Source organism: Burkholderia puraquae, from assembly GCF_002099195.1.
Taxonomy (GTDB): domain Bacteria; phylum Pseudomonadota; class Gammaproteobacteria; order Burkholderiales; family Burkholderiaceae; genus Burkholderia; species Burkholderia puraquae.
The window spans coordinates 1-55874 of sequence record NZ_NBYX01000023.1; the positions used below are offsets into that span (position 1 = coordinate 1).

Genomic DNA, 55874 nt, shown 5'->3' on the forward strand with positions numbered 1-55874 from the left:
TGCTGGTTGATGGACATCGACCTGCCGTCGTTCTCGCGAACGATGTCGGCCTTGCCGGCGGTGATGTTCTCGCCGGTGGGCAGCGCGAAGGCGGGCAGCGAGGTGAAGCCGAGCAGCGAGAGGGCGGCGGCGGCGCGCTTGGCGCTGCCGGGCTTGGCACGGCGGCGCGCGGTTTCCCCGACGGCGCTCCAGCATCCCTGGGTCTGGTTCCAGACCAATGCATAGGTCTTGTTCATGAAGGTATGTTCCTCTGGAAAAATACAGGGTGGTCGATTCGTATTGATACGTATACCTAACAAATAGAAAAGATCGGCGAGACGCAACCGGTATGCATCCCGACGATGCGGGCGGCTACGTCGCCCGCGTTACTTGCGGTCCCACCCTGTATGGTGGGCCGCATGTCGAGCACCGCTCAGAAATACTGGGCGGCCTGAAACCAGACGCTCGGCGAGCGCGTGGCCGACGCGACCGGATCGGCGTAACCGACCGGCAGCGCGGCGGTGACGCTGACCTGATGACGCGTGCCGAACCAGCTCGCCCCGATGCCGAGCGACGACAATTGCACGGTGTTGCGCTCGCGCGACCATCGCTGCTTGCTGAGCTGAATGCGCCCCGTGTCGGCGAATGCGTTCAGTTGCCAGCCGGGCGCGACGAGATAGCGCAGTTCGGCCGTGGCCTGCCAGCCCTGATCGCCGCTGCCGGCGCCGAGTGCGAATGCACGCACGCCGTAGGGGCCGCCGAGGCTGAATTTCTCCGATGCATCGAGATTGCGCGACGACAGCTGCGCGCTGAATTGGGTATAGAGCTGGAATCGCGAGCCGAGCGCCTGCAGCCGCAGCGCACTGACATTCAGTTTCGCGAACTGGCCCTGGGTATGGACGTAGTAGTCCATGTCGAGCGGATCGTTGCCGCCCAGATGGCCGATGCCGAGCGTGGCGGAGAAGCCGCTCCGGCCGCCGCCGCCGAGCGCGTCCTGGTGGTTGCCGCTCACGCCGAACGACCACAGATCGACGGTCTTGTCGCTGACCACATCGAACGCGCCATACACGTCGCGCAGATGCTTGTTTTCGTAGACGATCTGCGCGTCGACGCTCGTGCGCCTGCTGCGCAGCAGCGGCTGCGTGACGAACGCGGAGCGAACGTCGGCGCCGCCGTGGTAGCGCAGATCCCTGAGGCTGCCGCCGATCCGGTAGTTCATGTCGGAATACGCGACGCCGACGCGGGTCGATGCGGGGCCGACAGGCAGTTGGTACGACGTGCGGTAATAGCGCTGATTCGTGTTGCTCGTCAGCCCGCGCAGCGAGAAGCGGTCGCCGACGCGCAGCGGCGCATTGACGTCGACGCTGCCGGTCGCGCGGTAGCGGCCCGTCAGCGGATCGCCGAAGTTGTCGAGTTCGATCGAGCCGGTGGCGAAGCGACTGCGTTCGGCATCGACCACGAGATCGGTCGTGCCGGGTTCGGCGCCGGGCCGCAGCGTGCCCTTCGCATCGACGCCGGGCATCTCGTTCAACAGCATGAGGCTGCGCTCGAGACGATTGCCGTGCGCGATCTCGCCGGGCTGCAGCGACGCAAGCGGCTGCCGCAGCGCGCGGTCCAGCACGCGCGTGCGGTTGTGCAATTCGATCTGTCCGTAGCGGCCTTCGACAACGGCGATGCGCACGATGCCGTGTTCGATGTCCTGGGGGGGAAGGTAGGCGCGGGCGAGGACGTAGCCGTGTTCGCGATAGTACGTCGTGATCCGGCTGGCGGCCTGTCGCAGATCGCCGAAGCTCAGCTCGCGGCCGACCAGATCGCCGAGCAGCGGGGCGAGCCGCGCGGCGGGAATCGCCGCATTGCCTTCGATGGCGAATGCGCTGACTGTGACGCGCGGGCCCGTTTCATCGTTCGCGGCAGGTTCGGGTTCGGTGGGCGCGAGATCGATCTCCGGGCCGGCGGCCGCAGGCAGCGACGGCCGCACGGCCTCGATGTCGCGCATCGATTGCCCGGCGCTGGGTATGGGCTGAGCATGGACGAGGCCGGGAAAGAGCAGCGCCGCGGCGAAGCGCCAGGGACGCCACGCGCGGGCGCCGGCGTGTAGGTCGCGACGCGTGTGCGACATGGCGGGGTTTGCCGGCAGAGGTGTGGCCGGCAAACCGGAGATGTCGGTTGACATGCCGACCACCGCCGGCGCCTGAGTGCGACGGTTGAATTGAATATCCCACCCCGGATCGGAAAATGTGGACCGATCTCAAGCATCTGTGCCGGTCCGTTGATATAGGTGGGGATATTACGAAACGGTTGCGGGTGTGGATATTGAACAAGTACGAGCGCGCCCCCAGGAAACCTCTGTCTTGCATGATTTTTGTCCCGATGTGCGTTCAGCGTTGCATCGGCGCATCGGACGGTGACGCGAAGGCAACGATTGTCGCCAGGATCTGAAATTCCGACCGGGACCGTGTCCGCATGCGGACACCGGCCGATGTGCGAAGCAGGGGCCGGCGTTATCTGCCCGGCGGGGCCGGCCGCACGGCGGCGTCGGAGCGTTCAGGTCGCCGTTCGCTCGCGCCGCGGCTGCTTGCGGCGCCCGTTCAACATCGCCAGTATCGGTTTTTCGATCATGACGTGGCATGCGTATCCCGCCCCGCATACGGCGGTCAGGATGGCGGTCGCCGCCACGATGCCGAGCGGCGTCCCGAGATCGGCGCGCACGCCTGCGATGCGCGTCGCGATGCCGATCACGTACGGATGCAGCAGATAGATCGAATAGCTGGCCGCACCGAGCGCCGCTGCGAGCGCATTCGTGACGGAGCGGCCGTTCAGGTCGAGCGCGACCAGCGCGACGATCAGCACGCACGCCGGTACGCCCCACCCCGCGACGCGGACGAAGCCGGCGGGCGTGCCGCCGAGGAACTGAAGCAGCGCGATCGCCGCCACGCTCGCGGCAACGAGCCCGATCCACATGCGCGACGCGACGCGGCCGGCGATGCCCGCCGCGAGCGCGCGATGAGCGAGCACGCCGAGACCGAATTCGAGCACGAACGGCTGCCCGAGATGATCGGCAACGGCACTGCGCGTACCGTAGGCAGCGACGTATATACAGAACAGTGCGAGCAGCAACGCCGTGAAGACAGCCGCGCGGCGGGCGCGCACCAGCAAGAGCGCAAGCGCAACGACGACGTAGAACAGCATTTCGTATTCGAGCGTCCAGCCGTTCAGGTTCAGCGGTCCCCAATGACCGTTCTCCTTCACATAGGGAACGAACAGCAGCGACTTGACGAGATAGTCGAAGCGTGCGGTCGTCGAATGGAGCCACTGCGGCCGCCATGTCGCGATCGCGTACACGCCGAGCGTCGTCAGCCAGTACAGCGGCACGATCCGGATCAGCCGCTTGCGGAGGAACGCGCGGCCTTCGCGTGGCGCGACCTCCGACATGATGAAGCCGCTGATCACGAAGAACACGTCGACGCCGGCCTGGCCGGACGGCAGCACGTTCATGTGATAGCCGACGACCGCGAGCGCCGCGCAGGCGCGTGCGCACTGGATATTCGGAAAGAAGGTGCCGGGTCGGCCGAGCATGGTCATGGGCGGTAACGGGACAGTGACGAGGGGCGGGGCATGCCGGCGACGGGAGCCGGCGCGCCGCGCGGGCGCAAACGGCGCGGCAGGCGCGCGTCGAACTGCATCGCACAGAACAGCGCGACGCTCGACAGGTGACGCGTATAGCTGCCGAGATCGGGCTCGAACAGCATCGATACGGCGACGTGGCCGATGACGAGGCTCGCGAGCAGATCGGCCGGGGCAAGTGCGCTGCCGCGACCGTGCCGCCATGCGGCGGCGAGCGCGATCCATACGAACGCCTGCATCGCGAACTCCTTCGGCCCGGGCATGAAGAGTACCGGCAGGTTCAGGCGCAGCACGCCGTACGCATAGTTCGCGCAGAACGCCAGGAACGAATCCGGCGGCAGGGGGTTGCGGAAACTCGTGCGCGCGCCGAACGGCGAGCCGTATGCGAGATAGTCGGCCGCCATGTCGCGCGGATGTTGCAGCAGGTAGTACGCATCGTTCGGCAGCAAGAACAGCGCGACCGGCACGGCCAGCGCCAGCGCCGTCCTGCCGCGCCACGATGCGCGCCGAAACAGCAGCACGGCGAGTGCGAGCGCGAGGACCAGTGCGAAATAGCCGCGCACGAGCAGCGCGTAGCCGCCGTACAGCGCGACGGCCGCGGCGAGCGTTGCAATCGTCGAGCGGCGTCGCGCGACGCCGCTCAGCACGATCGCCATCAGGACGACGATCGTGTCCTTGCTCGCGACGAACAGGTTGAAGAACACGCAGGGCGCGAGCACGACGATGCATGCCGCGAGCGAGCCTGCGCGCCTGCCGTGGCCGAGCATGCGCCAGATGCATAGCGCGCCGACGGCCGCCACGAACAGGTGCGTGCCCGTTGTGCCGAGCGCGGCGTAGAACTTGGCCACCGCGTCGAACGACGTGCCTTCGTAGGTGTTCGCGCCGCCGATCTGGCTCTGGATTTTCTCGGCGTCCCGGAATACGAATTCCGGCAGGAGCGCGCCGGCCTTGGCATAGATGATCCAGTACGCGAGCACGGCCAGCGCGGCGATCGCGCGGGTGATCCCGGTGCTGAGCCGCGGGCCGGCGCGCAGCAGCTTATCCAGCATGCGACCCCCCTTCCGTCGCCCGTTCGGCGCGTCGTGCGCCGGCGCGGCGCACGACGATCGGCGCGAGCGCGGCGGCGATGGCGATGCTTGCCACGAGGTGTGCGAGCGCCGCGCCTTCGGCGCCCGACACGTCGATCAGATATCGGGCGACCGGCACGTAAAGCAGCGCGAGCCCCGCCATCGCGGCGAGCACGATGCCGCCGGCACGCAGCGCGATCGCGGCACTCCACAGAACGTCCGTGGCCGCGCGCAACACGAACGAGACGAGCAGCACCGCGAGCAACGCGGCCTGGCCCGGCCCGCCCGGCTCGTGCGCGAGGGCGAACAGGTCGCGATGGACGGCGACGATGCCGGCCGACACGAGCAGCGTCACGGCGGCGCTGGCCGCTACCGCGTGCAGGGTGCGGCGCAGGAACGCATCGGGCGCGTCGGCGAGCGTGCGCACGAGGCGCGGGCCGGCCGTGACGGCTACCGTCGCGAACGCGATCGTCTGCACGGCATTCGCGATCGACCACGCGAATACGTACTGGCCGAGTGCGTCGGCGCCGATGCGGCTGCCGGCGATGAAGCGCTCCGCGTATTGAAGCGACGACAGGATCACGGCAGCCGCATGGAACGGCAGGCCGTGCCGCCAGATGCCCCACATGCGCCGCGGATGTTGCACGGTAGCCGGCAACCCGATGCCGCGCGTGCGTTGCGCGAGCGCACCGATCTGTCGCCACGCGAGCGCGACGACGATCGCGTTGGTCGCGATCCACAGCGCGAACACGGCCTCGATCGACTGCAGTGCGCCGGCGAGCAGGCCGGCGCATGCGAGGCCCGACCACGCGCCGGTGCGCACGAACAGCAGGACCGCGCCGATGCGCGGCCGGTGCAGCGAGAACAGCCAGCCGTTGACTTCGAAAGCGGCATGCTCGGACAGTACGACGAGGAGCACGCACCACGCGAGCGGCGCCGACAGCGCGAACCGGTCGAGCAGCGCGACGACCGCGGCGTTCGTGGTCGCGACGGCGAACGCCGCGGCGATCAGCAGGTACAGCGCGCCGTAGCCGATACCCAGTGTGCGTGCGTCGCCGATCGCGCCCAGCGGGTCGGCCTCGCTCAGCCTGCGATTGAGTTCCGGGCCGAAGCCGAGCCCGAGCACTTTCGACCCGATGACCGACGCGGCGACCGCGAGCCCGTAGGCCGCGACCGCGTCGAAGCCGACGGTGCGCGCGATGACGATCGTGAGCGCGAACTTCAGGCCGAGTGCCGAGAACCTGAGCACGAGGCGCGTCAGCATCGGGCAGCCCCGTCGGTGCGGAGGGCGACGCGCAGTGCGTCGATCACGCGGCTGCGCGCCGTGCGGATCGGTGCGAGGCCGGCGCTCGCGGCGGACCAGAATGCCGCCGTCGCACCGGGCGCGAACAGCGTCGCGGTCACGCGCGACGGATCGAAATCCGCTCCGTTGACGACCCAGTCGTCGAGCCGCAGGTCCGCATACGCGCCGAACCCCTTGCGTTCGTAGCTGACATGGAAGGCCGGCACGCCGTGCAGGATCGATTCGAGCGCGCCGTGCAGCCGGACCGAGACCGTTGCATCGGGCCGGTCGCGCTCGAGCAGTGTCTTGAACGGAACGAGGGCGTCCCGGATGCCGAGCCCTTGGTAGTAGGCGAGATCGTCGTTGCCGCGCCCGGTGCTCTGGACCGCGAAGCTGACCCGGCACGATCCGCGCACCTGCTCGACGAGCCGGGCGATCGCCGTGTCGTACCGGTGTCGCCGCGCCGCGCTCCACGCGGGCGCACGGCGCAACACGAACGCGACATGCTTTATCGGGCCGTCGGCGTGCGTGGCGCGCTGCACGATCGTGTCGTGGCGATGCGCGAAATCGAGCACCGCCAGGTCGGGCGCGCGCCGCACGTTCGGATGCGCGGCAAGGCACGCCGCGGAACGATCGTCGCGAACGAATACCGTGTCGAACGACGCGAGCAGCGCTTGCAGGTGCGCGTCGACAGGGCGTGCCGACATCACCGGGCCGATGCTCTGCGGCAGGTAGACGGCCGGCTTGCCGGACGCACGGGCGGCACGCATCTGCAGTAGATGGCCCGCTTCGAGCTTGATCGCTTCGAGGGTGTTGCGTGCACGCAGGTAGCCGCCGCCGACGCCGACGATCAGGTCGACCTCGTCGAGGAGTTGGCCCAGCGGGCGCAGCCGGCCGTTGGCGCGCACGTGCAGCACGGCGCCGGCCGCGGCAGTCAGCCGGCGCCAGCCGCGATCCGCGAGCACGGGCGCCGCGCGCACGTCGTCGTAGGCGCGGAACGATGCGGGGTCGGCTGCGACGATCGACACGCGAGCCGTGTCGCCGAAGGCCTCGCGCAGCAGTCCGACGGACAGGTCGACGAGCAGGCCGTCGCCCGAGTTGCGCGTGCTGTACGCATGCAGCAATGCGATATGAGGAGATGACGTCATGCGGTTTTTCCTTGTGCGACGAGTGCGCGATAGAGGTCGAGCGTGCGCCGGACCATCGTCGCGGCCGAGAACGGCGCGAGCGCCGCCGTGCAGTTGGCGCGCATGCGATCGCGTAGCGCCGCTTCGTCGGCGAGCGCCACGACGGTGCGCGCGAACGACGTCGTGTCGTCCTCGTTCGGCACGACGATGCCGATGCCGTACGCATCGATCAGCTCGGCCGCACCGGCAACGCGCGACGCGACGATCGGCACGCGCGCGGCCATCGCTTCGAGGCATACGTACGGAAAGCCTTCGTAGCGGCTCGGCAGCGCGAACAGGTTGAATGCGGAGAAGTAGCGGCTCGCGCGCTCGACGGCGCCCGCGACGTGAAGGTTCGGCGGCAGATACTCGGCCTCGGGGCCGGCCGCTGCATTGAAATCGCCGGGGCCGATCGCGACGAACTGCACGCTGCGCCCGCACCGGCGATAGACGCCGCGTGCGATCCGCACGAGCCGGTCGGCGCCCTTCTGGTGGTCGAAGCGACCGACGAAGCCGACGACGATCGCGTCGTCCGGCAGGCCGAGCGCCTGCCGCGCGTCGCGCCGCGGCATCGTGTCCGGCGGCTTGACGCCGTTGACGATCGTCGTCACGCGATGAGCGGGGATGCCGAGCGCGTCGTGAAGATGCCGTGCCTCGTCACGCGATACCGCGATGATCCGGTGCGTGCACAGCCGGCCGAGCAACCGCTCGATCGTGCCGTAAAAGCGGCGCTGCGTATCGGTCAGCGACGGATTGAGCGTGTAGACGGCATGCGGCGTATAGACCTGCCGCCATGGCCCGACGCACAGGCGCGCGATCGCACCGGCCTTCGAGCTGTGGCTGTGCACGATATCCGGCCGGATCTGCAGCAGGCAGCGATAGACGCGCGCGACGGCCAGCGCATCGCGCCAGCCCACGGCTCGCTGCATCGGGATGCGATGCACGCTCGCGCAACGGGACAGCACGCGTTCGTCGAGGATGCGCGCGTCGAAGCGCGCGCCGTTGGGCACGATCAGGTGCAATTCGACACCGTCGGTCGCGCCCAGCCCGTCGATCAGGTCGGCGAGATGGACGGCCACGCCGCCGCCGCCGGCTTCCACGACGAACGCGATGCGCAGTCGCGGCGTGCCTTGGGCGCGTGTGTCGGCGGTGTGCGGAACCGCTGCATGATGGGTTGCGCCGGCGGCGGCGCGTTCGAGGCGGCTGACTTCGCTCATCGCGTGCCTCCGCGATGGAAGCGGGAGAGGCAGGCCCGCAGCGCGCGCCGGACCGACGAGCCGGCGCGGTCGCCCGGCGGCCCGTAGCGGTACTGCGCATAGCGATACGCGCCGTAGCGCGAACCGTAGCGGCCCGTACGCGGGTCGACGCCGTTGAGCACCGCGCCGCTCGCCGCGACGCCGTTGTGCGCGAGGCGGCGGCCGGCTTCGCCGAGTTCGGCGATGCGCGTCGATGCGGCGCGCGCGACGAGCAGTATGGTGCCCGCATGCCGGCCGAGCGCGACTGCGTCGCTGACGGCGAGAATCGGCGCCGCATCGATCACGACACGGTCGTAACGCGACGACAGCGTAGCGAGCAGCGCCGCGATGCGATTGTCGGTGAGCCATTGCGCCGGATGCTCGGGAAGCGTGCCGGTCGCGATGAAATCGAGATTCGGGAGCACGTCGCGGTGGATCGTGTCCGCCGGGGTCATGGCCCCGGACAGCAGCTCGGCGAAACCCGATTCGCGCGGGATGCCCAGCGATTCGTGCAGATAGCCCTTGCGCAGATCGCCGTCGACGAGCAGCACGCGTTCGCCGCCGGCGGCCAGCAGTGCAGCGAAATTCGCCGCGACGAACGACTTGCCCGCGCCCGGCACGGGTCCCGTCAGCACCAGTACGTTGTTGCGCGCGCCCTGCATGGCGAAGCGCAGCGCAGTGTGCAGGCTGCGCAGGCTCTCGACCGCGGGGTCGTGCGGATCGAGCGCGCTCAGCAGGTGCGGCGCGGGCAGGCGCTGCGCGATGCGTCGTGCGATGCGCCGCTGGCCGGCCGAATCGGGGACGGTCGCGTAGACGTCGATACCGAGGTGCCGCTCGATCTCGTCGGCATCGCGTACCCCGCCGGACAGGTAGTCGCGAACGAACGCCAGCGCGACGCCGAGCACGAGGCCGACCAGCGCCGCCGCGGCGATCACGACGGGCCGGTTCGGACGGACGGCGTCCTCCGGCACGACCGGCATGTCGACGATCCGCACGCTGCCGGTCTTGCCGGCCCGGACCAGTTCGAGCTGCTGCGCGTTGGCGAGCAGTGCCGTATAGAGATCGGTATCGACCTTCACGTCGAGCATCAGTCGCACGGCGTCCTGCTGCAGGTCGGGCAGGCTGCGCACACGGTGTTCGAACGCCTGCCGTTCGCGCGCAAGCGTCGCGATCTGCGCATCGAGCGCGATCATGTCGGGATGGCCTGCCGCGAAGCGCGACGCCATCTCGTCGCGCTTTTGCTGCAATTCGAGCTGGCGTGTCGCCGTATCGGCCGATTGCTGCAGGAGCAGCCTGGCTTCCGCGTCGAGATCGATCGTGCCGTTCGCGTTGCGCAGGTTGGTATAGCGCTGCTCGGCCTCCTGAAGCTGCTTCTTGAGCACCGGCAACTGCGCATTGAGGAATGCGAGCGATTGCGCGGCATCGGCGGACTTGCGCTCGATATGCTGGCGGATGTAGTGGTTCGCGATAGCCTGAAGCTGTGCCTGCACGCGCTGCGGATCGGTGCCACGCAACGTCGCGACGATGACGCCCGACTGTTTGAGCTTCTCCTGAACATCGAGCCCGCGGCGCAGCATGTCGATCGTCTCGGCGCGCGATTCGCGCACCAGCGTGAAGCGAGTGCCCGGCAGCGCGTCGATGCGCGCGATGTCGATCGCGACCGGCCCGTCGGCGGTATCGAATGCCAGTGGGCGGCCGATCGTGCCGGTGACGGGCGCACGCAGCCCGGCACCGGCGAGCCGGTAGCGGCCGGCGTCGAGCATCGACAACTCGAAGCGCTCGCCTTCGAACGACTTCGGCACGTCGAAGCGCGTGAGCTCGGCCGACTCGTGACCCCACGCGTAGCCGCCCAGGCCGAACACGCCCGGGCGTGCAATGCCGGGATGGAAGCGCGATACGAATTCGCCGACGGCGGGGAAACGCTTCGGCTGCACGACGATGTAGCTACGCAATTCGTCGACCGCTCGCGTGACGACGAGCCGCGACGCGAGAATCTGCGCTTCCGCCGACGCGCTCGACTTGATGTCGAACAACGACGACACGTCGCCGAGCATGCTCCTGGCGGCGGATGTGTCGCCGCTGTCCTCGACCTGCACCATGATGTCGGCCTGGTATTGGCGATGCGCAAGGAAGGCGTACAGCGCACCGGCGCCGACGCACGCCGCGGTAACGGCGGCGATCAGCCAGCGCCGGGAAACGAGCACATCGATCGCGCCGGCAAGATCGAGTTCGGCGTCGCGATCGCGCCCGGAAGAGGGAGTGGAGGTCATCGGTTCGACTCGGAAAGCGAAGAATTGGGGGAAGGCAGCGGCGCGATGCGCGCGCACCATGCGTCGACGCCGCGCTCGATGAGCCGCAGGCTGTGCTCGAACGACGCGCGCGGGCCGAGATACGGATCCGGTACGTCGAAGCCGGACGGCAGACCAGCCGCTGGATCGGGCAGGCCGAGCCTGAACACGCGGCCGCGCAGCGCCGGTACGCACTGCTCGAGCCAGCGCTTCTGCGCGAGGTCCATCGTCAGGATCAGATCGGCGCGCGCGCCGAGCGCCGGCGGCAGGCGGCGTGTGCGATGCGCGGCAATGTCGAAGCCGCGCGCGCACATCAGGTGAACGGCATGCGGATCGGCCGGCTGGCCGTCGCGCGCGCCGATCCCGGCCGACTGCACGTCGATGCCGGGCAGGCGCGCCCGAAAGAGCGCCTCGGCCATCGGGCTGCGGCACAGGTTGCCGATGCACACGACGAGCAGGGTGGCGACGGGCATCATTTGACGGCGAGCGCGGCGGCCGCGCTGGTATTGACGCCCGGCAGCAGCAGGCTGAGCACGCGGCTGAAGCGCACGAGACCGTTGCCGTCGACGTAGACGATGTCCTTCGGCTGCAGCTCGAACTCGTTGGCGAGCACCATCGACACCGGCGAGCGCGCGTCGAGATGGAACACCTGCGGGCGGTCCGTGCCCGAGCCCCGGATCACGAACATCTGCGCGGCGTCGGCCGTACCGGCGTTCACGCTGCCGGCCTGCGACAGCGCATCGGACAGCGTGAGACGCCCGTCGCGCAGCGGCACCGCGCGCGCCGGCTTGTTGACTTCGCCCATCACATACACGCCGTAGTCGCTGCGGGCGGGTACGTGCAGGAGATCGCCGGGCGCGAGAACGACGTCGGCCGGGTTGGTGCCTTGCCGGAGCATCCGGCTCAGGTCGAGCGAATAGGTCTCGCCGTCGCGCACGAGCGTCATGCGGCTCTGGTCGGCGCTCTGGCTCAGGCCGCCTGCGCGGCCGAGCGCTTCGTAGAGCGTCATCGGCACGTCGTTGACGGGCTGCGCGCCCGGCGTGCGAACCTCGCCGTCGATATAGACCTGCTGCGAGCGAAACGATGCGACCCGCAGCGTCACCTGTGGATTGCGATAGACGCGTGCCAGCGCTGCGGCAACCCGGGCCTGGGCGGCGTCGGCGGTCAGGCCGGCCACCTGCACGTCGCCCGCGAACGGAAACGACAGGTTGCCGTGCGGATCGACGACGAAGCCGGCCACGGGGTCGGCCGCGCGTGGCGTTCCCTGCGGCGCGGCGCCCTGCGCGGCGGCCAGTTCGGGGTGGTCCCAGACGGTGACCTGCAGCACGTCGCCGGCACCGATGCGGTACGGGCCCGCCGGCGCGGCCAGCCGGTCGGACTGGATGTCCTGCCGGCGCGCAGCCCGGGCGTCGAGCTCGCGGATCAGGCCGGCGTCGATCCGCGTCATGCGGAACGGCGGTGCGCCGTCGGCGGCCGTGTCGCCGGCCGGGTCGGGCGCGGTGCTCATGCGCATGCCGGGCGCGAATGCGCAGGCCGACAGCGCGACGCATAGCGTCACGGCCAGCAGCCCGCGCGCGACGAACGGAGGTGCGGAGTCGCTCCGCGCGCTCAGTGCGATTTTCATGTGTAATCCTTATCGTTGATCGGCAGCCGTGCAGGCGGGCGCCGCGTGCGTGTCAGTACGCGTTGCTGTGGGTCCAGCCGTTCAGCGCGGTGGCCACGACGATGCGCATGTCGAATGCGAAGGACCAGTTGCGCAGGTAGTAGAGATCGGCTTCGACGCGACGCTGCATCTTCTCGACACGATCGGTTTCGCCGCGCAGGCCGTTGACCTGCGCCCAGCCCGTGATGCCCGGCTTCACGCGATAGCGATGGATGTAGCCGTCGACGATCTTCCGGTACAGGTCGTCGTGCTCGAGCGCATGCGGACGGGGCCCGACGACGGACATCTCGCCGCGCAGCACGTTGATGAACTGGGGGAGTTCGTCGAGGCTCGTGCGGCGCAGGAATGCACCGATTCGCGTGATGCGCGGATCGTCGCGCGTGGCCTGCCTGACCGGGCCGCCGCCGTCGTGAAGCCGCATCGTGCGGAACTTGAGGATCGTGAACGCCTTGCCGTTGGCGCCCTTGCGCTGCTGCCGGAACAGCACGGGCCCTTTCGACGACAGCCGGATCGCCAATGCGATCGCGAGCAGCAGCGGTGCGGCGCAGGTCAGGACGGCAGCCGCGAACAGCCGGTCGAAGACGGCCTTCTGCAACAGCGCGCGGGACGACAGCGGCGATGCGACGAGATTGATCGCAGGCGCGCCGACCAGATCGATCATTTCGCCGTCGAACATCGCGAGCTTGCTGACGTCCGGCGCGAGCCGGATGTTGACGAGATCGTCGCGGAACGCATCGAGCACGGCCATCACGGTGCATGCGTCGTCGATCGGCAATGCAAGCCAGATTTCCGGAATCGCGTGTTCGCGTACATGCTGCGCGAACGCGTCGAGCGAGCGAAAGGACGGCACGTCGACGCTGCTGCCGCACGTTGCGACACCGAAGTCGAGCGTCGCCACTGCACGAAAGCCGGACGCGGGCAACTGGCCGATGCGTGCGAGCAGCGTATCGCGATGCGTGCCTGCGCCGACGACGGCGACGGCGACAAGGCGATCGCCGTCACGGGTGCGTGCGATCCGGTCGAGCGTCGTACGGGCGACGAGCCGCGATCCGACCAGGGCAACGCCGCTCGTGACGGTCCACAGCAGGTGCCAGTATGGCGAAACGCTCAGCGTGGGAGGCAGGGCCCGTATCACGAGCGCGGCGCTTGCCTGCGCGAGCAGCCAAGCGAACGCAGTGACGGCCGCGGCGCGGTATTTCGACTGGTGCGGCTGCACGTGATAAAGGTGGAATGCCGGGAACAGCATCAGCGCGAACGCTGCCGCGCAGGCCACGTTCGCGAGTTCAGCCGCGCCGCCGCCTTCCGGCGCCGGCAGAACCCATGTTGCGACCAGCGCGCAGGCCGAAATCAGTACGACGTCGGATGCCCGTGCAATTGATCCCCCGGCGTTCAGCGGCGCGCGGGCGCGTCGTACTTCGAAAGACGTATCCATATACCCAGTTGTTACCTTCTGTTTGATCTCGCGTCGGTTGTCGCCCGGAATCGATGCGCAAGTTCGTGCAAACGGCGAATGCCGGATGCGGCGGCTTCATTGCGCGGAATGGACAATCGATGGACGGTGACGCTGCTTGACCTGCCGTCGGGCAGATGCGTTGCGCCGACGTTTTGGGATTCGCATTCGCATGGCGCGAATGTTTGCGAAACGTTGCGATCGAATTGACCGGGTCAATTTTCGGTAAGTGGGGTACCGATTTAAATAGAACATCTACTAAATAGGGTGTCAGGATGTTCGTACGCGTACGAATGATTTCGAATTGATCCGCATCGTTAAATCTTTTTAACGAGAAAGTTCGAAGCGCCGCGAGCAGGCGCCATGATCGGCGCGAGCGCTGGAACGTAGCCGGAAAGGGCTCAGGAAGGGGCTCGGAAAGGGGCTTGCGAAGGGACGGGAAGAACGCGCGCAGGAGGCGCCGAATCGCAAAATGAATGCGGCCCGATGCGGACAATCACCGCTCGGGCCGGTTTTATCTCATCGCGCGCACGAATGCGCACCGGGTCGACATCGAACGCGCATCAGCCGTTGCGGAAGATCTCCGCATACGCGCTCAACGCCGGTACGCCGCCGAGATGCGCATACAGCACCTTCGAGCCCGGCTCGAATTCGCCGCGCCGTACCTTGTCGATCATTCCGTGCATCGATTTCCCTTCATAGACGGGATCGGTCAGCATGCCTTCCAACCGTGCGCACAGACGAATCGCCTCCAGCGTGCCGTCGTTCGGCAGCCCGTATTCCGGCCCCGCATAGCGCGTGTCGAGCACCACATCCTTTTCGTCGATATCGCGACCGAGGCCGACCCGCTCCGCCGTATGCCGTGCGATACGCGTGATCTGTTCGTGCGTGCGCTCGGGTGTCGCCGATGCGTCGATGCCGATCACGCGATCCGCGCGCCCGTCGGCCGCGAAGCCGACGACCATCCCCGCCTGCGTGCTGCCCGTGACCGAGCAGACCACGATGTAATCGAACTTGAACCCGAGTTGCGCTTCCTGCTCGCGCACTTCTTCCGCGAAGCCGACGAACCCGAGGCCGCCGAGCGGATGTTCGGAGCACCCGGCCGGAATCGGATACGGCTTGCCGCCGGCCTGCCGCACGCTTTCCATCGCTTCCTCCCAACTGCGGCGAATGCCGATGTCGAAGCCGTCGGCAACGAGCCGCACGTCGGCGCCCATCATCCGCGACAGCTGGATATTGCCGACGCGGTCGTACACCGGATCCTCGTAGTTGACCCAGTGCTCCTGCACGAGCACGCACTTCATCCCGAGATGGGCGGCGACGGCCGCAACCTGGCGGGTCTGGTTCGACTGCACACCGCCGATCGACACGAGCGTGTCGGCGCCCTGTGCGAGCGCGTCGGGGACGAGGTATTCGAGCTTGCGCGTCTTGTTGCCGCCGAACGCGAGGCCGCTGTTGCAGTCCTCGCGCTTCGCATACAGCTCGACCTTGCCGCCGAGATGCGCGCTCAGGCGCTTGAGCGGCTGGATCGGCGTCGGGCCGAATGTCAGCGGATAACGGGGAAAGCGTTGCAGGTTCATCGACAAGCTCCGGATATCGGTGGGCGGAAGATCGGATCGGTTGGGCGCGGCCGGCGCGCCGTGTTCCGATGGAAAAATGATAGGCAGGATCGCGAGAAATGAGCTTGCGAAATAAATCGTGAAGACCTACGTTATCGATGAGATGGTGATAAATGGAATAATTTTGATGCGTGAAATAGACGGGAGACGCAATGAAATTAGATCGAGGTAATGCAGCGTCGGCCGACGCCGCGCCGGCGCTCGATCGCATCGACCGCGCGATCCTGCGGCAGTTGCAGCAGGATGCGTCGATCTCCAACGTGAGCCTCGCGGCAAAGGTGAAGCTGAGCGCGCCGGCGTGCCTGCGGCGCGTCGAGCGGCTGAAGGAGATGGGGCTGATCCGCGGCATCGTCGCGTTGCTCGACCCGAAGCCGCTCGGTGCGGGGATGCTGGTCGTGATCGGCTTCGTGCTGGATCGCTCGACGCCCGAAGCGTTCGCCGCGTTCGAGAAGGCCGCGCAGAAAGTGTCGGGATGCGTCGAGTGTCACGTCGTGACCGGTGAATTCGACTACTTCATGCTGGTGCGCACGCGCGACAACGACAGCTTCAACCGGCTGCATGCCGAGCAACTGCTGTACCTGCCGGGGGTGCGGCAGGTGCGCTCGTTCATGGTGCTCAAGGAGATTCTGTCGACGCATGCGCTGCCGTTGTAGCGCATGGTGATGGCGCGCAGTGTGTTCGCCGTGGCGGACGGCGCGACCCGGGATGACTCGTGTGGTTTTTATTTGTCACGTGCGACGGGGGTATCGCTTCAACCTTCTGCATGCGCCGCGCGGGCGGCGCCCGCACCACGTAGACCGCGCTGCCGCTGCCGGCGGCGGGGCTGAAGCGGGTCGATCCGGACGAGGCGGCGTCCGACTGGAGCTGAACGCGCGTTCGCGGGCGAAGCCGCGGGCTTGCCGACGAAACGGCGACAGTCGCCCAACATCGCCGAAAGGGATCGAACGAAACGTGCGCAAGTGCGTCGCACCTTCACGACGCCGCGCGAAACGATCGCGTATGCTCGTCCGTTCCGTGGCAAAGGCGGCCACTGGAGCCGGTTCATTCGTGTGACGACCCATCAACGAGCGAGGACAGCATGGCAAAACAGACGATGGCGGAATACCTGGCGAAGACGCTGGCGGCAGCGGGCGTCGAGCGCATCTGGGGCGTGACGGGCGACAGCCTGAACGGCCTGTCGTTCAGCCTGAGCCAGATCGGCTCGATTCGCTGGATGCATACGCGCCACGAGGAAAGCGCGGCGTTCGCGGCCGGCGCGGACGCCGCGTCGACCGGGCGGCTCGCGGTGTGCGCGGGCAGTTGCGGCCCCGGCAACCTGCACCTGATCAACGGACTGTACGACTGCCACCGCAATCACCAGCCGGTGCTCGCGATCGCTGCGCACATTCCGTCGACCGAGATCGGGCTCGGCTACTTCCAGGAAACCCATCCGCAGGAACTGTTCCGCGAATGCAGTCACTTTGCGGAGCTCGTGACGAACGCGTCGCAGTTCCCGCGTGTACTCGCGCGCGCGATGCGTACCGCGATCGACGAGCGCGGCGTCGCGGTGATCGTGCTGCCGGGCGACATCGCGCTCGGCGACGGCCCGGAAGAGCTGCCGGCGTGGAGCGAATCGGCGCCGCCGTCGATCCTGCCGGCCGATGCCGATCTCGACCGGCTCGCGGCGCTGCTCAACGCGTCCGATGCGGTCACGCTGCTGTGCGGCAGCGGCACGCAGGGCGCGCACGACGAGGTGGTCGCGCTGGCCGATACGCTCGGCGCGCCGGTCGTGCATGCGCTGCGCGGCAAGCAGTTCGTCGAATGGGACAACCCGTTCGACGTCGGGATGACGGGGCTGATCGGCTTCAGCTCGGGCTATCACGCGATGGAATCGTGCGACACGCTGCTGATGCTCGGCACGGATTTCCCGTACCGGCCGTTCTATCCGTCGAACGCGAAGGTCGCGCAGATCGACTGGAAGGGCTCGCAGCTCGGCCATCGCGCGCCGCTCGCGCTCGGCCTCGTCGGCACCGTGAAGGAAACGATCGCGGCGCTGCTGCCGCGCTTGACGCGCAAAACGCAGCGGCGCTTTCTCGAGAATGCGCTGAAGCACTATGCGGCCGCGCGCAAGGGGCTCGACGATCTCGCGGTGGCCGAGCCGCCGGGCCGCGCGATCCATCCGCAATACCTGACGAAGATCGTCGACGAAGTCGCGGCGGAAGACGCGATCTTCACCGCGGACGTCGGCACGCCGACGCTGTGGGCCGCGCGCTACCTGACCATGAACGGCAAGCGGCAACTACACGGCTCGTTCAATCATGGGTCGATGGCGAACGCGATGCCGCAGGCGCTCGGCGCACAGGGCGCGCACCCGGGGCGGCAGGTGGTGTCGCTGTCCGGCGACGGCGGGCTGTCGATGCTGCTCGGCGATCTGCTCACCGCACGCCAGCTCAAGCTGCCGATCAAGATCGTCGTGTACAACAACAGCCTGCTCGGCTTCGTGTCGATGGAGCTGAAGGCGGCCGGCTATCTCGACACGAATGTCGACCTGAGCCCGACCGATTTCGCGGCGATCGCGAAGGGCGCGGGCATCTTCAGCGTGCGCGTCGAGCATTCGGAGAACGTCGAGGAAGCGCTGCGCATGGCGTTCGCGCATGACGGGCCGGCGGTCGTCGACGTCGTCACGTCGAAGTATGAGCTTGCGATGCCGCCGAAGATCGAACTCGCGCATGCGAAGGGCTTCAGCCTGTTCATGCTGCGCGCGATCCTCAGCGGGCGCGGCGACGAGATCGTCGAGCTGGCGAGAACCAACCTGCGGTGAGGCGGCGCCGCGCGCGAGGCTTCGGGCAGCGCGCGGTGTCCCGCGTCGACGAACGCGTCGGGCCGCGTTCGTCGCCGCAGCACGAATTGAACAACACGAAAACATGGCAATCGAAATTCGCGCCTACGAGGCCTCCGACCTGCACACGCTGTCGGCCATCTGGTTCGACGCGTCGCTGCTCGCGCATCCGTTTCTCGGCGAGGCGCGGCTGCGCGAGCAGCGCACGTTGGTCGAAACGGTCTATCTGCGCGACGCGGAAACCTGGGTCGCATGCCGGGCAGGCGAGCCGGTCGGCTTCATCGGCCTGCTCGACGCGTCGATCGGCGGATTGTTCGTCGCGCCGGCGATGCACGGCCACGGGATCGGCTGCGCGCTGGTCGAGCATGCGCTCGCGCTCAAGGGCACGCTCGATCTCGAGGTGTACGCCGACAATCGCGATGCCCATGCGTTCTATGCGCGGCTCGGCTTCGCGGAAGTATCGCGGCGCGACGAGGACGATGAGGGCTTGCCGTTCGCGAACATCCTGATGCGCGCCACGCGCTGAGCGGGCGGGCTGGCAGGATCCGCGTGCCGCGCGGCGCGGCATCGGCCGCGATGATGTTGCGGAGCGCTTGTGCTGGCGCGTGCGCTCAGGCCGGCGCCGCTTCGCGCCCGGCCGCCACCCACTCGCGCACGGTCTCGACGAACTGCCGCAGCGCCGCCGGCGGATACCGGTTCGCCGGATTCGACAGCCGATCTGGCACGAATTGATCAGCGGAATCAGGGACAATCTTCACGTCGCCTTAAGTTTGCGTTTCCTAGAATCGATTTGAACGTCGCTCTTCCTGCGACGGACCGATTCGTCCAGGAGGATGCGCATGCCAAACCCCCGTGTCGCTGTAGCCCTGTTTCACGAACGCGTCGGCACGTCGCCGCTGACGGCGCAACTGCTCAAGGGCTGCCCATGATGTGGCCGAACGCGTGGCGTGTCTCGGCACTGTTCGTGCGCGAGTGGGTCGGCCGTCCGGCCGCGGTGGGTGCGTTGTGCCCGAGTTCGCGGCAGCTGGCGCGCGAGATGGCCGACGCGGTGCCGGACGGCGACGGCCTGGTCGTCGAGCTCGGCGGCGGCACCGGCGCGATTACCGCGGCGTTGCTCGAACGCGGCGTCGCGCCAAGGCGGCTCGTCGTGGTCGAGCGTTCGCCTGCGTTCGTGCAGCATCTGCGGCGACGCTTTCCGGGCATCTCGATCGTGTCGGGCGACGCGCGGCAACTCGAGCGGCTGCTGCCGCCCGAGGCGCGCGTCGACGCGATCGTGTCGTGCCTGCCGCTGCGCACGCTGCCGCGCCAGGACGTGACGGCCATCGTCGCCCAGTGCCATCGCGTGCTGTCGGCCGACGGCGTGATGATCCAGTTCACGTACGACCTGCGGCCGCCCGGCCGTCATCCGCTGGGCGATTCGGCATTTGTTGCCTGCGCCAGCCGGATCGTGTGGGCAAATATTCCGCCTGCGCGCATCGTGACCGTGCGCAGCAGCACTGCCGAACACGCGAAATGACACCGCTGCGTGCGAGGCGCCCGGCCATGGCGCCTCGCCATTTCCTTTCATAATTCCTTCCACGCCTTCCAATTACCATTCACATTGCCGTCACATCAGGTTCCTACCATCGCCTTTCATTTCGAAAGCATCAATGGCGGGGGGAACCGGCAACATGAATCGAATCAAACTGGCGGCGCTGCTGTGTGCCGGCGCCTTTGCACTGGCCGGATGCGGCAGCGACGACGGCCCGACCAGCACGGCGCCCGGCCCTGCGAAGCCGCTGGCTGCGCGCAACGTGATCTTTTTCCTCGGCGACGGCATGGGGATGACGACGCTGACGGCCGCGCGCATCTTTGCGGTCGGTGAAGACGGCGCGCTGACGATCGACACGCTGCCCGAATCCGCGTTCGTGAAGACCTATTCCAACGATGCGCAGGTGACGGACAGCGCGCCGTCGATGTCGGCGTACATGACCGGCGTCAAGACCAACAACGAAGTGATCTCGATGTCGCCCGACACGAAGGCGATCGAGCCGACCGCCGGCCTCACCGGCAACTGCGGCGCGAACAACGGCAAGTCGGCAACGACGCTGCTCGAGATCGCGAAGGCGCAGGGGCTGGCCACCGGTGTCGTGACGACCACGCGGGTCACGCACGCCACGCCCGCCGCGACCTATGCGCACGTGTGCCATCGCGACGCCGAGAACGACATCGCGGCGCAGCTCGTGCCGGGCGGCGCCGGCTACAACGGCGCGCTGGGCGACGGCGTCGACGTCGTGCTCGGCGGCGGCACGCAATTCTTCGTGCCGAAGGACGGCGGCGGCAAGCGCACCGACGGGCGCAACCTGGTCAACGAGCTGAAGGCGAAGGGCTATGCGTTCGCGCAGAACCGCGACGACCTGCTGGCCGCCGATGCGACGAAGGGCGGCAAGCTGGTCGGCCTGTTCTCGTCGAGCCACATGAGCTACGACCTCGATCGCGGCGCGACGAAGGAGCCGAGCCTCACCGACATGGCGACGCGCGCGCTCGACGTGCTGCAGAAGAACCCGAACGGCTATTTCCTGATGGTCGAAGGCGGCCGGATCGACCACGCGCTGCACGACACCAATGCGAAGCGTGCGCTGCAGGACACGGTCGCGTTCGACAACGCGATCAAGGCGACGATCGACAAGGTGCGCAAGACCGATCCCGACCTGAAGAACACGCTGATCGTCGTCACGGCCGATCACGATCACACGCTGGTGCTGAACGGCTATGCGGCGCGCACCGGCAAGACCGAGGCGGGCAAGCCCGGCGTGCTGGGTGTGCTGCGCAGCTACCAGACGGGCGCGATCGCGAAGGACGCGGACGGCGCGCCGTACACGATCATCGGCTTCGGCAACGGCGAGAACCGCGTGCAGGGCAGCCGCGCGGGCACGGCACTCACCGACGCGGTAACGGGCGCCGACGACTATCGCCAGGAGGCGGTCGTGCGCATGGACAAGGGCAGCGAGACGCACGGCGGCACCGATGTGTTCCTCGGTGCGATCGGCCGCGGCGCGGATGCGTTCCACGGCGTGATCGAGAACAGCAAGGTCTTCGAGCTGGTGCGCAACGCGGTGCAGCTGTGAGCGCCGACCATACGGGTACAGGGGAATACAGGATGTCGACCATCAAGTGCATCGCGGCGGCGCTGGCCGTCGCGGGTTTCGCATGCGGCGCGGCGCAGGCTGCCGGCCAGGCGAAGAACGTGATTTTCTTTCTCGGCGACGGCATGGGGCCGACGACCGTGACGGCGAGCCGGATCTACAAGGTCGGCGAGTCGGGACAACTGACGATGGAGAAGCTGGCCCGCACCGCGCGCGTCAAGACCTTCTCGAACGACGCGCAGACGACCGACAGCGCGCCGTCGATGGCCGCGTACATGACCGGCGTGAAGATGAACAACGAAGTGCTGTCGATGTCGTCCGACACGCGCGCGGTCGCGCCGGGCAACGATGCGAACGGCAACAAGACCGTCAACAACTGCGCGCCGGGCAACGGCCAGCCGGTCGCGACGCTGCTGGAGCTGGCGAAGGCGCGCGGCAAGGCGGTCGGCGCGATCACGACGACCGAGCTCACGCACGCGACGCCTGCCGCGACCTATTCGCACATCTGCCATCGCGACGCGCAGTACGACATCGCCGCGCAGGCCGCACCGGGCGGCGCAGGCTACAACGCGGCGCTCGGCGACGGCGTCGATGTGCTGATGGGCGGCGGCCGCAACCACTGGACGCCGTTCGATCCGGTGGCGAACAAGCGCGGGCGCGCGGACGGGCGCAACCTGCTCAACGAGATGAAGGCGAAGGGCTATACGGTCGTGGCGTCGAAGGATCAGCTCGCCCAGGCCGGCAACGGCAAGCTGATCGGCCTGTTCAGTTCGACGAGCCATCTCGAGTACGAGCTGGATCGCGTGGCGGGCAAGGGCGAAGGGCCGTCGCAGCCGAGCCTCGCCGAGATGACGTCGAAGGCGATCGACGTGCTGTCGAAGAATTCGAACGGCTATTTCCTGATGGTCGAGGGCGGCCGGATCGATCACGCGCTGCACGGTACCAACGCGAAGCGCGCGCTGGAGGACACGGCAGCGTTCGACGAAGCGATCCGCACCGCGCTGTCCAAGGTCGACCTGTCGAACACGCTGATCGTCGTGACGGCCGACCACGACCACACGATGACGATCAACGGCTATTCGAAGCGCGGCAACCCGATTCTCGACATCAGCCGCAACTACCGCGATGGCCAGCCGAGCAAGGACGCCGACGGCAATACCTACACCACGCTGGTATTCGGCAACGGCGCGAACCGGCCGAACGTGCGCGCGTCGGTCGATTCGGCCACGGCGACGAACGACGCGTATCTGCAGGAAGTCGGCGTACGGATGGGCAGCGCGGGCTCGGAGACGCACGGCGGCGGCGACGTGATGCTGTTCGCCGACGGCGCGGATGCGAAGGCGTTCAAGGGCACGATCGACAACACGAAAGTGTTCGGTCTCGTGCGCTCGGCGTTCGGTTTCTGAATCCGTTGATTTCATGACGAACGGGAACGCCCGATGAAACGCCAGCTTCTCTGTGCGCTCGCTTGCGGGTGGGTTGCGCTGCCGGCCCTTGCTGCGGCCGATCTCGACGCCGTGCTGCTGCACGAGAGCCGCACGGTGACGGCCGATGGCGTGACGCGCACGACGATGTATCGCGAACGGATGGTGCGGCGCGACGGGCACGTGTGGGTCGAACGCGTGCTGCCCGTCGCGGCGGCAGGCGGTCACGGCGACGATCACGACCATGACCACGACGCGGGCGGTGTGCGCGAGGCCTCGCCGCGCGCCGGCGTGCAGCCGGCCGCCGCGCACGCGGGCCACAAGCATTTCAATTTCCAGGCAGCCGCGCGGCACGTGACGTACGACGGCAAGACGGCGCGTATCGAGTACGTGGACGCGGCGAACCGGACGGTCGTCAGTGTGCCGCCGGCCGAATACGAAACCACGGGCTTCGACGGCTCGTGGGACAACGCGTACTACGTCACGCCGCCGTCGCAGTTGAAGCGGCTCGCGGTCGCGAAGCGCGGCGACGCGCCCGGCACCCGCCGGTACGAGCAGGCAGTCGACACGCCCGGCGCGCGCGGCGTGAACCGGATCCTGTGGAGCGAGAAGCTGCAGGCGCCGCTGTCGGTCGAATACCGGAGTGCCGACGGCCGCGTCGTGCGCAAGCTGACGCTGACACCGGCGCCGGCGCCGGCGCCGGCGCCGGCCGCGCGGCGCGAGACGTTGCCGTGGCAGACGCTCGCCAGCTATACGCGCAAGGAATACGCGGATTATCTCGACTGATCGGCGATTTCGACCGTTTGTACGCGGGGCTTGCGGTCAGGCTGGCCGGTATCGCTGTGCGATACGGCCGGGCCCTGGCCGGTTTTTTCGCGGCTCCCCTGCAGCGATTGCCGATGACGCGCTAGAAGCGCGCGCCGTCCGGCACGCGCGCTGAAGGCCGCGACGCGATCCGCTTGATGAAGCGGTCGAGCGGTGTTGCATAGCCGCGCGCGATCACCGCGCTCAGTGCTGCCGACAACGCCAGATACGCAATCAGCAACAGCAACTTCGTGTCGCCATGCGTGGCCGACGGTGGCCAGAACGTGCGCAGCCCGCCGAGCACGATCAGGTGGAACAGGTACAGCTCGTAGCTGAGCTTGCCGGCCCGGTGCAACGGCGCGAGCAGGTGGCCATGGGCGCGCACGCCATTGACGTGTGCGCCCATCAGCAGCACGGCGGTGCCGAGCGCCATCGCGGATACGCCGATCACATGGCTTTCCGCGATCGGCCAGGCCAGATAGAGCGCGGCCATCGCTGCCGCGACGGGCCACTGCACGAACGGTACGGCCAACCGCTGCCAGTTCATGCGTTCGGCCAGCAACGCGGTGCAGCAGCCGATCGCGATCCCGTCGAACGACGCGAAGTATGCATAGAGGAACCCGCCTTCGTCGCCGGCGTGCGTGAAGCGGTACACGGGCCCGATCGCGGCGATGACCACCCAGAACGCGACCAGCCGCGCATCGCGGCGCAGCGCGATGCACAGCAGCGGAAACGACAGGTAGAACACCTCTTCGACCGACAGCGACCACAGCACGCCGAGCGCGTAGTTGACCCACCCGCAGGCGCCGATCAGCACGTTCATCCAGAACGTCAGCGATGCGAGATTCACGAGCCAGAACGACACGGCGATGCCTTGCGGCGCATGGTTCTGGAAGATCGGCACGTCGGCCGCCGCGAGGCCGTTGACGAGCGCGAGCAGCAGGAGCAGGCACGGGACGATGCGCGCGACGCGCGACACGTAGAACGCGCGCACGTCGACCGCGCCGAGGCTGCCCCAGCGGCGCCGCGCATTCGACGTGATCAGGTAGCCGGAGATCACGAAGAACATCGTCACGCCGTAGTTGCCGTTGCGCGCCACTGCATGCACCGCGTCCCAGCCGAATACGTGCGCGAGCGACGTGTCGCGCAGCGAGTAGGGGATGTTGAAGTGATGCAGCAGGACGAGCACGATCGACACGCCGCGCAGCAGGTCGATCCGCGCGTTGCGCGGGCCGGTGCTCATTGCGGGCTGCCTGGTTCGGCGAGGGCGGGCAGCGTCGCCAGGAACGTATCGCGGGAGCGCATGCCTGCATTCGGCGCTTGCTGCTTGTCGTCCTGGATCAGGTTCGCGAACACGAGCGTGCGCGGCCCTTTCGTCGCCCAGCCGACGAACCACCCGTACGCATGCTCTCCGTCGTACTTGAGGCCCGGCGAGCCGGTGCCCGTCTTGCCGTGCACGATCCAGCCGCCCGGCCGTGCGTCGAGCAGCGTGATGCGTTCGGTCATGTCGTACGCGTGCGCGCTGACGGGCAGCGTCCGGTGCACGATCTTGCGCATGAACGAGACCTGCTCGAGCGGCGAGATCTGCAGCGACGAGTTGGCCCACGCACCCATCACGCCGCTCAGCTCGCCCTGCTTGCTGGTGACGTCGGCGTTGCCGTAGCCGAACGCACTCGTGTACTGCTGGAAGCGTGCCTGACCGAGCGCCTTCGCGACCTGCTCCGAATACCAGAAGATCGACAGCTTCATCCAGCGTGCCGGGTCGGTCGGCTCGTGCCACGGCGCGCCGCCCCAGTCGGGGTAGCCGGGGTGGAAGTCGAGCGTCGGCGTATGCTCGTCCTTCAGGACGCCGGCGTCGTAGCCCATCAGGCTGATCGCCACCTTGAACGTCGATGCCGACGTCACGCGCGTCGCGCAGTCGCCTTGCTGCACGAGCACCTGGCCGGTGGCGGCGTCGGCGACGACGGTGCAGACGGGATGGGCATGGGAAGACGCGGCGGCCAGGAGGCCGGCGGCGAAGGTGAACAGCGCGCGGCGCCAATGCTTCAAGTGACACTCCTTGTGGGTGCGCGGCCTGCGCGCAGTGTGGGCGGAAGGCAGCAGGCCGTGCGCAATGACGGCGACGCCCGGCATCGAGGATGGTGTGGATGGCGGCCGTCGCGGAGGCTCACAGTGTATCGACGGATCGTCGCGCGTTGACCTGTCACGGTTGACGGGCCATCGCACGATTGTTACCGGCTTCGGCGTTTTCGGCCGATCATGCGTTGCCGCATCCATGAAAAAACCCGCCGGCAGGCGCGAGCCTGCGGGCGGGCAAAGACACCTCGGGCCGACCGGCGCGGGTGTCGCGTGAAGAACGGGGAACCGGGTTGCGTCAGAACTTGTGGCGCAGCGCGACGCGCACGGCCACCGCGCGCGCATGCCGACCGCGCGGCCGGCCGATGCCCGACGCCGCGTTGTGTCCCCCATGCCGTTTTTTGCACGGCCGCCCCGTTTTTTTGCACGACGTTTATGCCGTCTCTTCTAAGCTGGGGATGTGTCGAACAGCCGAGACGGCTTCCGTCCGCTCCATGACCTTCATTCATCCTGTTCCCGCCTTCGACGTCGCCGGCCGCCAGTTGCGCGCGGGCGCACGCAACAACGTCATTCCATTTCCGCCGCCGCGCCCGCGCCTGCAGTTGCCTGTCACGCTGACGGCCGATTCCATCGAACTCGCGCACGCGCGGCTCGCGGCGCTGCTGCATTCCCCGCTCGGCGTGTACGTCGTCAGCGCGCGTGCCGTGCGCGACGTGGTTCACGTCCACTTCGATATCGCGCCGGACGACCTGGATTTCACGTTGCACATGCTGATCGCGCAGCAGGCCGATGCGGTGATCGGGCCCGTCGCGCGCCGCTTGCGCGTCGGGCCGAAGGCGCGGTGAAGCGGGAACGGCTATTGCTCGTTCCTTGAAGGCATGTCCGATCCGCCGCCCGATCGCCGGTCGCCGTGCTGTTCGCCCGCAGGCGGCGGACAGGCGAGCGACACGGCGTGCGCGGCGTCGATCCTGAACACGGAGGGGTCATGGACCTCATGGAAGCAGTGCCTGTCATGCGGCCGGAAAGCCGTCGCGTACGGACGGCGTCGCTGCCGTCGGGCCAGCAGCTCGCGCGTCAGCTCATGACGACGGTGCGCGTGGCCGAAGTGCTGCTGCATCAGGCGATCGTCGTGCCCGGCGGGCATCAGTGGTCGGTCGACACCGAACGGGTCGACGCGGCCGGCGGGCCGCTCGCGGCGTGGGAAACCTGCGTGACCTGGCGGATCGGCAAGGTGTTCGCGTCGACGGTGAGCCCTGCCGCGCGCGTCAACGATCGCGACCAGGTCGCGGTCGAGATCCGGCTCTGCCTGCCCGAACAGGACTATGTGGCCGAGCAGCGCGTGAGCACCTTCGGCCGCCGCCACGGCAACCGCTTCGGCGCGACGCTGTCGGTCGCGTCGGGCGCGCAGTGGGGCTGGCAACGGATCGAGCACGTCGCACCGGAACACGCGCAGGTGCGCGGCGATACGCTCGAAGCGCTCATCGATGTGGTGGCCGCGAACGTCAACGCGGCGCTGGGCGCGGCCGGGTTCGGCGCGACGCGCTGATCACGCGTCGCCGGTCTGCCCGGTCTGCCGCTGCAGGTCTTCCATCAGCTGTTCCGCGAGAAAGTCGCACGGCGGCCGCTTCGATTTCGTGCTGCGCGCGAGGATCAGTTCGAGCGGCGGCAGGTCGGGCAGCCCGTGCGAGCGGCCGAGCATCGACAGTTGCGCGGGAATCGCGCAGCGCGCGAGCGGCGCGACCGCGAGGCCGGCCTCGACCATGCTGAGCAGCCCCAGCAGGCTCGGGCTCTCATAGGAGGTGCGGTACGGCACCTTTGCGCGCTCGAGGCTGCGGATCGCGTTCTCGCGGGCGACGCTGCCCGGCATGAACACCGCGATCGGCAGCGGCCGCTCTTCCCACACGCGCGGCCCGTTCGTCATCGCGGCCCACGCCATCGGCTCGTGGCGGATGAAGTCGCCGGACAGCCCCTTGATGCGCGTACCGCAGACGAGATCGACGGTGCCGTCCTTGATCAGCGGCGCGAGCGCGCTGCTCGGCAGCCCCATCACCTGGATCTCGACCTTCGGGTAGGTCGCCGAGAATTTCTTCAGGACCGACGGCAGCAGCGACGACGCATAGTCGTCCGGCACGCCGATCACGACCTTGCCGGTCACTTCCGGCCGCACCACGGCCGCCCACGCCTCGTCGCGCAGCGCCAGCATTCGTCTGGCGAATCCCAGCAGCACCTCGCCCTCGCGTGTCAGCACGATGCTGCGCGGCTTGCGCACGAACAGCGGCCGCCCGATCGCGTCTTCCAGGCTCTTGATCTGCATGCTGACGGCCGACTGCGAGCGGTTCACGGCCTCGGCGGCGCGCGTCATGTTGCCGGTCTCCGCGACGGCGACGACGGTGGCCAGCACGTCGTGATCGAGCATCTTCATGGGTATCAGGAAAACTGAACGTAACGATCAGCATTATGCGTTTTTATTGTTGCTGTGTGTCTGCCATAGTGCGATCACGCTGACGTTTCGCCCCGAGGGCGGCGCGGCGCCCGGGCCGGTCGATCCGGCATGCAGCACTGAACAGGAAAGCGTGGTGTATCGATGATGGACCATCCGTTGCGCGCCGCACTGGCCGCGGAATTGCATGCCCGGCCGTTCCTGCGGCTCGCCGAAGCCGTGTCGCTCACGCATTACGCGATCTACGCGGACGGCCAGCCCGACATCCACGAAACGCTGCTGCACGCGCTGTGCCGCGACACCGGCATCGCCGCGCCGCACGAAGGCGCGACACACTACGCGGTGCAGTCGCCGAGCGGCTGGCACCTGAAGTGGGAGCGCCATACCGAATTCTCGACCTTCACGTTCGTCGCGCCGCGCCGCGACACCGGCTATTTCGACGATCTCGCGATCGAAGGCATTCCGGCCGCGTGGTTCGCGCGGCTCGCCGGCATCCGCTTCGTCGCGGTGCGCATGGAGCTGCTGACGGGCGCCGCCGCGCGGCTCGTGTGCGGCGACCTGCGCCGCTGGATCGACGGCCCCGCGCTCGTCGGCAGCAACGTGCTCGGCGGCGGCAAGGTGTTCTGCGACTGGCATGTGCGCGACGACGGCTTCATGCGCTTTCTCGTCGTCGACGAGGATTTCCGCGAGGAGCAGGGCGGCCGGCTGCTTCAGCGCCTGTATGAAATCGAAACGTACCGGATGATGGCGCTGCTGGCGTTGCCCGTCGCGCGCCGGATGAGCCGCGAGCTCGACGAGATCCACGCGGCGCTGCACGCACTGATGCAGCGGATGGATGCGAGCGGTACGGACGGCGACGACACGGCGCTGCTCGTCAAGCTCACGCATCTCGCGGTGCGGGTCGAATCGCTGTCGGGATCGGGCGCGCGCTTCAGCGCGTCGCGGGCGTACGAAAAGCTCGTGCTGGCGCGCATCCACGAGCTGCGCGAGGAGCGCATCGAAGGGATGCCGACGATCGCCGAATTCATGGAGCGCCGCTTCGCGCCGGCGATGGAAACCTGCCGCAGCGTATGGGCGCGCCACGAGCAGATCGCCGCGCGGATCGCGCGGGCGGTCGACCTGCTGCGTACGCGCGTGAACCTCGCGCAGGAAAAGGACGTGACGCGCCTGCTGGCGGGCATGGAGCGCACCGCACGCAATCAGCTTCACTTGCAGCACGCGGTCGAAGGGCTGTCGGTGGCGGCCATTTCGTACTACGTGCTGTCGCTCGCGACGGCGGCGTTCAAGGCGCTGCACGTGATGAACCTGCCGGTCGATCCCGAGCTGGCGGAAGGCCTGCTGATCGCGCCGGTCGTGTTCGCGGTGATTCACATCACGCGGCGCACGCGCGCGCAGCTCGCGCGATCGGAGGCCGCGCACGACGGTGTGGCCGTGCACGCGGCAGCGTTGAAGCAAGTCGGTTAGACCATCAAAAGCATAATCAAGGAAAGGAGTGGAGATGACTTTTTCGCAGAATCAAGCGGGGTTTTACAGCGGTTTCGATGCGGCGTTCGACGAGCCGGCATCGGACGATGCCGGTGTGCAGGAAGCGGCGCGCGTGACGTCGTATCAGGCCGTTCTGCAGGAACCGATGACGTCGCTCGTCGGGAATACGCTCGATCGGCCGGATGTCGCTGCAGTGGCGATTCTCGGGTACAACTGACGCGATTTCTTGCCCCGATCCCCGGGGCAATCCCGGCGTTCATCGCCCGGCCGTCCTGGGGCGTGCCGGGCGTGGTTCCCCTTCCTTTTTCCCTTTCCCCGCCTGCTGCGCCAACGCCAGCTCGACGAACGCACGCGCGGCCGCGCTCCGGTACGCGCCCTTGCGCTGCAGCAGCACGGCGGTGCGCCGCAGGCCGGCCTTGCGTTTACCGGCGAGCGCATGCCGGCGGTTCACGACGAGCGCGAGCGTTTCGACCAGCAGCGTTTGCGCTTCGATATCCGCCGTCTGCACTTCGTCGAACGCAATGCCGACATCGAGCTCGTCGTCGACGAGCAGCGCCTCGATGCGTTCCTGCGACATCTCGCGTACCGACAGCGACACGTCCGGACAACGCCCGTGAAACGCCTCGACGAGCGGCCCGACGAGATAGCTCGTGAAAGTCGGCGTGACCGCGATCCGCAGCGAGCCGCGGCTGAGGTCCTGCACGTCGTGAATCGCGCGCCGGCCTTCCGCGAGATCGTGCAGCGCCTGCCGCGCATAGCGGAAATACACGTCGCCGGCGTCGGTCAGCCGCGTCACGCGATCCCGAAGGCGGTTCGCGCGCGGTGATCACGCTCGACGGCAAGTATCTGCCGACCAAGCCGTTCTGATGCCGGTGCGGCGCCGCGGCAGCGGTGCCGCGCAGGTTCCCGCCCGACGTGCATCGGCCGCCGGCCGGTGCACGGTCCCGCGATTTCGCTTTCCGTTTCGGCGAGTCGAAGCGGATGACGGTGTGGCCGGGCTTCTCGCTGAAGCGGTACGCGGCGCCGCATCGCCGACATGAAGGCGGCGTTCGCGGTGGCGTGAAGGCAGGCATGGTCGCGAGCGACGTGCGGCCGGTCGATACGTGACAAAGGAAGTGGCGGGCGCGCCAATTCGCTATGCCGGGTGACGCGCTATAGTCGAACGATGCCCGCCCCGGGTGTTGCATGCCCGGTGGCATCTCTCTTCTCGATCGAATCCGCCTCATGACAACGCAACCCGACGTTTTGTTTCAGCTCACCGACACCGAGCAGCCGGCCGCACACGACTTCATCAGCCGCAAGCTCGGCGAATTCAATCATGCGATGACGGGGCGCGCCGACGCGGCGACGCTCGACGTGTACGTCACCGATCCCGCGACCGGCGAGATCGTGGGCGGCCTCACGGGGCGCACGTCGCTCGGCCTCTTCTTCATCGACCTGTTCTACCTGCCCGAATCGCTGCGCGGCGGCGGATTCGGCAGCCGGCTGCTGCACGAGGCCGAAGCCGAAGCGAAACGACGCGGATGCGCGCGTGCGGTGCTCTACACGATCTCGTTCCAGGCACCGGATTTCTACCGGAAGCAGGGTTACGAAGCGTTCGGCGAAGTGCCGTGCGAGCCGGCAGGCACGTCACGCGTGTTCATGGTCAAGGTGCTTTGAACCGGTTCAGCCGGCTCGCGTCGCGCGGCAAGCACGATGCCGCAGCGCGAACACCGGCATCCGGGCGCGGGCTGCGTCGCTGAATGCCCGCTCCGCGCCGGCGGGAACCGCCCCGTGCGAACCCGCACGGGGCGCATTCCATTCGCGTCAGCAATGCTCCAGCGCGTAGGACAGGTCGGCGATCAGGTCGTCCGGATGTTCGAGCCCGACCGACACGCGAATCAATCCTTCCGACACGCCCGCCGCTGCACGCGCATCGGCCGGCACGCCCGAGTGCGTCGTCGACGCCGGATGGCAGATCAGCGACTCCGTGCCGCCGAGACTGACCGCAGACTTGAAGAGCGTCAGGTGGTTGATGAATCTGAACGCCTGCTCGCGGCCGCCATCGAGGATGAACGCGAACGTCGAGCCGGGCCCGCTGCACTGGCGCTGGTAGACGGCCTGGTAGGCCGGATCGTCGATGAGCTCGGGGTGCAGCACGCGCACCGGCCGATGCGGATTGGCGGCGAGCCAGCGGGCGACGGCGCTGCCGCTGCGCGCGGCCTGCTGCATGCGCAGCACGAGCGTTTCCATCGAGCGCGTGATCATCCACGACGAATGCGGGTCGAGCTGCGAGCCGAGCGTGCTGCGGATCGAGCGGATCTTCGTGATCAGGTCGCGGCTGCCCGTGACGCCGCCGGCGACGAGGTCGCTATGGCCACCAATGTATTTCGTCAGCGAGTACACGCTCAGGTCGATGCCTTGCCGCGACGGCTTCTGGTACAGCGGCCCGAGCAGCGTGTTGTCGCAGACCGACAGCGGGCGATAGCCGTGGCGTGCCTCGAATGCATCGATCTCGCTGCGCAGCCCGTCGAGATCGAACAGCGCGTTGGTCGGGTTGGCGGGCGTCTCGATGTAGCACATCCGCACGTTGCCCTTTTGCGCGGCCGCGTCGAGCGCGGCACGGATCGCGCGGGTGGACAGCCCGTCGGCGATCACTTCGGAGCGGATGCCCCACTCGGGCAGGAACTTCGAGATCAGCGTTTCGGTGCCGCCATACAGCGGCACGGACTGGACGACGCAGTCGCCCGGCCGCAGGAACGTCAGCAGGATCGCCGCGATCGCGGACATGCCGCTCGACGTCACGACGGCGGCTTCTGAATCGTCGAGCAGCGCGAGTCGATCCTCGACGATCTCCAGGTTCGGGTGATTGAAGCGGCTGTAGACGAGGCCCGCACTTTCGCCTTCGGGCGAAGGCTTGCGCCCGGCCACGACGTCGAAGAATTCGGCGCCGTCTTCGGCCGTGCGGAACGCGAACGTCGACGTGAGGAACACGGGCGGCTTCACCGATCCTTCCGACAGGAACGGATCGTAACCGTACGACATCATCTGGGTTTCGGGATGGAGTTCCCGGTCTGCAATCTTGCGCTTGTGATAGTTGCGATAGGCCATGCAGTGCTCCGTGCGGGGGGGTGAGGAACGGCCGTTGCAGCGGCGGCATGACGCGCGCGGCGCCGGGTAGGCACCGGCCGTCGCGACCGCGTGTGGCGATACTACCCCGACGGCGCCGCTTCGTGACGCCCCCCTGGCACTATCGTCAGGGTGTTGCCTGTTCGACGATCATGTCGTACAGCGCACGGGCGGCCGGCGACAGTTGCGCGCTCTTGCGCGTGACGAGCACGAGCGTGCGCGACACGGCCGGCTCGACGAGCTCGATCGTGCGGATCATCGGATACGCGTTCTTCTGGAGGGCGAGCTTCGGTACCACGGCTGCACCGAGCCCTTCGGCGACGAGCCCGAGCGCCGTCGAGCTGCGCTGTACCTCGTAGAACGAATGCAGCGACACGCCGCTCGTCTTCAGCGCACCGTCGAGCAGCCCGCGATTGCCGCTCACTTCGCCGGCGAAGATCAGCGGATGCGGCTGCAGTGCCGCCCAGCGAATGCGCCGCCGCTTCGCGAGCGGATGATCGTCGCGGCACACCAGCACGTACGGATCGCTCGTCAGCGGCAGGTTGACCAGTTCGGGATGCTGGTCGCCGGCGATGCCGATGCCGAACTCGGCCTCGCGATGCAGCACGGCCTGCAGTACCGACGCCGAGGCGTGATCGAGGATCTTCACGCGATCGTGCGGCCGGTGCGCGGAGAACGCGCGCAGGATGCGGGGCAGGTATTGCACGCCGACCGTCGGCACGCACGCGATCGTGACGTCGCCGCGCTGGCTCAGGCCGGTTTCGCGAATTTCGGTGAGCGCGTCGGACAGCTCGTTCAGCAGCCGGCGCGCTTGCGGCAGGAAGCGCCGGCCGATTTCGGTGAGCGTGGTGCGGCGCGTGGTGCGCTCGACGAGCGCGACGCCGAGAAAGGTTTCGAGCTTGCGCAGCCGCTGCGTAATGGCCGTCTGCGTGACGTGCAGCGTTTCCGCCGCCTGCCGGAAGCTGCCGCCGTCGGCAATTGCGACGAAGGCCTGGACACCGAGCGTATCGATTTTCATCAGAGATTTGAATCAATCACGATATTAAATTCATTTTACTGAACTCCGTGACGATCGCAGAATGCGTTGCATCGACGGCCGGCGGCATCCCGCGCGCGCAGAGCGCGAGGCCGTCCACGCCGACCAGGAGAAACGACATGACGACCCCACTCGATCGATACGCCGCCCAGTACGTGCAATTCGAGGACGAGCGCACGCGGCCGATCCGCGATCTGCTGGCCGCCGTGCCGAACACACCGATCCATACCGCGATCGACATCGGCTGCGGGCCCGGCAATTCGACGGAGGCGCTGATCGCGCGTGCGCCGGATGCAACGGTCCACGGGATCGATGCGTCGGCGGACATGATCGACGCCGCGCGCAAGCGCCTGCCGGACCTGCGTTTCGATGTCGTGGATATTTCCGCATGGGACGATCCCGGCGGCTATGACCTGATTCTTGCGAACGCGGTGCTGCAATGGGTGCCCGCGCACGACACGCTGTTTCCGGCACTCGTCGGCCGGCTCGCGCCGGGCGGGCATCTTGCCGTGCAGATGCCCGACAACCTCGACGAGCCCGCGCACCGGCTGATGCGCGAGGTCGCGGCGGCCGGGCCGTGGGCGGGCAAGCTGAAGGGGGCGGCGCGCACCGAGCGGTTCGACGCGCGTGACTACCACGCGCTGCTGTCGCCGCTGTGCTCGCGCGTGGACGTATGGCGCACGACTTACTACCACCCGTTGCGCGGCGGTGCCGACGCAGTTGTGGAATGGTTCAAGGGCAGCGCGCTGCGGCCCTTCCTCGCGGCGCTCGACGACGGCGAGCGCGCGGCGTTTCTCGCGCGGTATCGCGATGCGCTCGCGGGCCCGGACGGCTATCCGGCGCTCGACGACGGCAGCGTGCTGCTGCCGTTTCCGCGCCTGTTCATCGTGGCGACGCGGAGGTGATGCCGCGATGACGTGATGACGCGGCAATGACGTGCGGGCGGTGCGTCAGCGCACCGGCTGCATCGATTCCGGGTCGACCGTGCGGATCCGTGCGGTCTGCCCGTCGCGCAGGTCCTTGTACCAGAACAGCGCCACCTCACCGTCGTTCTCGTCGTCCGCATACAGCAGGCGATCGTGTCCGCCCAGCACGAAACCCGAGCGGGCATACGTGCTGCACGCAGCGACATTGTTCGACTGCGTTTCCAGCCGCATGAAGCCGAACCCGTGGCTGCGCGCCCAGGATTCGGCGGCCGCCAGCAGCAACTGCCCGATGCCTTGCCGCCGGCAGTGGCGGTCGACGGCCAGCTCCGCGATCTCGGCCATCCCGTTCCAGCTCTGGCCGATTGCCGCGAACCCGGCGAGCCGGCCGCCGGCCGTCGCGCGAAAGAGCGCCGTCTTGCCGGTCGCTTCGTCCGCCCAGCCTGCCGGATCGAAGCCGTAGTGCTTGCGGCGCGCCGGCAGCGCGCGGAGATCGAGCAAGTCCTGATACGGCGCGTTCAATTCCCAGGCGATGTCGAACGAGAAGTCGCATCGGTCCAGTTCGTCGGCGGGCAGCCCGCTCGCCTGTTCGATGCTGATGTGCTCGGTTCGGTCCATGTGTCGGTGTCCTGTCTTCTGCGGGATGGCGTGGTGGTGTCCGTGATGCGATCGACGGCGTCGTGATGCGCGCCGCATCGCGCTTGTTCTTGCTTCGATTTTCTGCGCCCGCACAATTCGCCGCGCACGAGACCGGCACGGACTGGCGGCTTCCATGGCGGTGGAGCGCGGGCAAGCGATGAACCGGATGGCGACGCAAACGTGTGCGGGGTTCGCGCGCCGCCTGCGGTGCTCGTTCAATCGCCTGATTATGCTGGATTTCGGCGTTGGCCCGTGCCGGCTCGTTGCGATGCTGGCCGCCGTGCGTCGTGTATCCGATCCGGGAGACCGTCGGCCGCCTGTGGATGACAGACGACAGGAACCCGAATAATTGCTTACTGGTATGTGACCACTCGATATATTCAGGAAAACATATTGAGGGTCGTGGCATCGTCAGGTGCCACGTCGTTCATCTGCGCCTCGAAATCCAGATCGCGTACCCGACGCGGCCGTTCGGCGCGTTCTACGGGAAGCTGCCCGTACAGCGCGTGGCGCGCGGCTGGAAAAACGTTCGGGTGCAACGTGGCACGTCGCGCCCGAATGCGTGTCGGCCCCGTGCGGGCGGCCGACACGGTCCGGCCATGCCGTCAGAGGTTGATCGTGACGGGGCCCGCGAGCGGCGTATAGCCGTCGTCGAACAGATACCACGCGTCGTACTGCCCCGATGCCAGCGTGCTGCTGGCCGTGGACGAGAACAGCAGCGAGCCGGTGCTCTTCGGCAGGTACGCCCACGACTTGTAGCTGCCCTTGGTCGGCTGTGCGCCATGCGCAAAGATGCCTACCCAGTTCTTCGGGCTGTGGCTCCACGGCGGCGCGACGTAGTCGAACCGCAACGTGCCGAACGTCGAACCTTGCGACGCGAGCGACGCAACGAACTTCTTGCCGGTATTGCCGATCGCCGAATCCGTGAACAGCACGCCGGATTGCGCCTGCACGCAGCCGGCCACCCGGCGCAGGAAGTTCGGATCGTTCGCGTCGCGGATGCTTGCGTCGTACCAGCCGCCGTCGCCGTACCACGTGACGGCTTGCGTCGCGCCGGCCGCGACGGTGACCGACTGCCTCGTGTTCATCCCGTAGGCGTTGTCGGTGAGCTGGAACGTCGTCGCGCCGGCCCCTGCGGAGTTGTCGAGCGTGATCTGCACGTTGCCGTTCGCTACGTCGTAGCACAGGCTGATTTCGGCGGTCGAGCCCGTGTTGCCGGACGAGCCGATGCTGCCGCGGAACGTCTGCAGGAAGCCGTTCGGGCCGTAGACCGAATAGTCATAGCTGCCGCCGGCATTCAGCGCGAGCGAATCCGACAGGTTCGCGCACGGGCTCGCGCCGGCCGCGATCGTGTAATGCCGGGGGATCGTGCTCGTGCCGTCGACCCACGCCTGCAGGTGGACGCCCGCGGTACCGGTGTTGGTCATCGTCAGCGACAGTGCGCGGCCGGTGCGGTTGACCTTGCCCTGCACGAAGAACTCGTAGGGCAGTCGGCAGGCGATGCTGCGGCCGGCGGCCTGCGCCGGCACCGCGGTGGTGGTCGGGTAGGGGATCAGGACGGCCGGGCCGTTCGGGTTCATGTTGCTCGCCGGCGGCTGGATCGCGGGCACCGTCTGGTCGGCGTTCGAGAAATCGAAGGCCGACGTCAGGTCGCCGCACACCGTGCGTCGCCACGGCGTGATGTTGGTTTCCTGCAGCCCGAAGCGTGCTTCCAGGAAGCGGATCACCGATGTGTGATCGAAGACCTGCGAGTTGACCTTGCCGCCCTTCGACCACGGCGAGATCACGAACATCGGCACGCGCGGGCCGAGCCCGATCGGCACGTCGCCGCTAGCCGAGCCGTCCGATGCGGCGCCGCTGCCGGCGACGAATTCGGCGGCCGTCGAGACCGTCGACCGGCCGGTGCCGGCGGACGCGCTCGGCGGGACGGCCGGCGGCACGTGATCGAACAGGCCGTCGTTCTCGTCATACATGACGAGCAGCACCGTGCTGGCCCACACCGCGGGATTCGACGTCAGCGCATCGAGGACGTTGCTCACGTACCATTCGCCGCCGCTCGCGGCCCACGACGGATGTTCGCAGTAGGCGTAGGGGGCGGCGATCCACGACACCTGCGGCAGCGTGCCGTTCGCGACGTCGGCCCGCAGCTGGCTGAAGAGGTTCGTGTCGTATTCCTTGCCGCCGCCGGCCGGATCGATCTGCGTGCCGTTGAGCGCCGGCGCGAGCGGATCGCTTGCGCCGAGGTTCTGGTATTGCTTGAAGTTCAGGATGACGTTGTCGCCGTAATTGCCGTTCCACCAGAGATCGCTCTTGGAGCCGTTGTATTCGCCGTAGCCATGGCCGGCATCCAGGCCGTTGCCCTTGTCCTGATAGAACTTCCACGTGACGCCGGCCGTGTTCAGGCGCTCCGGCATCGTGGTCCAGCCGGTGCCCGTCATCGTGTTCGTCGTGTACGGCGAATAGCCGGTGACGTTGCCGCAGCACCCGGTCCACAGATACAAGCGGTTCGGGTCCGTCGGGCCGAGCATCGAGCAGTGGTACGCGTCGCACACCGTGAACGCACTCGCCAGTGCGTAGTAGAACGGAATGTCGTTCTGCGTGAAGTAGTACATCGTGCCGCTGGTCTTCGCACCGGCCCAGTTGTCGTAGCGGCCGCTGTTCCATGCACTGTGCGTGCCGCTCCAGCTGTGGTCGAGGTCGCCGTAGTAGGTGTCGCCGTTCGCCGTGCCGAAGGGCGGGGACGGGTTGAACGGGAACACGTAGGACGTCAGCCAGGGCTGGCGCCACACCGGATACCCGCTCGAAATCACGACCGGCCGCGGATCGCCGAAGCCGCGTGCGCCGCCCAATGTGCCGAGGTAGTGGTCGAACGAGCGGTTTTCCTGCATCAGGATGACGACGTGCTTCACGTCCTGGATCGTGCCGGTGACGGTGGCCGCCGGAATGGCCTGGGCGCGCGCGATGCTGTCGGGCAGCATGCCCGTGATCGCGGTGGCACCGGCGAGCTTCAGCGCGTCGGCGAGGAACTGGCGTCGTGTCGTGGGTTTGTTTTGCATGATCGCTCTCTGTCGTGGATGGCTGGCCTGGGGCCTGCGTCGGTCAGTGGCACGCGCTCGCGCAGTGCAGGACGGGCGTGGATGCCGAACCCGGTGCGGCCGCGCGTGCGGCCGCCACGTTGGCCGCGGTGCCCGAGTCGCCGTCGCCGCAAGCGGCCAGCGTGCACAGGAGTGCGATCATGAAAATGCCGCGCCAGTGCGGAAAGCGGCTTTCCGGCCGGCTCGGCATGTCGACATGCTTCCGATCCGATTCGAATCGGATTACTGAATGATCGAGACTGTTGCTGCATGCTCCGTATTTCATTTCCCCTCCAGACATGAAAATGGACAGCAGAGAATATCGCCCGAATCAGAACAACTTCATGACAGGCCAGCCACGCGTGCCTGCAAGGTGTGAAAGACGCGAATCGGGATTGGTTGCGACCGGATGCGTGACGTAGTCGAGCAGCGGCACGTCGTTGATCGAGTCGCTGTAGAAGTAGGTGCGCTCGAAATCCGACGGCGCATGGCCGAGCGACGCGAGCCACGCGGTCGTGCGCACGATCTTGCCTTCGCGGAAACTCGGCACGCCGATGCTGCGGCCGGTGAACTGCCCGGCCGGCGTGCCGTCGTCGGTATCGAGCTCGATGCCGAGCAGGTGCTCGATACCGAATTCGGCCGCGATCGGCCGTGTGACGAACACGTTGGTTGCGGTGACGATGCAGCAGAGATCGCCGTTCTCGCGATGCCGGTCGACCAGCTCGCGCGCCTGCGGCGTGATCGCCGGCCGGATCACCTCGTCCATGAACTGCGCATGCCAGCTTTCGAGCTGCGCCCGCGAGTAGCGGGTGAGCGGCGCGAGCGTCACGGCGAGATAGGCGTCCATGTCGAGCGTGCCCGCCGCATAGTGGCCGTAGTGCTCGTCGATCAGCGCCACATGCGCGTCGTCTTCCCGCCAGCCGACCCGCGTGATGAAGCGGCTCCAGGCCTGGTCGCTGTCGAGCGGCAGCAGCGTGTGGTCGAGGTCGAACAGCGCGAGATTCTTGTACATGGGTGGTTCCTTGTCCTGCATGTTTACGCGCCGATGAGCTTCTCGATCGCGTCCTTCGCGTTCTTGCCGTCGATGGTCGTGACGCCGTCGAGCCACTTCGACAGCACGCCGGGGTTTTTCTTCGCCCATTCCTTTGCCACCGTGACCGGATCGGCGTGATTCATGATCGGCACCATCAGCTGGTTCTCTTCGTCGGTCGTGAATTTCAGGTTGGTCAGCAGCCGGCCGACGTTCGGGCAGCGTTCGAGGTAGCCGGGCGTGACGAGCGTGTAGACCTTCGCCGAGCCGTAGTTCGGGCCGAACACGGTATCGCCGCCGTCGAGATAGGCGATCTTGTAGTTGATGTTCATCGGATGCGGCTCCCATGCGAGGAATACGATCATCCGGTGCTCCTGCACGGCACGCGTGACCTGGACGAGCATCCCGGCCTCGCTCGATTCGACCAGCTTGAAGCCGCCGAGCCCGAACTCGTTCCTGTCGATCATCCGCTGGATCAGTGCGTTGCCGTTGTTGCCGGCGCCGATCCCGTAGATCTTGCCGTCGAGCTGGTCGCGGAACTTCGCAATATCGGCAAAGTGCTTGAGCCCCTTGTCCGACGCGTATTGCGGCACGGCCAGCGTGTAGCGCGCGCCGACCAGGTTGGGCTGCGGCAGCTGGTGGACGGCGCCGGCGTCCACGAACGGCTTCACCGTCGGCGTCATGCTCGGATCCCAGTAGCCGAGGAACGCGTCGATCTGCGCCTTCTTCACGCCGGCCAGCACGATCGGCGGCGACGCGATCGTCTTGGTCGCCTCGTAACCGAGCCCGTCGAGCAGCATCATCGCAACGCCGGTGGTGGCCGCGATGTCGCTCCAGCCGACATCGCCGAGCGTCACCTTTTTACACACGTCGCCTTCCGACGCGTGAGCGGGCGCCGTTGCCAGCGCCGCCAGCAGTGTTGCGGCCAGCATCCATGCCTTCTTCATCATGTTGGTCTCCTAAGCAAGTGTTCCGGATCGTGCTGCCTGAATGGTATGACGATTGATCGTGCTGATCGGATGAAACAAACGAACTTTGGGTCTGGCGCTGCAGTTTTTCGTACCGTATATTAGAACGCACAAAATCGCAAGATCGCACAAAAATACAACCTGCCCGTTGCCGCGCACGGCGGCTGGCAGACGAAGGCAGGAAGCGTCGGGCGGCCCGCACGGGCCGCGCTTCATCAACCGGAAAGGCAAAGCAAGGAGGCGTCGCATGATCAGTCAACTGGAAATCGTTTCCCGCCTGTTGCTGGCGGCACTGCTCGGCAGCATCGTCGGCATCGAGCGCGAGCGCCTGTCCTGGGCGGCCGGGTTGCGTACCCACATGCTGGTGGCCGTGGGCGCCGCGCTCGTGATGGTCGTGTCGGCGTTCGGGTTCGCGGATATCCAGAACGCGAAGAACGTGTCGCTGGACCCGTCGCGCGTCGCCGCGCAGGTCGTGTCGGGCATCGGCTTCCTCGGCGCCGGCTCGATCATGCTGCGCGGCGAGATCATTCGCGGCCTGACGACCGCGGCGAGCCTGTGGGTGGTGGCGGCGGTCGGGTTGGCCGTGGGCGGCGGCATGTACGTGGCCGCGATCGCCGCGACGGCGATCGTGCTCGCGATCCTGGCCGGCCTGAAGCCGATCGAGAAGCGCTTCTTCACCGCGCGGCAGCGCTGGGGCGTGCGCATCCTCGCGAGCCGCGGCGCCGTGAAGCTGACGTCGCTGCAGGCGATGCCCGGCATCGACCAGGCGCGCATCGTCCAGTTCATCATCGAGCAGGACGATGCCGCGCCGGACGACGACCGCATCCACGTGGTGTTTTCGAAGATGACGAGCGGCGAGTTCCAGGCGGTCCGTCAATCCCTGCAGACCCTCGTCGGCATCAAAAAGATGGAGGAGAGCGCTGCGTAGTTCGCCGTTCGCATAACATTGACGTTCACTCCGAGGACATTCCATGTGGCAAGAAGAGCGATACCAGAGGATCCGGCTTCTGTTATCGAAGATGCAGCGCGTTTCCACCGACCGGATCATGGCCGACCTGAACGTGTCGCGGGAAACCGTGCGTCGCGATCTCGTCGACCTCGAAGCGCTCGGTGAACTGAAACGCGTACACGGCGGCGCGGTGCAGGTGGGCGACGAAGCGCCGATCGCCGAGCGCGCGCAGACGCACGTGAAGGCGAAGCTGGCGATCGCCCGCGCGGCGGCCAGGCTGGTCACGGGCTCGCAGACGCTGTTCATCGACGCGGGCACGACCACGACGCTGCTGGCCGAGGAGCTGGCGAAGCTGTCGGGCCTGACGATCGTCACGAACTCGATCGACGTCGCACTGAAGATGCGGTCGAGCGACCCGGGGCAGACGAAGAACGAGACGATCCTGCTCGGCGGGATGATCGGCAGCCGTGCGGCCGCGACCGTCGGCGACGGAACGGTCGCCGAGATCTTCCGCTATCGCGCCGATCTCGCGTTGCTGTCGCCGGTGGGCGTCGATGCCGTCCGTGGCGCGACCAACTACGACCGGATGGAAACCGAAGTGGCGCGCGCGATGGTGAGCAACGCGGCGGACGTCGCGATCCTGGCCGATTTCAGCAAGCTCGGCACGAACAGCCGGATCAGCTTCTGCGAGCCGGCGCGGATCGGCGCGCTGGTGACGGACTCGAAGGCGGAATCGGTCGACAGCTACAAGAGCCTCAAGAAAGTCATCAAGCACATCGTGCTGTCGTAGTGCCGGGCGGCGCGGGGCACGATCGGCGGCCGTTATGCCGCCCGCCGGCCGGGCTTTTCCCGGCGTAATATATCCGCTGATACAACGCAGGCACGCCTGGCGGCGGGCCGTCATGGAGGCGGGTGATGGAGATGGCAGGGGCGGCGGCGCTTTCGGCGCATCAGGCGGCGGCGGGCTCGATCGCGCTGACGGGTGCATTCGTGCGGCCGATGACGGTCACGCTCGACGACCTGCGCCGGCACGCGAGCGCGACGGCCGAGCCGTTCGACCTGCGGTGCTTCACGACGAATCGTTTCATCCGCTCGGTCGCGCCGTATCGCGGCGCACGGCTGACGGATCTGCTCGACGCGGCCGGGCTGCGCAACGACGCGCCGGGCGACTTCAAGCGCATGGTGTTCATCGCGCACGCGCATGACGGCTATGCGGTCACGTTTTCCTGGCACGAGCTGTTCAACACGCCTGTCGGCGAACACGCGATCCTCGCGTTCGAATGCGGCGACGTGCCGCTGTCGATCGACGACGGCGCGCCGCTGCTGTTCTCGGGCGCTGACCACCTGCCCGCGCCGCGCCATGTGAAGCGGCTGGCCGGCATCGTCGCGCGCGTGCTCGAGGTCTGAGCCGGCCCGCGGGCGGCCGGCGGGCGTCGCACCGGCCATCGTGTATGCTTGCCCGCATCGTTCAAAGGGCAGGTCAACATGAAGACACCGGCACACCCCAAGCCTGAGGTGCGGTTCAGGATGCGGATCCAGCAGGCCGACACGATCGCGCTCGGCCCGGGCAAGGTCGCGCTGCTCGAAGCCGTGCGCGAGCACGGTTCGATTTCGGCGGCGGCGCGCAGCCTGAAGATGTCGTACCGGCGTGCGTGGTTGCTGATGGACGAGCTGAACCGCTCGCTGAAATCGCCGGCGACGGTGTCCGAGCATGGCGGGCAGAGCGGCGGCGGCAGCGTGCTCACGCCGGTCGGCGAGGAGATCATCCGCCTCTATCGCGGGATCGAGGCGCGTGCTTATGCGGCTTGCGCGGACGAAATCGCCGCGCTCACGAAAATGGTGCGGCGCTGAAGAGTGAGTTTGCCTCGGGCCCGTTCACGCTAACGACGGGCTTTCACTGGCCCTCGGAGGGGCCGCGCGCAACGCGTGCGGCGAAGCGAATCAGGCCCTAGCCGTGCCGCAGGCAGACGCGCGGCGTGTCGCCCGTCGCGTTATCCGGCGCCGTGACGTCGAGCGCTTGCGCGCCGAGCCGCCCGATCAGTTCGACGAAGCTGGCGACGCTCGCCGTCCGCAACGGGTAGTACGCGATGCGGTGGCGTTCGCAGATGCGCTTGAGCAGGTTCATCGAATCGTGGTCGATACAGTCGACCGGGAACACGACCATGTGCGCGCCGGGTAGCGCCGCCGCCAGCAGGCCCTTGCGATCCTCGATGCCGCCGTCGTGCAGCGTCACCTCGCCGCCTGCCGTTTCGACGATCCGCTTGATTGCACGGTTCGAGCCGGGGCGCCCGCCGACGTACACCAGACGCGTGCCCTGAAGGATCGACAGCGGATCGGCCGCGCGATCGGCTGGATCGTCCGCCGACGCCTGCACCGCCTGTTCGATCGCGCTCGCTTCGGCGCGCAGCGTCTTCACCATCGCCATCAGGTCGTCGAGCCGCGCGCGCATCGCGCGGGCGCTCGCCTGTTCCGCGGCGATCCGCTGCTCGGCTGCCTCGCGGCGGCTCGTGTGCAGCGCGAGCCGTTCGTCGCGCGCGGCCAGGGCTTCGCGCAGCTCGTGCACTTCATCGCGCAAGACGCTTTCCGCCGCCGGCGGCTGCGCGTTCTGGCGCGCGGCGAGGGCATCCCGCTCCTGCCGCGCCGCGTCGCGCTGCGTGCTCGTTTCTTGCAGGCGAGCCTGCTGCCGGTCGAGCTTCGCGTGCAGCGCCGCATTGTCTTCTTCCAGCGCAACGAGCCGCCGGATATCGGCGCGATTGGCCGCGCCGACCAGGTGCGACAGCATGTGCAGTTCGCCGAACGCGGCCTGGCGCACGCGCATCGTCGTGCGCGGATGCGTCATCAGCGCCCAGTACGCGGGCGGAATGTCGCCGCTTTTCAGTGCCTCCTTCCACCGTGCGAGGAGTTCGTCCGCATCCTTCGCGCCGTCGAACGCGCGGATCGCGCCGGCGTAGCGCTCGTCAAGCGCCTTGTGCAAGGCCTTGGCGCCGGCCGTGCCGTCGATCGCAAGCGCGACGGCCGCGTGATGGATCTCGAGGTCGGTCGCGTGCTGGCGGTCGAGGTCGGTGAACTTCGGCACCAGCCTGCGCAGTTCGTGCGTGGTCAGGCAGGTGCCGATGATCGAGCAGTGCAGGTTCGCATCGAGCTCGGACAGGTGCGTGCGGCGTTTCAGCTCGGTCAGTTGCGCGCGCGACGGCGCGCAGCATGCATCGACCCGCGTGCCGGCTGCCGCGGGCAGGTTGCCGCCGGGCGGCGAGAGATCCGCCGTGCGGGAAAGGCGAAAGGGCGGAACGTGCATGTTGACCTCTGTCCGGCGCGGTCGGCCGGAGACGGATGCGCGAAAGATTTGCGAAATATACCACGGAATATAACGCGCGAAATTCCCGGGGGAATCGCGGGGTAACGCGGCGTGGCGCGGTCAGCTGCGCACGGTTGAATGGTCGGTGAGCGGCCGACCGGTCAGTCGATGTCGCGCGCGGCCGTCCCGAACGCGACCCTGACGCCAAGGCTCACGCTGTCGGGCACGCGGACGCGTGTGGTGGCTGCGCACATCCGGCCAACGTGCGTGAACGAGCCTAATGCTGCCGCGTGACTGCCGCCGGCAGTGCGGCGGCCCGGGCGCCGGCCGTCTCGTTCACGGTCGTCCGGCCACCGTCCCGAAAGAACGCCTGCTCGGCGGCATTGTTCATCACCAGGATGCTGATGCGGCGGTTGGTCGGCTCGTCCGCCACGTTCTTGTCGAGCGGCAGGACATCCGCGAGCCCGCGCACCTGGAGCAGCTTCTCTTCCCGCAACCCGCCCGCGACCAGCGCACGCCGCGCGGCGTTCGCGCGATCGCTGGAGAGCTCCCAGTTCGAATAGCCCGTGGAGCCGTCGGGATACGGCGTCGAATCGGTATGCCCCGCGATCGACACACGGTTTTCGACATCGTCGAGTGCGGTGCCGATCTGGGTGAGGATCGCGGTGGCATAGCCTTCGGGTTGCGAACTGCCCGACGCGAACATCGGGCGCTTGAGCGAATCGACGATCTCGATGCGCAAGCCCTCGTGGGTGATCGCGATCCGGATCTGGTCCTGGTACGCGCGCAACGACGGGCTTTGTGCAATCACCGCGGTCAGCTTCGCTTTCAGGCGTTCGAGCTTTTGCGTATCGACGGCGCTGGCGAGTGCCGCGGGCGAACTGGCCGGCGCCGGTTGCGCTTTCGTGTCGATCGCCGGCGCCGGATCCGTCATGTCGCGGCCGCCCCCCTCCACGACGCTCGGACGCGGCGCCTGCCCGTCCTTCCCGCCTGAGAGGAGCGTCGACAGCGGCGTGTTGAAGTAGTCCTCGATCCCCTGCTTGTCGTACTTGGAAACCGAGCCGAGCAGCCACATCAGCAGGAAGAACGCCATCATCGCCGTGACGAAATCCGCGTAGGCGATTTTCCAGGCGCCGCCGTGGTGGGCGTCGTGATCCTCGCCTTTCCTGCGGCGCACGACGACGATCGCGGCCTGTTTCGACGAGTTGGAGCGACTGTCGGCCATGGCGCCTCCGTTACGCGGCCTTGGGCGACTTCGTCGCGCGCACGGCCTCGTCGAGTTCCTTGAAGCTCGGGCGATCGGCCGTGAACAGCACCTTGCGGCCGAATTCCACCGCCACCGCCGGCGCATAGCCGCTCATCGACGCGAGCAGCACGGCCTTCACGCACTGGAACGGCTTGGCCGCCGCGCGGCCCTTTGCATTGAGCAGATCCGCGAGCGGGCCGACGAAGCCATACGCGAGCAGGATGCCGAGGAAGGTGCCGACGAGCGCGCCGGCGATCATCTTGCCGAGCACGGCGGGCGGTGCGCCGACCGAGCCCATCGTATGCACGACACCCATCACCGCGGCGACGATGCCGAACGCGGGCAGGCCGTCGGCCATCTTCTGGATCGCATTGGCCGCGACCGACGCCTCCGCATGGTGCGTATGCAGTTCCTCATCCATCAGGTCCTGCATCTCCAGCACGTTCACGTTCCCGCTCGACATCATCCGCAAATAGTCGACGATGAAATCGAGCAGGTGATGGTCTTCGAGCACATGCGAATACTTCTGGAACAGCGGACTTTGCTCGGGCGCATCGACGTCGGCCTCGAGTGCCATCATGCCGTCCCTGCGCGCCTTCTGCAGCAGCTCGTAAAGCAGCGCGATCAGCTCGACGTATTGCTGCTTCGTATAGCCGCCGCCCTTGAAACAGGTCGGCAGGCTCTTGAGCGTTTTCTTCAGCGTCGTGACCGGATTGCTGACGACGAACGCACCCAGCGCGGCGCCGAAAATGCACAGCAGCTCGAACGGTTGCAGCAAGGCCGGCACATGGCCGCCCACGCCGATAAAACTGCCGATCACCGACCCGATCACGACGATCCACCCGATGGCTACAAACATGATTCCCTCGTCCGCGATTTGCGCTGCTGCATCCGTTGTCGAAAAGCGAGCGGGACGCATGGCGATCCCGCTCCGTGCCCGCGACGGCGCCGGGTCGCTGCGTGTCGGATGCGAACCGGGCGGTCGTCCCGATTCGCTGCAAAGCGGCGCCAATCGGCGGGTGTTGATGCAATAACGGCGATTGTCCGGACGACTGAACCCGTGATTCCACGGATCACGCGTGATTCGCGCGTGGCACACGTTTGCGAACGCCGATATGCGCGATTTTGTTGATCGAGGTCAAAAAGTGCGCGGCCATCGCGAGCCTGCCGGTATGGATGCGAGCCGGAAACAGCGTGGGGCGTGACGCAACCCTCCCCCCAAATAGCGGTTCACCGCGGGATTCCGGGGGAACGCAGTGCAACGTGCATCGTCGGCCGACAGGGTTTTCATCAGGACATCCGGCGCGTCGCACGATCCATCATGACGAAACCACTGTCGCAGCCAACCGCAGGAGGGCGCACCGTGACGTCCGATCCCACTCCCTCGACCGCCTTCGTGTTCGCCGGCGGCGGCAGTCTTGGCGCGATCGAGGTCGGCATGCTCCGCGAGCTGGTCGCGAGCGGCGAACGGCCCGATTGCGTCATCGGCGCGTCGGCGGGCGCGATCAATGCCGCCTATTTTGCCGGCCGGCCGGACGCGGACGGCATCGCGATGCTCGCCGCGCTGTGGTGCAGAATCCGCCGCCAGGACGTCATGCCGTTCTCGATGCGCAGCGTCATCGCGATGGTGCTGCGCAACCGGCCGCATCTGGTCGAGGCCGATGCGCTGCGCCTGCTGCTGGAACAGAACCTGCCGTACCGGCGGATCGAGCAGGCCGCGTTGCCGCTCCACATCGTTGCGACCGACGTGCTGAACGGTCAGGAAGTCGTGCTGTCCGCCGGATCGGTCGTGGATGCGGTGCAGGCCAGCGCGGCGATTCCGGGCGTGTTTCCGTCGGTCAGCATCGGCGGCGTGGAACTCGTCGACGGCGGCGTCGCGAACAATACGCCGATCTCTGTTGCGATCGCGCTCGGCGTCAAGCGGATCGTCGTGCTGCCGGCCGGGTTCGCCTGTGCGTTGCGCGTACCGCCGCGCAGCGCGATCGCGCATGCGACGCACGCACTGACGCTCGTGATCGCGCGGCAACTGGTGCGCGATCTGGAGCTGTACGCGGCACGCGCGCAAATCCATGTCGTGCCGCCGCTTTGTCCGCTCGAAGTCTCGTCATACGATTACTCGCAGTGCGCGCAACTGATCGACAAGGCCGCGGCACGCACGCGCGCGTGGATCGCTGCGGGCGGGCTCGCGGAGTGCGCGATTCCTGGCCAGCTGCGCGAGCACGATCACGCGGCGGCGCTGTCGCATTGAGGGTTGCTCACGCGCCGTGCCAACGCATGACCGCCAAACGCCATCGGCGGGCTGCCGGGGAAATCGGCGAAGCATCAGAAAAAATGCGGCACCGCGCCACGAGGCACGGTGTCGCGAACGGCCCGAACGGCCGCCCTGGTCAATCGATCGCGCGCATCGCGTGACGCAGTTCCTGATAGCTGCGCAGCCCGGCGACGCCGAGTTCGCGGCCGATCCCGCTGAGCCCGAAGCCGCCCCAGCACACGTGCGGGTAGATGAGCTGCGGCGCATTGATCCACACGAGCCCCGCGCGCACGCGCTGCTGGAACTGCTTCGCGATATCCGCATCGCGCGTCACGACGGTCGCGACGAGCCCGTAGCGCGTGTCGTTCGCGAGCGCGATCGCTTCGTCGTCGGTGCGGAACGATTTCACGCACGCGACGGGGCCGAACACTTCGTCGGTCCACAGCGGGTTGTCGGCCGCCGGCTCGGCGATCACGACGGGCGCCATGAAGAAGCCGTCGCCGCCGGCATCCGTCACCCGGCCGCTGAATGCGACGCGTGCGCCCGCATCGATGCCGTGCTGGAGCATCGCCTCGACGCGCGTACGCTGCGCGGCCGAGATCAGCGGCCCCATCGCGACCTGCTCCGCAGCGGGCGGTGCGACGACGAGCGCGCGCACGGCCGTCTCGAACGCGGCCATGAAGCTGCGGTACACGCTGTCGTGCACGAGGATGCGCGCGGTGGCCGAGCACATCTGGCCCGCGTTCGTGAACGCGCCCGCGACCGCGAGCGACACCGCGACGTCGAGATCGGCGTCGTCGCGCACGATCAGCGACGACTTGCCGCCGAGTTCGAGCGTCACGCGCTTCATGTCGACGGCGGCGGCCTGCATGACCTTGCGGCCGGCCGCCGTGCTGCCGGTAAACGAGATCTTGTCGATCAGCGGATGCGCGGTCAGCGCCGCGCCGACCTCGGCGCCGCCGTTCACGACGTTGACGACACCGGCCGGCACACCGGCTTCGGCGACGATGTCGAGCAGCGCATGCTCGGCCGGCGACGTGAGTTCGGACGGCTTCAGCACGACCGCGCAGCCGGCCGCGAGCGCGGGCGCGAGCTTCCACGCGGTCGTGACCATCGGGAAGTTCCACGGCATGACCAGCGCCGCGACGCCGACGGCGTCGTAAAAGCGCTCGGCGGTGACGGCATCGCTCGGCAGCGCGACCGGCTCGGCCGCGAACAGCGCCGGGTCTTCGCACAGCGTTGCGTAGTACGCGAACGTCGCGGCGACGTCGCCGACATCGGCCTCGGCCTCGAACGGCGGCTTGCCGCTCACCTGCATCTGCAGCGCCGCAAGGCGATCGTGCGACGCCTCGACGCGCGCGGCGATCGTGGCGAGAATCCGGCCGCGTTCGGCGGGCGGCGTGTCGCGCCAGCCGGCGAACGCATCGCGCGCGGCGCGCACCGCGGCGTCGACGTGCGCGGGCGTCGCGAATTCCTGCCAGCCGATCGCCGCGCCGGTCGATGCGTCGAAGATCGGCGCACCGGGCGCGTCGGCATGCGTGCGCACGGGCTGGCCGGCGATGTGCGCCGCGGGCAGCACGAACGTGGCGGTGGAACGGGAAAGCGCGTTGGTGGACATGGGGGGCATCCTGTCGGTCGGGTTAGCGGTAGGCGACGCCCGGCATCACGCAGAGCATCTCGAACGCGAGGTTCGCGCCGGTGAGCGCGGTGGTGCCGGTCGGATCGTACGGCGGCGCGACTTCGACGAGGTCCGCGCCGACGATATTCAGGCCCTTCATCCCGCGCACGATCTCGAGGCCCTGCTGCACGGTGAGGCCGCCGATCTCCGGCGTGCCGGTGCCGGGCGCGAACGACGGATCGAGGCCGTCGATGTCGAAGCTCAGATAGACCGGCGTGCCGCCGACGCGTTCGCGCACCTGCGCCATCAGCGGCGCGAGCGACTTGTTCCAGCAGGCTTCCGCCTGCACCACGGTGAAGCCCTGCTGGCGGCACCAGTCGAAATCGTCCGCGTGGTAGCCGGTGCCGCGCAGGCCGATCTGCGTGACCTTGTCGCATTGCAGCAGGCCGTCTTCCACCGCGCGGCGGAACGGCGTGCCGTGCGCGATCTTCTCGCCGAACATCGTGTCGTTCACGTCCGCGTGCGCATCGACGTGCACGACCGCGACCTTGCCGTACTTTTTATGCAGCGCGCGCAGGATCGGCCACGCGATCGTGTGGTCGCCGCCGAGCGTGATCGGCCGGCAGCCGTTCGCGACGATCTCGTCGTACGCCTCCTCGATGCGGCGCACCGAGTCTTTCAGGTCGTACGGGTTGGTCGCGACGTCGCCGATGTCGGCCACCTGCAGCGAATCGAACGGCGCCGCGCGCGTGGCCATGTTGTACGGGCGCAGCAGCACGGATTCGGTACGGATCTGGCGCGGGCCGAAGCGCGAGCCCGAGCGGTTCGACGTGCCGAGGTCGAGCGGCACGCCGACGAAGCACACGTCGAGGCCGTCGGTCGTCTCGGCTTGCGGCAGCCGCATCATCGTGGCGATGCCGCCAAAGCGCGGCATCTCGTTGCCGCCCATCGGTTGATTCAGTTCGCGGGGCATGGGCCGTCTCCTTTTTCTCAGGTAAAGCGATCGGCCGATGGTAGAGGAGAACACTCGCGCGAAGATTTTGAAGTCGCAACGTTTACATCGACGGGCGTCGATGCGAGTGGCGCCGCCGCATCGACGCGGCGCAACCGAACGCGGCCGCGCGGCGAGGCCGGGCCGCGTCAGCGCGGGATGGCCGGCGGCGCGGCGCCGTCGTGAGATCCGGCGGAAGGAAACGCGGCCGTTGCCGAACCCCACGCGGCGAGTTCGCGCTTCGTGCGCACGCCGAGCTTCGCGAACGCGCGCTTCACGTACGACTCGGCCGACGCGACGCGCACGCCGAGGATCCCGGCCGTCTCGGGCACGGTCTTGCCGGAGAGCAGGTGCTTGCAGGTTTCGTATTCGCGCTTCGACAGCTTCACGCCGTCGGCCGCGATCCGCGCATCGAACTGCGCGAGCGGATGGACTTCGGGCGTCGGGTGCGCGACGCGCCGCACCGCCGTGGTCGACGCATGCAGTTCGAGCAGCGGGAACAGCACGTCGCTGATGCTGCGAAAGCGGTTCATCTCGGCGAGCGTGAACGGCGGCCGGTCGCGGCCGCGCTCCAGCGCGATCGAATGCTGCGAATAGCGCGTGCCGCGTGCGAGCACGCATTCGTGCCCGATACGCACGTCGTCGAACAGCCGCTGGCGGAATTCGCCGGGCGGGATCGCCGCGATGTCGCGCACGACGAGCATCGTGCCCGTCTTGCCGCGCAGCCCCGCGAACAGCGGGTCGCTGTCGAGAAAGCGCTCGTAGTAGAGCGTCATCACGTCGGAGATTTCGGTGGATTCGGTATCGATGCCGCTGCTGCCGATCCATTCGCATCGGTAGCCGGTGGGCATCGAGCCGTCGACGCGCGAGCGTTCGACGTGCGCGACGTCGAGCGGCACCACTTCGTTGAGCAGTTGCGTGAGGCGCGGCACGAAGTGCGGCGTGCCGACCGTCTCGATCAGCTCGCCCAGCGCCTTGAACGACACGTTGAAGCGGTCGTTGTCGCGGTGGAAGGGGTTCACGTTGAGCAGCATGCGGTTCCCCGGGTGAAAGGCGGCGCGATTGTAGCGTCGGCAACGAAAAACGTCATTAGGGGGAAACACCGTCGGTTGTCCTGCCGACCCGTTCGCCCCCGGAAAACACCGCTTGTCCCCCCCGGAGGGGGGCATACCGGGGCAGTGTAAATGAGTAACTTTGCCTCTGCTTTTTTCAATCAAGAGACGAAAAGTTCAGATGACCAAACTGATCAAGGACATCCTGCCGCTCGGCGCAGGCATTGGCGAATTCACGAAGCTCGACTTCGGGATGGACGAAAGCGACTGGCGCGCGGCGGAAGGCAAGAGCGGCAACTACATCGTCGGCTGGTGGGAAGGCAAGGCCGGCTCGGTGGAGTTTCCGGACACCGCGGCCGACGAAGCCGTGTGGCTCGTCGAGGGCCGGATCGCGCTGACCGACGTCGAAGGCAACCGCAAGGAATTCGCGCCAGGCCAGGGCTACCTGCTGCCGGCCGGCTTCGCGGGCCGCTGGGAGACGATCGAGGACGCGAAGAAGTTCTACGTGCTGCTCGAGAAGTCGTGATGTCGGAAGCCGCCGTCGTGGTGTCGTCGTCCGTGTGACGCGCGCCCGGCGGCGGCTTCGTTTTTCGCGTGTGATGGCTGGGATCATGGAAATGGAAGTCAAGGCAAGAGAGACTGCACCGGTGCAGGCGCACGCAATGCGTGACGCGCCGGTCGCACTGGGCGTCGAGGCGGCGCTCGCGAATACGAAGCTGTTCCCGTACTGGCTCGACAATCCGGCCGCGCCGGCCGTCGAGCCGGAACTCGTCGGCGACGTGACGGCCGACCTGCTGATCGTCGGCGGCGGCTTCACGGGGCTGTGGTCGGCGGTGCAGGCGAAGGAGCAGATGCCGCACCTGAACGTGGTGCTGATCGAGGCCGGCAAGGTGGCGCACGGCGCATCGGGCCGCGCGGGCGGGATCATCTCGACGTCGGTGATGCACGGGCTGCCGAACGCGGTGCGCGTGTTCCCGAACGACATCGCGCAGCTCGAGGCATTCGGCCATCGCAACCTCGACGGCTTCGAGGACACGCTGAAGCGCTACGACATCGACGCCGATATCGAGTGGAACGGCGAGATGACGGTCGCGGTCGATCCCGAGCATATCGCGCACCTGAAGGGCGACCATGACCTGCATCGCGAGTACGGCCACGACGTCGTGCTGCTGAACCGCGAAGAAACGCTCGACCAACTGAATTCGCCGCTGTTCGCGGGCGCGCTGTGGTCGCGCAACCGCAGCGGGATCGTGCACCCGGCGAAGCTCGCGTGGGGGCTGAAGCGCGCGGCGCTGTCGCTCGGCGTGAAGCTTCATGAACACACGCCGCTCGTGACCGTGACCGACGAAGGCAGCACGGTGTATGTGAAGACGCCGAAGGGCAGCGTGCGCGCGCCGCGTGTCGTGTTCGGCAGCGGCACCGCGAAGGTCGGGATTCCCGACATCAACCGCCGCGTGATGCAGGTGCGCGACCACGTGCTCGCAACCGAGCCGCTCACCGACGAGCAGCTCGCGCGGATCGGCTGGAAGAACCGCCAGGGCGTGTACGACACGCGCACGCAGCTCAACTATTTCCGGCTGACGAAGAGCAACAACATCATCTTCGGCGGCCTCGTCAGCTATCACTTCGACGGCGATCCGGAGCCGCACCAGGACGGCCAGCGCGAAACGTACTACCGGCTCGCGGAAGCGTTCTACCGCACGTTCCCGCAACTGAGCGACGTGCGCTTCTCGCACGCGTGGGGCGGCCCGATCGACTACTGCTCGCGCGGCTCGGTGTTCGCGAAGCGCTATCTCGGCGACAAGGCCGTGTTCGTCGCCGGCTATACGGGCTTCGGCGTCGCGGCGAGCCGGTTCGGCGCGTTCATGGGGCTGAACATCCTGTTCGATCGCGACAGCCCCGAGCGCAAGCTCGACATCGCGAACCAGAGCCCGAGCTACATCCCGCCCGAGCCGATGCGCTGGGTCGCCGCGAAGATCACGTTCCATGCGTTCGACGGCGCGGATGCGGAAGGCGGCTGGAAGCGCGCGTGGATCAGCGGCCTCAAGGCGATGGGTTTCCCGATGTAAACGACGGCGCGGCGGCCACGCACCAGGCCGCCGCCATGGCGACACCAGGAACGATCCCCAGAGGAGACGGTCCGCGCCGCGGACACGGAGAGAGACACCAGATGAATGTAGTCAACCTGCAGGATGAGGCGCGACAGGAAAGCGCGCTGTTCGTCGTCGTGATGCTGCTGCTCGGCGTGCTTGGGCCGACGGTCTTCCTCGGCCTGCCCGCGATCGTCGGGCAGGTCGAGCGTCATTGGGGCTTCGGCGAAGCGGCGCTCGGGCTGTCGAGCTTCATCGAGGTGCTCGGTGAATCGACGGGCACGCTGCTCGTCGCGTTCGTGCTCGGGCGCCAGCCGGTCCGGTGGGTGCTCGCAGGCGCGGTGGCGCTCGCGGCCGGCGCGAACCTCGGCACGCTCGCGACGCACGGGCTCGTCGCGTATTCGGCATTGCAGTTCATCGCGGGCGTCGGCTCGGGCGGGTTGAACGGCATCGCGCTGCGCTACCTATCGTATTCGCGCGCGCCGGAACGCAATCTCGGGATCATGCTGATGGGGCAGGTGACGTGGAGCATGGTGCTGCTGGCCTACATCTTCCCGATGCTGAGCGATGCATGGGGCGCGCACGGCGTGTTCGGGTTCGTCGCGTGCGTGCTCGGCATGTTCGTGCTCGCGACGCCGCTGTTTCGCCGCGGCGAGACGATGGCCGCACCGGCGCCGGCCGGCGTGGCCGGCCGCATCGACCGCAAGGGCGCGATGCTCGTGCTGTGTGCGCAGCTCGCGTTGTACGGCGGCGTCGGCGTCGTGTGGACCTTCCTCGAGAAGATCGGCACCGATGCTGGCCTGAGCGGCAAGTCGGTCTCGCTCGTGCTCGGTATCGCGAACATCGCGAGCCTCGTGATCTGCGCGGCGATGCCGACACTCGGCGCGGGAGCGGGCCTGCGCCGCTGGGCGCTCGTGAACCTCGGCGGCTGCGCGGTCGCGGCCGTGCTGCTCGCGATGCCGGCATCGGCCGCGACGTTCACGCTCGGCGCGATCGTGTTCATCGGCTGCTGGACCGGCGGCGCGTTGCTGATCTACGCGACGATTCCGCAGTACGACCTGGTCGGCAAATCGGCCGCGCTGTCGCCGGGCTGCGTCGCGCTCGGCTATGGCGTCGGCTCGGTCGCGGGCGGCTCGCTGATCGAGAGCGCGGGCACGCAGCCGGCGCTGATCGCGGCGATCGTGCTGTGCGCGGTGGCGTTCCTCTGCTACCGGCGGCTGCGGCCAGCCGTGTTCGGCATGGAACGCGCGCTTGCAGCGGCACCTGAATGACGGTTGCGATGCGCGCCGCTGCCGATGGCGGCGCGCGTCCGGTTCGGTTCATCGGCGAAGGCGGCCGGCGTGGCGTGCGATGCGCGTCGTGCGGGCCGGGCAACGCGCACAGGCGCAGCGGCTGGAAGCATGTTCTCGAATACCTCCGATCTCGATCTCCGGCTCATCCGGGTTTTTCTGGCCGTCGTCGACGCACGCGGCATCACGGCTGCCGAGGCGTCGCTCGGCGTGCGGCAGTCGACGATCAGCACGCAGCTGTCGGCGCTCGAGGCGCGCGTCGGCTTCAAGCTGTGCGATCGCGGGCGCGGCGGCTTTCGCCTGACGTCGAAGGGCGAACGCTTCGCGGCCACCGCGCGCACGCTCGTCGCGGCGACTTCCGAATTCGTCGCGCGCGTGCGCGACATCGACCGCAAGCTGGTCGGCACGCTGTCGATCGGCCTGATCGGCCAGGCGCCGCTCGTCGAGAACGCGCGCGTGGCCGATGCGATCGGTGCATTCCGCAAGCGCGACCAGGCCGTCACGTTCGCGATGAAGGTGGCGTCGCCGCAGGAGCTGGAGGAAAGCCTCGTCAACAACCAGCTCGATCTCGCGATCGGCTATTTCTGGCATCGCGTGCCGGGGCTGCTCTACACGCCGCTCTTCACCGAGCAGCAGGCGATCTACTGCGGGCGCGGGCACCCGCTGTTCCATGCGTCGCGGCCCGTGACGGCGGACGACCTGCAGCTTCACGACTGGGTCTGGCGCACCTATCCGGTGCCGGAGGAGCAATATCCGCTGCCCGAGCGGCG

Annotated in this window: 53 protein-coding genes and 2 pseudogenes (1 of these 55 running past the window's edge); 25 read left to right on the forward strand and 30 right to left on the reverse strand. The window is 67.8% G+C overall.

What is annotated here, in order from left to right:
- The 12 genes from B7G54_RS31010 to B7G54_RS31070 form a co-directional block, all read right to left on the reverse strand.
- A partial coding sequence (locus B7G54_RS31010; protein ID WP_133059235.1) for an ESPR domain-containing protein occupies positions 1 to 236 on the reverse strand: 236 nt, incomplete at its 3' end.
- 176 nt (positions 237 to 412) lie between these two features.
- A complete protein-coding gene (locus B7G54_RS31015; RefSeq protein ID WP_085042687.1) occupies positions 413 to 1975 on the reverse strand; it encodes a ShlB/FhaC/HecB family hemolysin secretion/activation protein in 1563 nt (520 codons plus the stop codon).
- A gap of 548 nt (positions 1976 to 2523) precedes the next feature.
- On the reverse strand, positions 2524 to 3561 hold the full coding sequence (locus B7G54_RS31025) for an acyltransferase family protein (RefSeq protein ID WP_085042552.1): 1038 nt from the start codon (positions 3559 to 3561) through the stop codon (positions 2524 to 2526).
- Positions 3558 to 4652, reverse strand: coding sequence for a hypothetical protein (locus tag B7G54_RS31030; RefSeq protein WP_085042553.1), 1095 nt, complete (start codon positions 4650 to 4652; stop codon positions 3558 to 3560). The genes B7G54_RS31025 and B7G54_RS31030 overlap by 4 nt, the downstream gene beginning before the upstream one ends.
- A complete protein-coding gene (locus tag B7G54_RS31035) occupies positions 4642 to 5934 on the reverse strand; it encodes a lipopolysaccharide biosynthesis protein (RefSeq protein ID WP_085042555.1) in 1293 nt (430 codons plus the stop codon). The genes B7G54_RS31030 and B7G54_RS31035 overlap by 11 nt, the downstream gene beginning before the upstream one ends.
- Positions 5928 to 7100, reverse strand: a complete 1173-nt coding sequence (locus B7G54_RS31040) for a polysaccharide pyruvyl transferase family protein (RefSeq protein WP_085042557.1) — start codon at positions 7098 to 7100, stop codon at positions 5928 to 5930. The genes B7G54_RS31035 and B7G54_RS31040 overlap by 7 nt, the downstream gene beginning before the upstream one ends.
- Positions 7097 to 8335: a glycosyltransferase family 4 protein gene (locus tag B7G54_RS31045; protein WP_085042559.1), complete on the reverse strand. Its 1239-nt coding sequence runs from the start codon at positions 8333 to 8335 to the stop codon at positions 7097 to 7099. Before B7G54_RS31045 ends, B7G54_RS31040 begins: the two co-directional genes overlap by 4 nt.
- The gene (locus B7G54_RS31050; protein ID WP_085042560.1) at positions 8332 to 10623 is read right to left on the reverse strand and encodes a polysaccharide biosynthesis tyrosine autokinase; all 2292 of its coding nucleotides are present in this window, start codon (positions 10621 to 10623) and stop codon (positions 8332 to 8334) included. Before B7G54_RS31050 ends, B7G54_RS31045 begins: the two co-directional genes overlap by 4 nt.
- Positions 10620 to 11117 (reverse strand): low molecular weight protein-tyrosine-phosphatase, encoded by a 498-nt coding sequence (locus B7G54_RS31055; RefSeq protein WP_085042562.1) that lies wholly within the window; start codon positions 11115 to 11117, stop codon positions 10620 to 10622. Before B7G54_RS31055 ends, B7G54_RS31050 begins: the two co-directional genes overlap by 4 nt.
- A complete protein-coding gene (locus B7G54_RS31060) occupies positions 11114 to 12265 on the reverse strand; it encodes a polysaccharide biosynthesis/export family protein (RefSeq protein ID WP_085042563.1) in 1152 nt (383 codons plus the stop codon). The genes B7G54_RS31055 and B7G54_RS31060 overlap by 4 nt, the downstream gene beginning before the upstream one ends.
- A gap of 52 nt (positions 12266 to 12317) precedes the next feature.
- Positions 12318 to 13736: an undecaprenyl-phosphate glucose phosphotransferase gene (locus tag B7G54_RS31065; RefSeq protein ID WP_085042565.1), complete on the reverse strand. Its 1419-nt coding sequence runs from the start codon at positions 13734 to 13736 to the stop codon at positions 12318 to 12320.
- A gap of 581 nt (positions 13737 to 14317) precedes the next feature.
- Positions 14318 to 15334, reverse strand: coding sequence for a 1-aminocyclopropane-1-carboxylate deaminase (locus B7G54_RS31070; protein ID WP_085042567.1), 1017 nt, complete (start codon positions 15332 to 15334; stop codon positions 14318 to 14320).
- A gap of 191 nt (positions 15335 to 15525) precedes the next feature.
- On the opposite strand from B7G54_RS31070, the gene B7G54_RS31075 reads away from it, so the two are divergent.
- From B7G54_RS31075 to B7G54_RS31105, 7 genes are all read left to right on the forward strand, one after another.
- Positions 15526 to 16026: an Lrp/AsnC family transcriptional regulator gene (locus B7G54_RS31075; RefSeq protein ID WP_085042569.1), complete on the forward strand. Its 501-nt coding sequence runs from the start codon at positions 15526 to 15528 to the stop codon at positions 16024 to 16026.
- Between the two features lie 425 nt (positions 16027 to 16451).
- Positions 16452 to 18173, forward strand: coding sequence for a ubiquinone-dependent pyruvate dehydrogenase (poxB, locus tag B7G54_RS31080; protein WP_085042570.1), 1722 nt, complete (start codon positions 16452 to 16454; stop codon positions 18171 to 18173).
- 103 nt (positions 18174 to 18276) lie between these two features.
- Positions 18277 to 18717 (forward strand): GNAT family N-acetyltransferase, encoded by a 441-nt coding sequence (locus B7G54_RS31085; protein WP_085042572.1) that lies wholly within the window; start codon positions 18277 to 18279, stop codon positions 18715 to 18717.
- 399 nt (positions 18718 to 19116) lie between these two features.
- The gene (locus B7G54_RS31090) at positions 19117 to 19707 is read left to right on the forward strand and encodes a class I SAM-dependent methyltransferase (RefSeq protein WP_085042574.1); all 591 of its coding nucleotides are present in this window, start codon (positions 19117 to 19119) and stop codon (positions 19705 to 19707) included.
- Positions 19708 to 19861: 154 nt separating this feature from the next.
- Positions 19862 to 21298 carry an alkaline phosphatase gene (locus B7G54_RS31095; RefSeq protein WP_085042576.1) on the forward strand — a complete coding sequence of 479 codons (1437 nt, stop codon included), beginning with the start codon at positions 19862 to 19864 and terminating at the stop codon, positions 21296 to 21298.
- Positions 21299 to 21330: 32 nt separating this feature from the next.
- Complete coding sequence (locus B7G54_RS31100) at positions 21331 to 22722, forward strand: alkaline phosphatase (RefSeq protein ID WP_085042578.1); 1392 nt, start codon at positions 21331 to 21333, stop codon at positions 22720 to 22722.
- 33 nt (positions 22723 to 22755) lie between these two features.
- Positions 22756 to 23526 carry a hypothetical protein gene (locus B7G54_RS31105; protein ID WP_085042579.1) on the forward strand — a complete coding sequence of 257 codons (771 nt, stop codon included), beginning with the start codon at positions 22756 to 22758 and terminating at the stop codon, positions 23524 to 23526.
- Positions 23527 to 23647: 121 nt separating this feature from the next.
- On the opposite strand, the gene B7G54_RS31110 is transcribed toward B7G54_RS31105, so the two are convergent.
- On the reverse strand, positions 23648 to 24787 hold the full coding sequence (locus tag B7G54_RS31110; RefSeq protein ID WP_085042580.1) for an acyltransferase family protein: 1140 nt from the start codon (positions 24785 to 24787) through the stop codon (positions 23648 to 23650).
- Positions 24784 to 25593 carry an OXA-1043 family class D beta-lactamase gene (gene blaOXA / locus B7G54_RS31115; RefSeq protein WP_175130436.1) on the reverse strand — a complete coding sequence of 270 codons (810 nt, stop codon included), beginning with the start codon at positions 25591 to 25593 and terminating at the stop codon, positions 24784 to 24786. The genes B7G54_RS31110 and blaOXA overlap by 4 nt, the downstream gene beginning before the upstream one ends.
- A 521-nt stretch (positions 25594 to 26114) precedes the next feature.
- Here blaOXA and B7G54_RS31120 point away from each other — a divergent pair.
- Positions 26115 to 26465 (forward strand): hypothetical protein, encoded by a 351-nt coding sequence (locus B7G54_RS31120; protein WP_085042584.1) that lies wholly within the window; start codon positions 26115 to 26117, stop codon positions 26463 to 26465.
- 140 nt (positions 26466 to 26605) lie between these two features.
- Positions 26606 to 27166, forward strand: coding sequence for a hypothetical protein (locus tag B7G54_RS31125; protein ID WP_085042585.1), 561 nt, complete (start codon positions 26606 to 26608; stop codon positions 27164 to 27166).
- On the opposite strand, the gene B7G54_RS31130 is transcribed toward B7G54_RS31125, so the two are convergent.
- On the reverse strand, positions 27167 to 28042 hold the full coding sequence (locus tag B7G54_RS31130) for a LysR family transcriptional regulator (RefSeq protein ID WP_011356411.1): 876 nt from the start codon (positions 28040 to 28042) through the stop codon (positions 27167 to 27169).
- Here B7G54_RS31130 and B7G54_RS39220 point away from each other — a divergent pair.
- The 3 genes from B7G54_RS39220 to B7G54_RS31140 are packed head-to-tail and all read left to right on the forward strand — an operon-like array spanning position 28041 to position 29762.
- A complete protein-coding gene (locus B7G54_RS39220; RefSeq protein ID WP_165765640.1) occupies positions 28041 to 28208 on the forward strand; it encodes a hypothetical protein in 168 nt (55 codons plus the stop codon). The genes B7G54_RS31130 and B7G54_RS39220 overlap by 2 nt on opposite strands.
- A complete protein-coding gene (locus tag B7G54_RS31135) occupies positions 28205 to 29524 on the forward strand; it encodes a DUF3422 family protein (RefSeq protein WP_085042587.1) in 1320 nt (439 codons plus the stop codon). The genes B7G54_RS39220 and B7G54_RS31135 overlap by 4 nt, the downstream gene beginning before the upstream one ends.
- 34 nt (positions 29525 to 29558) lie before the next feature.
- A complete protein-coding gene (locus tag B7G54_RS31140) occupies positions 29559 to 29762 on the forward strand; it encodes a hypothetical protein (RefSeq protein WP_085042589.1) in 204 nt (67 codons plus the stop codon).
- Positions 29763 to 29801: 39 nt separating this feature from the next.
- On the opposite strand, the pseudogene B7G54_RS31145 reads toward B7G54_RS31140, so the two are convergent.
- A pseudogene (locus B7G54_RS31145) lies at positions 29802 to 30344 on the reverse strand (LysR substrate-binding domain-containing protein); the annotation flags it as partial.
- Here B7G54_RS31145 and B7G54_RS38335 point away from each other — a divergent pair.
- The 3 genes and pseudogenes from B7G54_RS38335 to B7G54_RS31155 all read left to right on the forward strand — a co-directional run.
- Positions 30344 to 30412 (forward strand): annotated as a pseudogene (locus B7G54_RS38335) (cyanase); the annotation flags it as partial. The pseudogenes B7G54_RS31145 and B7G54_RS38335 sit on opposite strands and share 1 nt — an antisense overlap.
- Positions 30413 to 30526: 114 nt before the next feature.
- Positions 30527 to 30652 (forward strand): hypothetical protein, encoded by a 126-nt coding sequence (locus B7G54_RS40035; RefSeq protein WP_279628096.1) that lies wholly within the window; start codon positions 30527 to 30529, stop codon positions 30650 to 30652.
- Positions 30653 to 30769: 117 nt separating this feature from the next.
- Positions 30770 to 31204, forward strand: a complete 435-nt coding sequence (locus tag B7G54_RS31155) for a GNAT family N-acetyltransferase (protein WP_085042593.1) — start codon at positions 30770 to 30772, stop codon at positions 31202 to 31204.
- 147 nt (positions 31205 to 31351) lie between these two features.
- Here B7G54_RS31155 and B7G54_RS31160 read toward each other — a convergent pair whose 3' ends face one another.
- From B7G54_RS31160 to B7G54_RS40040, 3 genes are all read right to left on the reverse strand, one after another.
- Positions 31352 to 32635 carry a cystathionine gamma-synthase family protein gene (locus B7G54_RS31160; protein WP_085042594.1) on the reverse strand — a complete coding sequence of 428 codons (1284 nt, stop codon included), beginning with the start codon at positions 32633 to 32635 and terminating at the stop codon, positions 31352 to 31354.
- 145 nt (positions 32636 to 32780) lie between these two features.
- Positions 32781 to 33671, reverse strand: coding sequence for a LysR family transcriptional regulator (locus B7G54_RS31165; protein WP_085042596.1), 891 nt, complete (start codon positions 33669 to 33671; stop codon positions 32781 to 32783).
- Positions 33672 to 33687: 16 nt separating this feature from the next.
- A complete protein-coding gene (locus B7G54_RS40040; RefSeq protein ID WP_279628097.1) occupies positions 33688 to 33810 on the reverse strand; it encodes a hypothetical protein in 123 nt (40 codons plus the stop codon).
- Here B7G54_RS40040 and tam point away from each other — a divergent pair.
- Positions 33809 to 34594: a trans-aconitate 2-methyltransferase gene (gene tam / locus B7G54_RS31170; protein WP_085042599.1), complete on the forward strand. Its 786-nt coding sequence runs from the start codon at positions 33809 to 33811 to the stop codon at positions 34592 to 34594. The two genes, B7G54_RS40040 and tam, sit on opposite strands and share 2 nt — an antisense overlap.
- Before the next feature lie 45 nt (positions 34595 to 34639).
- Here the strand turns inward: tam and B7G54_RS31175 are convergent, their stop codons facing one another.
- From B7G54_RS31175 to B7G54_RS31195, 5 genes are all read right to left on the reverse strand, one after another.
- Positions 34640 to 35230: a GNAT family N-acetyltransferase gene (locus B7G54_RS31175; RefSeq protein ID WP_085042601.1), complete on the reverse strand. Its 591-nt coding sequence runs from the start codon at positions 35228 to 35230 to the stop codon at positions 34640 to 34642.
- A gap of 626 nt (positions 35231 to 35856) precedes the next feature.
- Positions 35857 to 38307 carry a phosphocholine-specific phospholipase C gene (locus tag B7G54_RS31180; protein WP_085042603.1) on the reverse strand — a complete coding sequence of 817 codons (2451 nt, stop codon included), beginning with the start codon at positions 38305 to 38307 and terminating at the stop codon, positions 35857 to 35859.
- A gap of 43 nt (positions 38308 to 38350) precedes the next feature.
- The gene (locus B7G54_RS39850; RefSeq protein ID WP_226127085.1) at positions 38351 to 38488 is read right to left on the reverse strand and encodes a hypothetical protein; all 138 of its coding nucleotides are present in this window, start codon (positions 38486 to 38488) and stop codon (positions 38351 to 38353) included.
- A gap of 168 nt (positions 38489 to 38656) precedes the next feature.
- Complete coding sequence (locus B7G54_RS31190; RefSeq protein ID WP_085042688.1) at positions 38657 to 39337, reverse strand: HAD family hydrolase; 681 nt, start codon at positions 39335 to 39337, stop codon at positions 38657 to 38659.
- Positions 39338 to 39360: 23 nt separating this feature from the next.
- Positions 39361 to 40305 (reverse strand): choline ABC transporter substrate-binding protein, encoded by a 945-nt coding sequence (locus tag B7G54_RS31195; protein WP_085042607.1) that lies wholly within the window; start codon positions 40303 to 40305, stop codon positions 39361 to 39363.
- A gap of 265 nt (positions 40306 to 40570) precedes the next feature.
- Between B7G54_RS31195 and B7G54_RS31200 the strand changes: the two genes are divergently transcribed.
- The 4 genes from B7G54_RS31200 to B7G54_RS31215 all read left to right on the forward strand — a co-directional run bounded on the left by B7G54_RS31200 (position 40571) and on the right by B7G54_RS31215 (position 43123).
- Positions 40571 to 41251 (forward strand): MgtC/SapB family protein, encoded by a 681-nt coding sequence (locus B7G54_RS31200; RefSeq protein ID WP_085042608.1) that lies wholly within the window; start codon positions 40571 to 40573, stop codon positions 41249 to 41251.
- Positions 41252 to 41294: 43 nt separating this feature from the next.
- A complete protein-coding gene (locus tag B7G54_RS31205) occupies positions 41295 to 42062 on the forward strand; it encodes a DeoR/GlpR family DNA-binding transcription regulator (protein WP_085042610.1) in 768 nt (255 codons plus the stop codon).
- A 125-nt stretch (positions 42063 to 42187) separates the two neighbouring features.
- Entirely contained in the window at positions 42188 to 42679 is a 492-nt protein-coding gene (locus B7G54_RS31210; protein WP_085042612.1) for a molybdopterin-dependent oxidoreductase, read from the forward strand.
- Between the two features lie 78 nt (positions 42680 to 42757).
- A complete protein-coding gene (locus tag B7G54_RS31215; RefSeq protein WP_230950191.1) occupies positions 42758 to 43123 on the forward strand; it encodes a winged helix-turn-helix domain-containing protein in 366 nt (121 codons plus the stop codon).
- Between the two features lie 97 nt (positions 43124 to 43220).
- On the opposite strand, the gene B7G54_RS31220 is transcribed toward B7G54_RS31215, so the two are convergent.
- From B7G54_RS31220 to motA, 3 genes are all read right to left on the reverse strand, one after another.
- Positions 43221 to 44567, reverse strand: coding sequence for a DUF2325 domain-containing protein (locus B7G54_RS31220; RefSeq protein WP_085042614.1), 1347 nt, complete (start codon positions 44565 to 44567; stop codon positions 43221 to 43223).
- Positions 44568 to 44844: 277 nt separating this feature from the next.
- The gene (motB, locus tag B7G54_RS31225; protein ID WP_085042615.1) at positions 44845 to 45792 is read right to left on the reverse strand and encodes a flagellar motor protein MotB; all 948 of its coding nucleotides are present in this window, start codon (positions 45790 to 45792) and stop codon (positions 44845 to 44847) included.
- A 10-nt stretch (positions 45793 to 45802) separates the two neighbouring features.
- The gene (motA, locus tag B7G54_RS31230; RefSeq protein ID WP_085042617.1) at positions 45803 to 46672 is read right to left on the reverse strand and encodes a flagellar motor stator protein MotA; all 870 of its coding nucleotides are present in this window, start codon (positions 46670 to 46672) and stop codon (positions 45803 to 45805) included.
- A gap of 462 nt (positions 46673 to 47134) precedes the next feature.
- Here motA and B7G54_RS31235 point away from each other — a divergent pair, with 462 nt between their 5' ends.
- Entirely contained in the window at positions 47135 to 48061 is a 927-nt protein-coding gene (locus B7G54_RS31235) for a patatin-like phospholipase family protein (protein WP_425266529.1), read from the forward strand.
- Between the two features lie 139 nt (positions 48062 to 48200).
- Here B7G54_RS31235 and B7G54_RS31240 read toward each other — a convergent pair whose 3' ends face one another.
- The 3 genes from B7G54_RS31240 to B7G54_RS31250 form a co-directional block, all read right to left on the reverse strand.
- Positions 48201 to 49682, reverse strand: coding sequence for an aldehyde dehydrogenase family protein (locus B7G54_RS31240; protein WP_085042619.1), 1482 nt, complete (start codon positions 49680 to 49682; stop codon positions 48201 to 48203).
- 22 nt (positions 49683 to 49704) lie between these two features.
- The gene (gene speB / locus B7G54_RS31245; RefSeq protein WP_085042621.1) at positions 49705 to 50655 is read right to left on the reverse strand and encodes an agmatinase; all 951 of its coding nucleotides are present in this window, start codon (positions 50653 to 50655) and stop codon (positions 49705 to 49707) included.
- A 167-nt stretch (positions 50656 to 50822) separates the two neighbouring features.
- Complete coding sequence (locus tag B7G54_RS31250) at positions 50823 to 51707, reverse strand: helix-turn-helix transcriptional regulator (protein ID WP_085042623.1); 885 nt, start codon at positions 51705 to 51707, stop codon at positions 50823 to 50825.
- A gap of 199 nt (positions 51708 to 51906) precedes the next feature.
- Here B7G54_RS31250 and B7G54_RS31255 point away from each other — a divergent pair, with 199 nt between their 5' ends.
- The 4 genes from B7G54_RS31255 to B7G54_RS31270 all read left to right on the forward strand — a co-directional run.
- The gene (locus B7G54_RS31255; RefSeq protein ID WP_085042625.1) at positions 51907 to 52251 is read left to right on the forward strand and encodes a cupin domain-containing protein; all 345 of its coding nucleotides are present in this window, start codon (positions 51907 to 51909) and stop codon (positions 52249 to 52251) included.
- Positions 52252 to 52336: 85 nt separating this feature from the next.
- Entirely contained in the window at positions 52337 to 53794 is a 1458-nt protein-coding gene (locus tag B7G54_RS31260) for an NAD(P)/FAD-dependent oxidoreductase (RefSeq protein ID WP_085042626.1), read from the forward strand.
- Between the two features lie 101 nt (positions 53795 to 53895).
- On the forward strand, positions 53896 to 55086 hold the full coding sequence (locus tag B7G54_RS31265; protein ID WP_085042628.1) for an MFS transporter: 1191 nt from the start codon (positions 53896 to 53898) through the stop codon (positions 55084 to 55086).
- Between the two features lie 129 nt (positions 55087 to 55215).
- Positions 55216 to 55874: the 5' portion of a LysR family transcriptional regulator gene (locus B7G54_RS31270; protein ID WP_085042690.1), read on the forward strand. 262 nt of this gene lie beyond the right edge of the window; the window shows 659 of its 921 coding nt (coding positions 1–659); the start codon lies at positions 55216 to 55218; its stop codon lies beyond the right edge, outside the window.

Bases quoted from the DNA above. Each gene is read 5' to 3' on its own strand.
- B7G54_RS31095 (WP_085042576.1), top strand. From the start codon at position 19,862: ATGAATCGAATCAAACTGGCGGCGCTGCTGTGTGCCGGCGCCTTTGCA.
- B7G54_RS31075 (WP_085042569.1), top strand. From the start codon at position 15,526: ATGAAATTAGATCGAGGTAATGCAGCGTCGGCCGACGCCGCGCCGGCG.
- B7G54_RS40035 (WP_279628096.1), top strand. From the start codon at position 30,527: ATGACGGTGTGGCCGGGCTTCTCGCTGAAGCGGTACGCGGCGCCGCAT.
- B7G54_RS31240 (WP_085042619.1), bottom strand. From the start codon at position 49,682: ATGTCCACCAACGCGCTTTCCCGTTCCACCGCCACGTTCGTGCTGCCC.
- motB (WP_085042615.1), bottom strand. From the start codon at position 45,792: ATGGCCGACAGTCGCTCCAACTCGTCGAAACAGGCCGCGATCGTCGTC.
- B7G54_RS31085 (WP_085042572.1), top strand. From the start codon at position 18,277: ATGGCAATCGAAATTCGCGCCTACGAGGCCTCCGACCTGCACACGCTG.
- B7G54_RS31140 (WP_085042589.1), top strand. From the start codon at position 29,559: ATGACTTTTTCGCAGAATCAAGCGGGGTTTTACAGCGGTTTCGATGCG.
- B7G54_RS31175 (WP_085042601.1), bottom strand. From the start codon at position 35,230: ATGGACCGAACCGAGCACATCAGCATCGAACAGGCGAGCGGGCTGCCC.
- B7G54_RS39220 (WP_165765640.1), top strand. From the start codon at position 28,041: ATGGGTATCAGGAAAACTGAACGTAACGATCAGCATTATGCGTTTTTA.
- B7G54_RS31070 (WP_085042567.1), bottom strand. From the start codon at position 15,334: ATGAACCTGCAACGCTTTCCCCGTTATCCGCTGACATTCGGCCCGACG.
- B7G54_RS31045 (WP_085042559.1), bottom strand. From the start codon at position 8,335: ATGAGCGAAGTCAGCCGCCTCGAACGCGCCGCCGCCGGCGCAACCCAT.
- B7G54_RS31105 (WP_085042579.1), top strand. From the start codon at position 22,756: ATGAAACGCCAGCTTCTCTGTGCGCTCGCTTGCGGGTGGGTTGCGCTG.
- speB (WP_085042621.1), bottom strand. From the start codon at position 50,655: ATGCCCCGCGAACTGAATCAACCGATGGGCGGCAACGAGATGCCGCGC.
- B7G54_RS31220 (WP_085042614.1), bottom strand. From the start codon at position 44,567: ATGCACGTTCCGCCCTTTCGCCTTTCCCGCACGGCGGATCTCTCGCCG.
- B7G54_RS31190 (WP_085042688.1), bottom strand. From the start codon at position 39,337: ATGTACAAGAATCTCGCGCTGTTCGACCTCGACCACACGCTGCTGCCG.
- B7G54_RS31160 (WP_085042594.1), bottom strand. From the start codon at position 32,635: ATGGCCTATCGCAACTATCACAAGCGCAAGATTGCAGACCGGGAACTC.
- B7G54_RS31125 (WP_085042585.1), top strand. From the start codon at position 26,606: ATGGACCTCATGGAAGCAGTGCCTGTCATGCGGCCGGAAAGCCGTCGC.
- B7G54_RS31215 (WP_230950191.1), top strand. From the start codon at position 42,758: ATGAAGACACCGGCACACCCCAAGCCTGAGGTGCGGTTCAGGATGCGG.
- B7G54_RS31250 (WP_085042623.1), bottom strand. From the start codon at position 51,707: ATGCTGCTCAACGTGAACCCCTTCCACCGCGACAACGACCGCTTCAAC.
- B7G54_RS31210 (WP_085042612.1), top strand. From the start codon at position 42,188: ATGGAGATGGCAGGGGCGGCGGCGCTTTCGGCGCATCAGGCGGCGGCG.
- B7G54_RS39850 (WP_226127085.1), bottom strand. From the start codon at position 38,488: ATGATCGCACTCCTGTGCACGCTGGCCGCTTGCGGCGACGGCGACTCG.
- B7G54_RS31265 (WP_085042628.1), top strand. From the start codon at position 53,896: ATGAATGTAGTCAACCTGCAGGATGAGGCGCGACAGGAAAGCGCGCTG.
- B7G54_RS31135 (WP_085042587.1), top strand. From the start codon at position 28,205: ATGATGGACCATCCGTTGCGCGCCGCACTGGCCGCGGAATTGCATGCC.
- B7G54_RS31100 (WP_085042578.1), top strand. From the start codon at position 21,331: ATGTCGACCATCAAGTGCATCGCGGCGGCGCTGGCCGTCGCGGGTTTC.
- B7G54_RS31195 (WP_085042607.1), bottom strand. From the start codon at position 40,305: ATGATGAAGAAGGCATGGATGCTGGCCGCAACACTGCTGGCGGCGCTG.
- B7G54_RS31110 (WP_085042580.1), bottom strand. From the start codon at position 24,787: ATGAGCACCGGCCCGCGCAACGCGCGGATCGACCTGCTGCGCGGCGTG.
- B7G54_RS31200 (WP_085042608.1), top strand. From the start codon at position 40,571: ATGATCAGTCAACTGGAAATCGTTTCCCGCCTGTTGCTGGCGGCACTG.
- B7G54_RS31065 (WP_085042565.1), bottom strand. From the start codon at position 13,736: ATGGATACGTCTTTCGAAGTACGACGCGCCCGCGCGCCGCTGAACGCC.
- B7G54_RS31205 (WP_085042610.1), top strand. From the start codon at position 41,295: ATGTGGCAAGAAGAGCGATACCAGAGGATCCGGCTTCTGTTATCGAAG.
- B7G54_RS31235 (WP_425266529.1), top strand. From the start codon at position 47,135: ATGACGAAACCACTGTCGCAGCCAACCGCAGGAGGGCGCACCGTGACG.
- B7G54_RS31260 (WP_085042626.1), top strand. From the start codon at position 52,337: ATGGAAATGGAAGTCAAGGCAAGAGAGACTGCACCGGTGCAGGCGCAC.
- B7G54_RS31180 (WP_085042603.1), bottom strand. From the start codon at position 38,307: ATGCAAAACAAACCCACGACACGACGCCAGTTCCTCGCCGACGCGCTG.
- motA (WP_085042617.1), bottom strand. From the start codon at position 46,672: ATGTTTGTAGCCATCGGGTGGATCGTCGTGATCGGGTCGGTGATCGGC.
- B7G54_RS31165 (WP_085042596.1), bottom strand. From the start codon at position 33,671: ATGAAAATCGATACGCTCGGTGTCCAGGCCTTCGTCGCAATTGCCGAC.
- B7G54_RS31050 (WP_085042560.1), bottom strand. From the start codon at position 10,623: ATGACCTCCACTCCCTCTTCCGGGCGCGATCGCGACGCCGAACTCGAT.
- poxB (WP_085042570.1), top strand. From the start codon at position 16,452: ATGGCAAAACAGACGATGGCGGAATACCTGGCGAAGACGCTGGCGGCA.
- B7G54_RS31060 (WP_085042563.1), bottom strand. From the start codon at position 12,265: ATGAAAATCGCACTGAGCGCGCGGAGCGACTCCGCACCTCCGTTCGTC.
- B7G54_RS31155 (WP_085042593.1), top strand. From the start codon at position 30,770: ATGACAACGCAACCCGACGTTTTGTTTCAGCTCACCGACACCGAGCAG.
- B7G54_RS31130 (WP_011356411.1), bottom strand. From the start codon at position 28,042: ATGAAGATGCTCGATCACGACGTGCTGGCCACCGTCGTCGCCGTCGCG.
- B7G54_RS31030 (WP_085042553.1), bottom strand. From the start codon at position 4,652: ATGCTGGATAAGCTGCTGCGCGCCGGCCCGCGGCTCAGCACCGGGATC.
- B7G54_RS31025 (WP_085042552.1), bottom strand. From the start codon at position 3,561: ATGACCATGCTCGGCCGACCCGGCACCTTCTTTCCGAATATCCAGTGC.
- B7G54_RS31055 (WP_085042562.1), bottom strand. From the start codon at position 11,117: ATGATGCCCGTCGCCACCCTGCTCGTCGTGTGCATCGGCAACCTGTGC.
- B7G54_RS31090 (WP_085042574.1), top strand. From the start codon at position 19,117: ATGATGTGGCCGAACGCGTGGCGTGTCTCGGCACTGTTCGTGCGCGAG.
- B7G54_RS31120 (WP_085042584.1), top strand. From the start codon at position 26,115: ATGACCTTCATTCATCCTGTTCCCGCCTTCGACGTCGCCGGCCGCCAG.
- B7G54_RS31255 (WP_085042625.1), top strand. From the start codon at position 51,907: ATGACCAAACTGATCAAGGACATCCTGCCGCTCGGCGCAGGCATTGGC.
- B7G54_RS31035 (WP_085042555.1), bottom strand. From the start codon at position 5,934: ATGCTGACGCGCCTCGTGCTCAGGTTCTCGGCACTCGGCCTGAAGTTC.
- B7G54_RS40040 (WP_279628097.1), bottom strand. From the start codon at position 33,810: ATGTCGTTTCTCCTGGTCGGCGTGGACGGCCTCGCGCTCTGCGCGCGC.
- B7G54_RS31040 (WP_085042557.1), bottom strand. From the start codon at position 7,100: ATGACGTCATCTCCTCATATCGCATTGCTGCATGCGTACAGCACGCGC.
- B7G54_RS31015 (WP_085042687.1), bottom strand. From the start codon at position 1,975: ATGCGCGACATCGAGGCCGTGCGGCCGTCGCTGCCTGCGGCCGCCGGC.
- tam (WP_085042599.1), top strand. From the start codon at position 33,809: ATGACGACCCCACTCGATCGATACGCCGCCCAGTACGTGCAATTCGAG.